The organism is Pseudaeromonas sp. HNCC25DJ180 (assembly GCF_055413345.1).
Genome location: NZ_JBVAYF010000002.1, coordinates 57,001 through 114,671, shown reverse-complemented (window position 1 = coordinate 114,671; position 57,671 = coordinate 57,001). Strand labels below are relative to the sequence as shown.

Here is a 57,671-nt window from a genome sequence, read left to right as displayed (position 1 = left end):
TGGCCCTCTTCTACCAGATAGCCGATCACCCTGAGATTAGCGGTATCTACTCCGCCTGCCTGCGCCAGTTGCGCGAGGCGCGTCGCCGTCTGATCGTCTCGCTGCAAGAGCTACCGGAGTGCCGCAAGCTGTTCATGAAGATACTGCGCCACCCGCGCGGCATAGGGTTGCCCCTGACCCTGATGCATGAACACGCCATCCTGGCCGCCTATTTCCCCCAATGGAGCCAGATCGTCGGCCAGATGCAGTTCGACATGTTCCATGCCTATACGGTGGACGAACACACTCATCGCCTGCTGAAAAACATCTATCGCTTCATGCGGCCGAAGAATGAGAAGGAGCAACCCCTGTTCCGGGAAGTCTATTCCCGGCTGGCCAAGCCCGAACTGCTGTTTCTCGCCGCCCTGTTCCACGACATCGCCAAGGGGCGTGGCGGCGACCACTCGGAACTCGGTGCCGGAGAGGCCCTCTACTTCTGCCAACTGCACGGCCTGGATCGCTACGAGAGCCGTCTGGTAGCCTGGCTGGTGCGTAGCCACCTGCTCTTTTCCGTCACGGCGCAAAGACGCGACATCTATGATCCCGATGTGGTCAACGACTTTGCCGAGAAGGTGCGCGATGAACAGCATCTGGATTATCTCTACTGCCTGACGGTAGCCGACATCTGTGCCACCAACGATAACTTGTGGAACGACTGGAAGGGTACCCTGCTGCGTGAGCTCTACTTCGCCAGCCAGAAGGCGCTGCGCCTGGGGCTGGAAAACCCGCCCGATCTGCGCCTGCGCATCCGCGAGAACCAGCGCCAAGCCCTGGAGCTGTTGACCCATAGCGGTGTCGCCGAGAGTGCGGTGACCACACTATGGCAGGAGTTCAAGGCTGACTACTTCCTGCGCCATAGCCCGGAGCAGATCGCTTGGCACACCCGGCACATACTGCCGCATGATCGCAGTGAACCGCTGGTGCTGTTTGGCCAACATGCGGCCCGAGGCGGCAGCGAACTCTTCCTCTACTGTCGTGACATGCCGAACCTGTTTGCCACCGTCGCCGCCATCATAGACCACAAGAATCTCAACATTCATGACGCCCAGATCATGAGCTCCAAAGATGGCTATGTGATGGATACCTTTGTGGTACTGGAGCCCAACGGCGACCCGGTCGATGCCGAGCGTATTCCCTTCCTGCGCAAGGGGTTGACCAATGCGCTGAACAATCCAGCCATGCCGTTGCCCAAACCCAAGGCCCTGTCGCGACGCCATCGCCAATTTAACGTCACCACCCGGGTCAACTACCTGCCCAACAAGGGTGACAAAAAGCATACCTTGATCGAGCTTATTACCCTGGATAGACCGGGTTTGCTCGCCCGCATTGGTGCCGTGCTTTTAGACTGCAAATTCAGTGTTCATTCAGCCAAAATCACTACCATAGGCGAAAGAGCCGAAGACTTCTTCTCACTTAGCCGCCCGGATGGCGAGCTTCTGACTGATGAAGATGAACTGCTGTTGCGAGAAAAGTTGGTCGCCGAGTTAAACCCCATCGACGATATGTGATAAAAAGAGTGCCGAATTTTTAAGGGAGATGAAAATGACCGAGTTACAACGCCTGATCGAGGACGCCTATGAGCGTCGTGACACCATTACGCCCACCAGCGTCGACGCCCTGACCCGTCAGGCCATTGAGCAGACCATAGAGATGCTCGATGCAGGCCAAGCACGCGTGGCAGAAAAAATTGCCGGCGAATGGGTCGTTCATCAGTGGCTGAAGAAGGCCGTACTGCTCTATTTCCGCATCAATGAAAACCAGATGCTGCCAGCGCCCGGTACTAACTTCTATGACAAGGTGCCCTTGAAGTTTGCTGACTACACACCGGAACGTTTCAAGGAAGAGGCCATCCGCGTGGTACCTAGCGCCATAGTGCGCAAGGGAGCATTCATCTCCCGTAATGCCGTGCTGATGCCCTCCTACGTCAACATCGGTGGCTATGTGGGCGAAGGCACCATGGTCGATACCTGGGTGACTGTCGGCTCCTGCGCCCAGATCGGTGCCAACGTTCACCTCTCCGGTGGTGTCGGTATCGGTGGCGTCCTCGAGCCGCTGCAAGCCAACCCGACTATCATCGAAGATAACTGCTTCATCGGTGCCCGCTCTGAAGTGGTGGAAGGGGTGATCGTTGAAGAGGGTTCCGTGATCTCCATGGGCGTCTTCATCGGCCAATCCACCCGCATCTATGATCGTGAAACTGGCGAAGTCCACTACGGTCGCGTACCGGCTGGCTCCGTCGTGGTATCAGGTTCCCTGCCCTCCAAGTGTGGCAAGTACAGCCTCTACTGCGCCGTCATCGTCAAGAAGGTGGATGCCAAGACCCGAGCCAAAGTAGGGATCAACGCCCTGCTGCGCAGCATTGACTAACGTCAAGACGGTGGATGCCAAGACTCGCGACAAAGATGTCGGCATCAACGCCCTGCTGCGCAGCATCGACTAACTCTCGCGCCGCTGTGTTACCAAGAAAAAGCCCGCAAGTGCGGGCTTTTTGCTTTTAGGCGGTTGAGGTTAAGAGGCACTGCGCCGCACCAATGAGAGCAGGGCGGCGGCGCCAACAAACAGGCTGGCAAAGCTGCGATTGACCAGCTTCTGTTGCCTGGGTGTGCGCAGCAGGCTCAGCACCTTGACCGCCAGCCCGGTGTAGCCGGCCATCACCACCAGATCCACGCTGATCATGGTCACTCCCATCACCAGATACTGGCTGAGCAGAGGCGCATGAGGGTCGATAAACTGCGGCAATACCGCCAGCATGAAGACGATCGCCTTGGGATTGCTGACATTGACCAGAAAACCACGCAACACCAGAGAGAGTGGCGTCGCCAGCGGGGCACTCTCCACATCAGAAGTCATAGCCACAGGCAGGGCCGACCACTGGCGCCAGGCCAGATAAACCAGATAGGCCACGCCAAACCACTTGATGAGATTGAAGATCAGCGCCGAGGTCGCCAATATGGCCCCCACCCCGGCCGCCACTATGGCGATCTGCAACGCCAGTCCCAGCTGCAAACCGACCACATTCCAGTAACCCCGACGAAAACCATGGCGCAGGCCGCTGGACATGGAAGCTATGGCCCCCGCCCCCGGCGACAGGCTGATGACCCAGCAAGCCAGAAAAAAAGCGCCCCACATATGTGTATTCATAACCCTGGCTCCCACACGCTAAGGCATATCGATAGACCTCTTGAGGTTCACACCATGCCGAGACGCCCTGTGAAGTGCAATCGGTTTTTACCCGCAATCAAAACGTAAGTAATCCACTCCCGAGATAGAAATGAAAAAAACCATGGCGCACCAGGCGCCATGGTTTCTCACGATTAGCCGTTACTGTTATCCGGCTATGATGCTGTAACGCTTACTCTTCTCGCTGTACTTGATAATGAAGTAGCCCTGGCCTGACTTGTAGATAGGCGCGCCATTCACGTCAACAATACCATTCTTATCGCTATCACCCAGTACCTGTCCCTTCGTCCCCTTACCGCCGATATCGAAGCGGAAACGTTGCTTGGCAACACCATCCAACTTGACCCGGACGTACCAGAGGTTATCGGCGACCAGCTTCATCGGCGTCGCAACCCAACGGCTGTTGGCACTATTAGGAGCCGCATAGTAGAGGCTCTTTAACTGGGTAGTATAGGGCGCACCTTGCTTAACCAGGGTGTAGGCCAGGGTTTCGTCATTGACCGTCAGCACAAAGGTTCCCTTGTATGGCACCAGAGCCAGGCTGTTGCTATCCAGAACACCGTTGCCGTCTACATCACCATATACCTGACTCAGGTTGCTGCTGGCATCCAGCTTCATGCTCTGATTGGTACGACCATCCAGGGTAATAGTGGTCTGCCAGGTGTTGTCCGCCACCAGCTCCAGGGCCTGAGCCCCCCAGCCATTGTTGCTGCTGCGATAGTTCAGTTGCTTGAAGTTGCTGATAAAGCCTTCGTCAGGTACTGGATTAACCGTCACGACTGCGGTCACGGTAGAGCTCAGTCCCTCGGCATCCATCACCGTCAAGGTAACCTTTTCCGTGCCTGCATTGTTGAAGGTAACGGTTTCGGTCTTGGCTGCCCCACCGGTGGACCAGCTATAGGTGTCGACCTTCACATCGTCGGTAGAGCCACTGGCATCAAACACCACCTTCTCGCCCACCTTGACGGTAATAGTCGCCGGAGCAACCACCGCCTTGGGCGCCTGGTTAACCATTACCGGAGTCAGGGTATAGCTCATGTCGCTCTCTTTGAGCTCAACCTTGTACTTGCCAGCCGAAGTGAAGATGATGTCATTCTTGGCGGCGCCCTTGTCGGCCTTGCCGTCTGCATCCACATCGCCGTAGTTATCAATCCAGTTGCCAAAGACATCAAACTTGAAGCGTGGCTGACCTCCGGTTGCATCCGGCTTGCCATCAAAGTCCACTATGGCTGACCAGACGCGGGTTGCTGCATCCACCGTCATGGCAGTGCTCTTCCAGCCGTTGAAGGTGCCACGCAGATTCATGCTGCTGAACTTGTCAACCGGGTCTGGGTCTGGGCCTGGGCCTGAACCACAAGGCTTGGCCTTGGTACAATCCGCCACGATAGCGGCCGCCTGCATGCCGCCTACATTGAAGCTGGCCTTGCCTGAGCCATCGACCGTCACATAGCCGCCACTACAGTAGTTATCACCGGCGAGAATATTGCAGTATTCACCGGCAGGAAGACCGGTCTGGAAGCTCTGGTTGATGGAGCCCCCCTCGTTATTGACGACCACAAAGCCCTTGTTGCCACGGCCAAAGGCGATCTGGTTATTGCCGTTATCCCACCAGTTAGTGACCTGTTGTCCCTCGCTGACGTTACGGAACAGCACCATATTGGCCACGGTCGGACGGCGATGCTCACAGTTCCAGCCACTGCTGCAAGCCTGGGACTGGGGCGCACCATCATCGTGGCCATTAAACTGGTAACCCGAGTAGACCTGGGTCCAGCCATAGGGCCAGGCCAACATAAAGGCCTGAGCCAGATCATATTTAGCACCACTCTTGTAGTTCAGAGACTGGGTGCCCGCCGAGTTGCGTTCGGTATCGTGGTTGGAGACAAAGACCTGGGCCTTGTCGGAGGACATCAGACCCCACCCCTCCCCTAGACTCTTCAGGTTCTTGATCTGGCCGTTGAAGTTACCGGTGATAGCCTTGGTATAACCAAACTCGGTCACCCGGCTCATGCCCATATACTCACCGGGCTGCACCGCTTCACCTTGGGCACCTATCACTTCCACATAGGCGAAGGGATTACCAGCCTTATTCAAGATGGCATGCAATTCCGAGACGGCAATATGTTTGGCCGCATCGAGACGAAAACCAGCCACCCCCCACCCCAGCAGAGTCTTCATATAGGTGGCGACTTCATTCTGCACATAATCGGAACCGGTATTCAGATCCGGCATCCCCTCCAGACCACAGTTTTGCACATTACCGCGATCGGAATAATTATTTACCCGGCAGGCACTGTGGAAATCATTCCCCTTAAGCACGGGGTAATTCCAAGGTCCCCATGAACTACCCCCAGTGCCAGTACCCCCCCCACCGAACGAGGCCCAGTTATTGAATACCGCATCCACATAGATCTTTACTCCCGCCGATTTACAACGGGTGATCATGCCTCGTAACTCCTCTTCCGTTCCGCCATAGCTATGAAAATTACGCAAGTTTACCGGCTGATAGACCGACCACCAGACATCGGGTTTATTCAGGTGCTCGGCTGGAGGGGTGATCTGCACCCCCTCATAGCCTTTTGGCCCGAGCACCTTCTCACATTCATTAGCTATATCATTGAATTTCCACTGAAATAAATGCACCAGCACACCAGCTTGTGCATTGCCTGCCGCGAGGGTAAATCCTGCGGCAATCCCCAGCGAGATCAATGTCTGTTTAAATTTCATCATTGCTGCTCCAGTGATTGATATATTGGCAGGACCATTTATTAGAGGTCTGCCTTCCAGATAAAGACTGGATATATCTTCTGCCTGGTTCACCAATAACAAACAATCACATTGGCCAGAGAAGGTTAATTCCAGTCTCGATGCCTTTTGATTATTCACCCCTTCGTTTATTAACAAGCGTTAGTTTTTGTTAATACCGAGGAATTTGTGCGAACAGGCTTTAATTACCGAGCAAATGCCAGGATAAGAATGAGCCAAATCACAGAATAAAAATGGGTATATTTTATAGAGCAAATACAGGCATTAGGACTAAAGAATTAAGCCTCAATGGTGGGGGGATAAAAAATCCCGCAGGGTAAACCACTGCGGGATTTTTATTATATTACAGATGCGTCATTACTCGGCAATGATGCTGTAACGCTTACTCTTCTCGCTGTACTTGATGATGAAGTAGCCCTTGCCTGACTTATAGATGGGAGCTCCGCTCACTTCAACAATACCATTTTTGTCACTATCGCCGAATACCTGCCCCTTCACGCCTTTGCCACCGATATCGAAGCGGAAACGCTGTTTGGCAACACCATTCAACTTCACACGGACATACCAGAGATTGTCAGCGACCAGCTTCATCGGAGTCGCAACCCAAGCCGTGCCAGCGCTATTGGGGGCCGCATAGTAAAGACTCTTCAGTTGGGTCACATAAGGCGCACCTTGCTTGACCAGGGTGTAGGCCAAAGTTTCGTCATTGACCGTCAGCACAAAGGTTCCCTTGTATGGCACCAGTGCCAGGCTGTTGCTATCCAGAACACCATTGCCATCTGCATCGCCATACACCTTGCTCAGATTGGCGCTGGCATCCAGCTTCATGCTCTGATTGGCACGACCATCCAGGGTAATAGTGGTCTGCCAGGTATTGTCCGCCACCAGCTCCATAGCCTGAACCCCCCAGCCATTGTTACTGCTGCGATAGTTCAGTTGCTTGAAGTTGCTGATAAAGCCAACCTGAGGTTCCGGGTTAACAGTCACGACTGCCGTAGTAGTAGAGGTCAGCCCCTCTGCATCAGTCACGGTCAGCGTCACCTTCTCGGTACCTTCATTGTAGAAGGTCACAGGCTCGCTCTTGGCTGCGCCACCGGTAGACCAGCTGTAGGTAGCCACCTTGACATCATCGGTAGAGCCACTGGCATCAAAGATCACCTGCTCACCGACCTTGACTGTGATGGTCGCCGGAGCAACCACAGCCTTGGGCGCCTGGTTAACGGTCACCTGAGTCAGGGTATAGCTCATGTCGCTCTCTTTGAGCTCCACCTTGTACTTACCCACTGAGGTGAAGGCGATATCCTTCAAGCTGCTCTTGTCAGCCTTGCCATCACCCTCATTGTCACCGTAGTTCTCAATCCAGTTGCCAAACACGTCGAACTTGAAGCGTGGCGCCCCGCCTGTGTCACTCTTGCCGTCAAAGTCCACTATGGCTGACCAGACGCGAGTGGTGGCATCCACCGTCATGGCAGTGCTCTTCCAGCCATTGAAGGTACCGCGCAGATTCATGCTGCTGAACTTGGCCACCGGATCGGTTGGGTCCGTTGGATCAGTTGGGTCGGTTGGGTCCGTTGGCGTAGAGCTGCCGCAAGGCTTGGCCTTGGTGCAATCTGCCACGATAGCCGCCGCCTTCATGCCACCCACATTGAAGCTGGCCTTGCCTGAGCCATCAACTGTGACATAAGAACCGCTGCAGTAGTCGTTGCCTGCCACTATGTTGCAATACTCGCCCGCTGGCAGACCGGTCTGGAAGCTCTGGTTAATCGAGCCCCCTTCGTTGTTAATGACCACGAAGCCCTTGTTACCGCGACCAAAGGCGATCTGGTTATTACCGTTGTCCCACCAGTTGGTGACGGCCTGACCTTCGGTCACGTTGCGGAACATCACCATGTTCATGATCATAGGACGGCGCTGTTCACAGTTCCAACCGCTGCTACACGCCGTTGATTGAGAGGGCGCCCCCTGATCATGAGAATTGAATTCGTAGCCAGAGAGTACTTGGGGCCAGCCATAGGGCCAGGCCAACATAAAGGCATTGGCCAAATCATATTTGGCACCCGCCTTATAGTTCAGACCCGTACCACCCGCAGAGCCACGCTCGTTATCATGGTTGGCGATAAAAACCTGGGCCTTGTCAGAAGACATAAAGCCCGAGCTTTCACCAATATTCTTCAGATTTTTGATTTGGCTGTTGAACTGATCCTTCACACTGTAGGTGTACTTGAATTCGGTAACCTTGCCCAGCCCCAGATACTCGTTTGGCTGTACCGCCTCACCATTGGCCCCGATCACTTCCAAGTACACGAATGGATTCCCGGCTTTGGCCAGAATGCCTTGCAGATCGGAGACCGCCATGTGCTTGGCCGCATCGATACGGAAACCAGCAACGCCCCACCCCATCAGGGTCTTCATATAGGTTGCAACCTGCTCCTGTACGGAGGAGGAACCGGTATTCAAATCTGGCATCCCAGCCAAACGGCAATTCTGAACCTGATTGCGATCACCATAGCTGCCGATACCGCATTCACCGTGGAAGTCATTGCCACTGAAACGCGGATAGTTGGCGGTGGACCAGGAGTCGCCACCGGTGCCCGTGCCTGAACCGCTGGCCCAGTTGTTAAACACGGCATCGACGTAGATCTTCACACCAGCCGCCTTACAGCGGGTAATCATGCTCTTGAGTTCGTCTTCGCTACCACCGAAGCTATTGAAATTAGCCAAACTAACCGGTTGGTAGACAGTCCACCATACATCGCTACCCTGCTTATGCTCGGCCGGCGGAGTGATCTGCACCCCTTCATAACCTTTAGGGCCAAGCACTTTTTCGCACTCGCTGGCGATATTATTAAACTTCCACTGAAACAGGTGCACTATGGCGCCGGCCTGGGCGGCACTGCTCACCAGGGACAAACCCAGTGCAACACTCAAAGACAATATGCCGGTTTTGAATCTCATGTTTGAACTCCCTGACCTGATAAGGCGAAATGTGCGTGGCACATCCATTAGGGCTTCGGGCAGAAGCCGCAAGGCAGCAGAGAGTTGGGAGCGCTCAAACAGAATATAGTGGCTGGCAACTGCTCTGACCTACCGCCATTATTTCGCGCCAAGCGTCGGCTATTGACTGGGTTTTGACTAGGTCTATCCGTTTTGCGGTGTATCTCCTGATTTATTGCTGATACAGGCTTTTTTCCGCGATCTTGGGCAAGTTTTTCTCTCCTGTCAGCAGAGACTGGACTCGACCAGATTACTACCTTTGACTGAGGCAGCAACTTCGCTAACGTGACCAGAAGAAAACGATCTCATACCTGGCTCAGACCAGATCACAAATAGTGAAGAGCATAAGGAGATCAAGCGCCCATGCGGCAGCAAAGCCGGCATGAGCGCTTAAAATAGGGCGAATGGCTACTCAGCCAGTATGCTGTAGCGGTTGCTCTTCTCGCTGAACTTGATGATGTAGTAGCCCTTACCGGATTTGTAGATGGGGCTTCCCCCCACCTCGGCCACCCCATTCTTGTCACTGTCGCCCAATACCTCCCCCTTGATGCCCTTACCTGAGATATCAAAGCGGAAACGTTGCTTGCTAACACCGGTTAACGGTACCCGCACATACCAGAGGTTATCGGCTATCAACTTCATCGGCGTCACCTTCCAGGTTTTAGTGGCCACAGGCGGTTCCGAATAGAACAGACTCTTGCGCTTGGATAGATAGGGGGCACCTTGCTTGACCAGGGTGTAAGCCAGGGTTTCATCGTTGACCGTCAAGAGGAAGGTTCCCTTATATGGCACCCAAGCCGTGCTGTTGCTATCCAATATGCCATTGCCATCACTATCACCATAGACTTGGCTCAGATTGCTGCTGGCATCCAACTTCATGCTTTGATGGGCTCGGCCATCCAGGGTGATGGTGGTCTGCCAGCTATTATCGGCGACCAGCGCCATGGCCTGCGCCCCCCAGCTATTGTTGCTGCTGCGATAGTTCAGTTGTTTAAAGTTACTGGCAAAGCCCACCGGTGTTTGCGCCTCGACTGTCACGGCAGCCGTGGTGGTTGAGCTCAGCCCCTCGCCATCGGTTACGGTCAGGGTGACGAAGGCCGGGCCCTCATTGTAGAAGGTGACCGTTTCCCTCTTGTCGCTGCCGCCGGTGGACCAGAGGTAACTCTTCACCGCCACATCATCACTGGAGCCGCCAGCATCCAACACCAGCGACTGGCCAACTTTGACCGTGATAGTCGCCGGGGCAACCACCGCCTTGGGCGCCTGGTTCTCTACAACCTGTGTCAGGGTATAGCTCAGGTCGCTCTCTTTGAGCGCTACCTTGTACTTGCCCACGCCCGTGAAGGCGATGTCCTTGCTGCTCCCCTTCTCCGCTATGCCATCGGCATTGCTATCGCCGTAGTTTTCGATCCAGTTGCCAAACACATCAAACTTGAAGCGCTGGGCACCGCCACCATCCCCCTTGCCGGTAAAGGTAACCAGGGCCGTCCAGACCCGGCTCTTGGCATCGACCGTCATGGGAATAGAGAGCCAACCATTAGTCGTGCCACGGACATTCAACGAGCTAAATCTGGGCGTAGGCAGATCGGGGTCGGTCGATATATTGCCACTGCAGGGGGTGGCCCTGGTGCAACCGGCCACTATGGCCGCCGCCTCCTTGGCCGCCACGCTAAAGGTCGCCTTGCCGCTACCATCCACCGTTACATAGCTGCCGCTGCACAGCGCACTGCCCGCCAGAATATTGCAGTACTCGCCAGCAGGTAAACCCGTCGCCAGGCTCTGGTTCATGGCCGAGCTTTCGTTGTTAATCACCACAAAGCCCTTGTTGCCGCGGCCAAAGGCGATCTGGTTATTGCCGTTATCCCACCAGTTGGAGACTGTGGTCACCGACTTGGTCACGTTGTGGAAGTAGACCATGTTGGCGATCTGCGGCCAGCGCTGCTCGCAGTTCCACTTCGAGCCAGAGCTGCAGGGCGTGACGCTCGGCGCCAGCGCCAGGGTGTCGGAGCCATAGTCATAGCCCGACATCACCTGGGGGTAGCCGTAGGGCCAGCCCAGCATGAAGACGTTGGCCAGACGGTAGAGGGCACCATCCTTGTAGCTGATACTGCCGCCGCTGCGCTCATAGTCGTGATTGGTCACCATCACCTGGGCCTTGGCCGAAGGCAGGAAGCCCCAGCTCTCGCCGATATTCTTCAAGCCGCTGATCTTGCTGCGGAACTTCTCATCCAGCCCGCCGCCGGTGAAGCGCGACTCCAGCACCATGCCGATATTCTGGTACTCCTCGGGCTGGACCACCTCATCCTTGCCGCCGTAGATCACCTCCTGATAGACGAAGGGCTTGCCCGCCTGGGTCAGGATGGCCGAGAGATCGGTGGCGCTGATATGTTTGGCCGCATCGATGCGAAAGCCGTCGATGCCAAAACTGGTGAGGGTCTTGAGATAGGTGGCGATCTGCCCCTGCACATAGGCCGAGCCGGTATCCAGATCCGGCAGGCCGCCAAAGCGGCAGGTTTGCACCTCGGCGCGGCTGCTCTTATAGCTGCTGGCACTCAGGGTACAGGCGGTGTGGAACTCCTTGGCTGAGAAGGCCGGATAGGTGCCACCGCCAAAGCTGGAGCCGCCACTGCCGGTGCCGCTGCTATCGGATAGTTGGTTGAAGACCGCATCGGCATAGACCTTGATCCCGGCCTTGTGGCAGCGGGTGATCAGGCTCTTGAGCTCGCTCTCGTTGCCGCCGATGGCGGTGAAATTCTTGTAGTTAACCGGCTGATAGGCGATCCACCAACCATCCCCCGTCACATGCTCGGCGGGGGAGCTGATCTCCACCCCGTCATACCCCTTGGGGCCCAGCACATTCTCGCACTCGTTGGCGATATCGTTATATTTCCAGCCAAACATATGCACCATGACCCCGGCGTTAGCGGCCGGAGCTGACATGGCCAATAGCGCCAGCGCCCAATATCTCGTCCTGATCTTCATTCCAACTCCCTGCAGATGGCCACCCAAGGTGATCCCATAATGGCGCCTGAAAAAACTCGATCACAAAACCGCCATAGGCCATTTGTCACCACGGAGTGACTCGATCGTGACGCCATTATTCAGAGGAGAGGTTAAGCCTTATGGTTGGTTTTGGTATGAGTTCGGGAAAAAGAGCCAGAAATGTGAGCTATCACAGCCATTAGGCTGCGCCAAAGCAAGCGGGCCCGCGCCACTAACTGCACGCAGCGCATCAAACGCCATGAGCAGCTAATGCCATGCGCCTCGGCAGCGGCAGCGGCCCCGAGTCAGCCGGCGGAAAGATACGACATTAAATGCATACTTATTCATTACGCCACCAGATCGAGTTGCAACTCAACTTGAGAAATACAGAAAACTGAATCGTTACATCTAGCCTGTTTTATAATTTTTACCCACATTATCGCCATTAAACCAAAACAAAAGCATTGATACACAGCCAAGAAAATGCATCATTGATCACAAAGATTGCATGACAGCAAGTTCAGCATTTGCCTCTGTTTTGTAGATTGGATAACGTCCACACGCACAGGAAAGCGTTACCAGAAATCGTTTTCTGGTAAACCATCCCCACCCGGTATGTATGGCGAAGCCGATGTCAGCACGCCAAGAGTGGGCTTGCACCAACCACAACAGGAACTAACACATGACTAAAATTCACGGCGTACTGCCTACTCTACTGGCCCTGTTTGTCTCCGGCGTGGCTAACGCAGGAGCGACCTTTGACACACCGCAAGGCAAACTGACTCTGGGAGGGGATGTGGAGCTGGATATGCTGGCCGCCAAAGATCCTGCAGGCTCAGCCACCAGCGATAGTTGGGATATTTCGGGGCGGATACTGCTGAATGTGGCCGGTGAGCGCCAAGTGTCAGGCAATCGCTTTGCGGCTTTTCAGATCCAACCCCTAATGCACAATGATGGCTCTGTGGATACCGACGATGCCTGGTTCAGCTTTGGTGAAAAACTCAATTGGGCGTTCAAGGTGGGTCGTTACGAAGCCTACGACATGTTTCCTTTGGGCCAGGATACCTTCGTTGATTATGGCAATAGCAGCAAGAATAACGGCTTTACCGATGATGTCGGCTATATCTACCAGATGAAAGAGGGACGAGGCCGTTCCGGTAGCGGCGGACAAGCCCTGTTCAGCAAACAGTCGGGTCAATGGTACAGTGAAATATCGACCCTGGTGGGCGACAGCGACAACCTGTTTGGCAATAGCATCGATAGCGGTAATTACCATGATGTGGCGATCAAGCGACAGAAAGACAACTTTGTAGTTCGTCCCGTGGTGGCCTGGACCGGTGACAGTGTAACTGTGGCTCTGGGGGGTGAAAGCAACCTGGTCAGCGATGCCTATGTGGTGGATGGCACAGATATCGAGGTCTCCAAGCGTAATGGGATTGGCTCAACCGCCACCTGGACGGTCAATAGCGATCTGGCTCTGACCCTGCGTGGCGCCTATCTGGATGCGGTGGATGAAAAGGACTACAGCGTCGGCCCCAGCATGCAGTACCAGAATTTCTTCCTCTCCTACATCTTTGCCAATAACAAGATCACGGCTGGCGATACTGCCATCGCAGATAGCAGTGCCGATATCCATACCGTCTATAGCTCATACAAATTTGCCAACGTAATGGATATGGATAACTTCGATGTCTATCTGGGGGCCTACTGGTCACAGTTGCAACCACAGGATGGCTTTGGCGGGGTGAGCGATGAAAACCAGGATCGGTACGGCGGCAAAGTTCGCTTCAAGTACTACTTCTAAACGAAACGGTTCTGACTCGAGCCACCGCCGATCCTGACAGAACACCGAAGTGATCCGCATGTTTCTCGCACTCTCATGCTAATAAGCTTCGGCTCCTCGGTCAAACCGCGTCACTCGAACAACTGCTCCGGCTCTAAAAACAACCCCGGCCTATGGCCGGGGTTGAATGGCGCACCTATCGCAGCGCCCTACCTATTAGGGCTCAGCTCATTTGGCAACAAGCGTGTACTTGAGGCTGCTGTCGTTGAAGGTCACCAGATAGGTGCCAACGACGGGAGTGGTGATGTCGCCACCGCTGCGCTCGGCCACGCCATCCTTGTTGGTGTCACCGTAGTTTTCGCTCCAGTCGCCCTTGACGTCAAACTTGAAGCGCTGGGCCCCGCCGCCGTCTCCCTTACCAGTAAACACCACCTCGGCCTGCCAGCTGTTATTGGCCACCAGCTTCAGGGCCGTGGTAGCCCAGCCGTTGGGCGTGCCGCGCAGAGAGAGGGAGGTGAACTTGCCAGTATAGCTGCCGGTATCACCGCCGCCGTTATTGCCTCCGTTACCTGAGTCTCCAATCTTGGTCAGGCTGTATTTCAAGGTGGCGTCGTTAAACTGCACCTTGTATTGGCCTGTGACCGAAGTGGTGATGTCGGCCCCGGCACGCTCGGCCACCCCATCCTTGTTGCTGTCGCCGTAGTTCTGGCTCCAGTCACCCTTGACGTCAAACTTGAAGCGCTGGTTGGCCTGACCATCGAAGTTGACCGTGGCCTCCCAGGTGTTATCCGCCACCAGCGTCATGGCCAGATTGCCCCAGCTGTTGGGGGTGCCACGGATATTCAGGCTGGCAAAGTTGCCGATAAAGGCGGTGCTGCCATCGGTGACTGTCACGGTCGCCGTCGCGGTCGAGCTGAGCCCCTCCTTGTCCATGACGGTCACGCTGATGGTTTTGCTGCCCAGCGCGTCAAACTTGACCGTCTCCGCCTTGCCGCTGCCGCCGGTTGACCAGCTATAGCCAGTCACGCCCACATCATCGGTAGAGCCGGAGGCATCGAACACCACGCTATCACCCAGTTTTACCGAAATCGTCTTGGGAGTGATGGCCGCCACAGGTGCCTGATTTTCCACTATCTGGGTCAGGGTATAGCTCAGATCGCTCTCCTTGAAGGAGACCCGATACTTGCCCACGCCAGTAAAATAGATGTCCTTGCTGCTCCCCTTCTCGGCTATGCCATCAGCATTGGTGTCACCATAGTTTTCCGTCCAGTTGCCATAGACATCGAACTTGAAGCGCTGGGCGCCGCCGCCATCTCCCTTGCCGGTAAAGTTCACCATGGTAGACCAGATGCGCTTGCTGCTATCCACCGTCATGGCCGTGGTGGCCCAGCTATTGGGGGTGCCACGAAAGCTCATGGAGGCAAAGCGACCCGTATCAATCGAACCCGAGCAGTTATTGGCCCTGGTGCAACCTGCCACGATCGCCGCCGCATCCTTGGCCGCCACGCTGAAGGTCGCCTTGCCGCTGCCATCCACCGTTACATAGCTGCCGCTGCACAGCGCACTGCCCGCCAGAATATTGCAGTACTCACCCGCTGGCAGAGCTGTGGTCAGGCTCTGGTTCATGGCGCCGGTTTCGTTGTTGATCACCACAAAACCCTTGTTGCCACGGCCAAAGGCGATCTGGTTATTGCCGTTATCCCACCAGTTGGACACTGTGGTCACCGACTTGGTCACGTTGTGGAAGTAGACCATGTTGGCGATCTGGGGCCAGCGCTGCTCGCAGTTCCACTTCGAGCCGGTGGTGCAGGGCGTGATGCTCGGCGCCAGCGCCATAGTCGCGGTGCCGAAATCATAGCCCGACATCACCTGGGGGTAGCCGTAGGGCCAGCCCAGCATAAAGACGTTCGCCAGACGGTAGATGGCACCATCCTTATAACTGATACTGCCACCGCTGCGCTCATAATCGTGGTTGGTCACCATCACCTGGGCCTTGGCCGAGGGCAAAAAGCCCCAGCTCTCGCCGATATTTTTCAACCCGCTGATCTTGCTGCGGAACTTCTCATCCAGCCCGCCGCCGGTGAAGCGCGACTCCAGCACCATGCCGATATTCTGGTACTCCTCGGGCTGCACCACTTCATCCTTGCCGCCGTAGATCACCTCCTGATAGACGAAGGGCTTGCCCGCCTGGGTCAGGATGGCCGAGAGATCGGTGGCGCTGATATGTTTGGCCGCATCGATGCGAAATCCGTCGATGCCAAAGCCGGTGAGGGTCTTGAGATAGGTGGCAATCTGCCCCTGCACATAGACGGAGCCGGTATCCAGATCCGGCAGGCCGCCAAAGCGACAGGTTTGCACCTCGGTGCGGCTGGTCTTGTAGCTGCCTGAACTCATGGCGCAGGCGGTGTGGAACTCTTTGGCCGAGAAGGCCGGATAGGTGCCGCCGCCAAAGCTGGAGCCGCCGCTGCCGGTGCCACTGCTGTCGGACATCTGGTTGAACACCGCATCGGCATACACCTTGATCCCCGCCTTGTGGCAGCGGGTGATCATGCTCTTGAGCTCGGTTTCGTTGCCGCCGATGGCGGTGAAATTCTTGTAGTTAACCGGCTGGTAGGCGATCCACCAACCATCCCCCGTCACATGCTCGGCGGGGGAGCTGATCTCCACCCCGTCATACCCCTTGGGCCCCAGCACGTTTTCGCACTCGTTGGCGATATCGTTATATTTCCAGCCAAACATATGCACCATAACGCCGGCGTTAGCGGCCGGAGCTGACATGGCCAGTAGCGCCAGAGCCCAATATCTCGTCCTGATCTTCATACCCGCTCCCAGTAGATAGCCACGGATGTGGCCAATAGTGACTCCTGGCATCAAACGCCATACGCAACCCGCCCCTCCCAGCCTGCAGGCTAAAGAGCAAAACGTGATCACATCGCCATTATTCAGGGGAAGGGGTAAGTCTTATGACTGGTTTTGGCATGAGTTCCAAAAAACACCAAAAAAAAGTGGCGTATCACAACGGATACGCCACTAGAACTGACACTCTCGGGCTAAAAACCCTGGCGTTACTTGGCAGCCAGGCTGTACTTCAAGGTGCTGTCGTTAAAAGTCACCAGATAGGTGCCCACCACGGCCGTGGTGATATCACCACCACTGAGCTCGGCCACGCCATCCTTGTTGCTGTCACCATAGTTCTGGGTCCAATCCCCTTTCACATCGAACTTGAAGCGTTGGCTGCCGGAGCTATCCCCCAAGCCACTGAACGTCACCTCGGCCTGCCAGCTGTTGTTGGCCACCAGCTTCATGGCGGTTTTACCCCAGCTGTTGCTGGTACCACGCAAATTCAGGCTGGCAAACTTGCCGGTGTAGTTAGTGGTAGCACCTGAGGTCTCCGCAACCTTGGTCAGGCTGTACTTGAGGGTCGCGTCGTTAAACTGCACCTTGTACTGGCCAACCACAGCCGTCGTGATATCGGCGCCAGTGCGTTCGGCCACGCCATCCTTGTTGCTGTCACCGTAGTTCTGGCTCCAGTCACCCTTGACGTCGAACTTGAAGCGCTGATTGGCCTGACCATCAAAGTTGACGGTCGCCTCCCAGGTATTGTCCGCCACCAGCGTCATGGCCGTATTGCCCCAGCTGTTGGGCGTTCCGCGAACATTCAGGCTGGCCAGGGTGCTGTTATAAGCCACGCTGCCATCGGTCACTGTGACGGTGGCACTGGCCGTGGAAGTCAAGCCGTCGGCATCGGTGACAGTCACTGTGATGCTCTTGGTGCCCAGGGTATCGAACAGCAGGGTTTCGGTCTTGGCGCTGCCACCGGTGGACCAGCTGTAACCAGTGACACCCGCATCATCGGTAGAGCCGGAGGCATCGAACACCACGCTATCACCCAGTTTTACCGAGAGCGTCTTGGGGGTGATGGCCGCCACCGGCGCCTGATTGCTGGAGAGCTGGGTCAGGGTGTAGCTCAGGTCACTCTCCTTGAGCGCGACACGATACTTACCCACACCATTGAAATAGATATCCTTGGTACTGCCCTTGTCGGCAATACCATCGGCCTCTGTGTCGCCATAGTTCTCCGTCCAGTTACCATAGACATCAAACTTGAAGCGCTGGGCACCCGTGGCATCCCCGGCACCGGTAAAGGTGACATCGGCCGACCAGACACGGTTAGCATCCACCGTCATGGCGGTGCTGGCCCAGCCATTGTTGGTGCCACGCAGGTTCATGCTGGCAAACTTGTTGCCAGGCAGCACAGGGCCACTGGCACCAGCGCCACAAGGGGTCGCCTTGGTACACTCAGCCACTATGGCCGCGGCTTTCATCCCCCCCACATTGAGGCTGGCCTTACCTGCCCCATCGACTGTGACATAGGCGCCACTGCAGTAGTCGTTCCCCGCCAGAATATTGCAATACTCACCGGCTGGCAGCCCGGTCTGCAGGGAAGCAACCAGATTGCCTGTCTCGTTGTTGATGGCGACAAACCCCTTGTTGCCTCGCCCAAAAGCGATCTGGTTATTGCCGTTGTCCCACCAGTTAGTGACCGCTTGCCCCTGAGTCCGATTATCAAACAGGGCCATGTTCATGATCATGGGGCGGCGCTGCTCGCAGTTCCATTGGCTGTCGCTGCACGGCGTACTGGCCGGTGCCCCCTTGTCGGTCTCATACTTGCTCATGTCGTTGAAGCGGTAACCGGACATCACCTGCTTCCAGCCATAGGGCCAGGCCATCATAAAGACGTTGCCCAGATCATAACGGGCCCCCTCCATGAAGGTCATCATGCCACCGCCACCATGCCCCCGCTCGCGGTCATGGTTCACCACAAAGACAAACGCCTTGCTGGAGGGCAACAGGCCCCAGCTCTCGCCCAACGTCTTCAGGTTCTTGATTTGACCGCGGAAGTTGGCCGCCAAGTCACTACCGTATTTGAACTCGGTGACCGTATCTATGTAGGTATACTTGCCCGGCTGAATATCAGCCGACTCGCCCCCAGCACCAATCACCTCCAGGTAGGCTTTGGGATTACCCGCCTTATCCAGAATGGCTTTGAGATCCGATGGTGACATATGTTTGGCCGCATCGACCCGGAAACCGGCCACGCCCCACCCCAGCAGGGTCTTCATATAGGTCGCTACCTGATCCTGCACATAGGAGGAGCCGGTATTCAGATCAGGCATGCCATACAGGGCACCGTTCCAAACCACATTACTGTCAGAATAGGTAGTGATATCACCACTATGGTGGAAGTCGTTGTAACCAAACTGCGGATAATTGAAGGCACCCGAGTTATAGCTGCTACCGCCGGTTCCGGTATCTGTGCCACTGGCAAACTGGTTAAATACCGCATCCGCATAGATCTTGACCCCGGCAGCCTTGCAGCGGGTGATCATGCTTCTGAGCTCCGCCTCTGAACCGCCAAAGCTATTAAAATTTTTCAGGTTTACCGGCTGATAGACACTCCACCAGACTTGGCTACCGCGTTTATGCTCGGCAGGGGGAGTGATCTGCACCGCATCAAACCCCTTGGGGCCCAGTACAGTCTCGCACTCATTAGCAATGTCGTTATATTTCCACTGGAACAGATGCACCATGACCCCTGCACCGGCGGCCTGACTTGCCAGCGCCATAGAAATGGCCGCGCCTAACATCCAGCTTCGAGATTTCAACGTCATTTTGCTCATCATGGGACATCCTCTGCTTGTTGTTGCCTGTGTTGGTCATCTCTAGTGATACCGAGTCATAGAGCAGGCTTCATTCGAACTGCACGCACTTTCGTAAATCGCTTGTGCGCCGGGTAATGCCATCATCGGTGAAGGACGAAATGCGCGATATGTGAGTCAATAGCAGAATATTTAATATAAGAATATTCTCATGCTTACAGCTGATTCCATTGAGAATTCCGATTGAATCCGAGTCTCTACTCAATGAAAAAACAGCGTCTGTCATCACCAAGGTGATAAAGTTATCAATTGTGTGAGGCGGGTAGTTTTCATTGCAAAAAGATGGGGTTATCCCGTGATCCTCTCCACGCTATGACCGCAAGTGCCAAGACAGCCCCCCTGTTATTTTCTACATTGTCCTGGCTGTATTCTAAAAATAGGGAGTCTGATGACAGTGAAATCAACCATGCAGTACCTGGTGTTAGGGCTGGCGTTGGCTGGGGTCCCCCTGTTGGCGGAGGCAGATGAGAGCAGTACCACCAGGCTGACCACACCCGTCGGGGCCTTCCCCGATGCGATGGAGTCTCTAGATGAACACCGCGAGTGGCAGTTGTTGAATGTTGAGCAGCAAGGAGAACACACCCTGCTGCATCTACAGACGGCAACCGGCCAACGGCTCACTGTGCCCACCCTGGAGGGCAAACGACTGCCGCCAGGCCTGGAGGTCTCGCACTACGTACAAGTAGCCAAGGAGAATTGTGGCTGGAGCTTCAGCCATGAGGATCGTTTGCTAGCCTTTGTACCCAATCGGCAAGGACGCGAACTACTGCATCATCAAGGAGTCTGAGTACTCCAGTCCTCTAATCCAACAGAGTGGGCCTAGCCCGTTTGCATTGCCTGTAAAGTGAGCCTCATGGCTCACTTTTTGTTTATAATCAATTCACTAAGTTATAGCCACTTCTGCCAGAACAGCGCCTGCCCCTGGCTCGGATCCAGCGCATAACCGGCAAAGCCAAACTGCCGATAGGAAGCCTGAGCTCGCAGATTGTTGGAGAGCACCTCCAGGGTCATCTTGCAGCATCCTCGTTCACGCGCAATCTGCTCCAACGCCCCCAGCAGCGCCTGACCTATGCCTCGCCCGCGATGGGCCGGCAACACGGCCAGATCATGGACACTCAACAAGGGCTTGGCCGCAAAGGTGGAAAATCCGGCAAACGCCGTGGCTACGCCCACCGGCTCCTCACCCAACCAGGCCAACAAGGCCACGGCTCCCGGCACTTGGGCCAGCTGTTGACAGAGCTGGGCCTGCACCTCGATAGCCAAGGGCTCCCCTCCCCCCATAGGGTCCAAGGCATAAGCATTGAGCAGTTGCACCAGAGCCGCCCCATCGTTTGGGCTAGCAAAGTTGACTGCGGCAATATTGACACTCATTTGAACCTCCACCACAAAATCATACTTGACGATATAATCCACTGACGGACTCATACTTCCATCCAGCGTGCTATCTCATGCCAAAATTTAAATCCTGGCCCAGCTGACTAGCTTCGTTCGAAAGTTGACACACCTTTCGATTCAATGCCGCCAGGCCACCCCCCTCATTCGGCCAGGAGAAGGCCTGCTTCTGCTGATTAAGCTTGGCCAGCATTCGAGGCCATAGCACGCAGGCTCCTGAGACTGACCTGGGCGCAACAGATCCGGTTTGACTCCGAGCGAATTCCGCTGGATTATCCGCAGACGCTTTCATTCATCGACTGGGCCCGCTGCCTTACCATATTGGCAGCCTGTTTGGCCCGGAGCCACCCCGACGTGGCATAGACTCGCATGGCATAGACTCGTAAGGATATTAACATGGCTCAAAACATCGCATTCATCGGCTCTGGCAACATGGGCAAGGCCATCATAGGTGGCATCATTCGCAGCCAACTGACCCAGCCGGAGCAGCTGTTTGTCTATGATATAGACCCGGGCAAGTCTGCCGAGATGCAAGCGCAGTTTGGCGTCAATGCCGTGGCCTCCCTGAGCGAGCTCGCGGCCCTGGCCGATATCCTCTTTATCGCCGTCAAACCCAATGTCATGGCCACGGTACTGGAGCAGATCAAACCCCACCTGCCCATGACTTGCCTGGTGGTCTCCATCGCTGCCGGCATTACCATAGCCACCCTGGAGCAGGGACTCTCCGGCCAGCACAAGATCATCCGCACCATGCCCAACACCCCAGCGCTGGTGAATGCTGCCATGTGTTCCATCACCCCTAATGCCAACATCACCCCCGCCGAGTTGGAGAGCGTGGTGCGCATCTTCAAGAGTTTCGGTGAGGCCGAAGTATTGAGCGAATACCTCATCCATTCGGTGATCGCCGTCAGTGGCTCCGCCCCCGCCTATGCCTTCATGTTTATCGAGGCCATGGCTGATGCCGCTGTGCTGGGTGGCATGCCACGAGCCCAGGCCTACAAGTTCGCCGCCCAGACCCTGCTGGGTTCTGCCAAGATGGTGCTGGAGACCGGCAAGCATCCGGCCGAGCTCAAAGACATGGTCTGCTCACCGGGCGGCACCACCATAGAGGCGGTGAAGGTGTTGGAGGAGAAGGGATTCCGTGCCGCCATCATAGATGCCATGGTCAGCTGCATGGCCAAATCCGAGGCCATGAGCAAGAAGTGATCCCCCACGGGCAGGCCATGGTCTGCCCAGTACTTACCTGTTGAGCCGACACAGGCCAATCACCACATAGTGGCTATACTCTAGGCAAAGCCTTGGAGACAGGACATGACTATGTGGCGTAGCAGCATGCTTGCACTCTGGCTGTTGGCACTGATACCCCTGAGTAGTTGGGCCAGCTGCCGTTTTATTATCGGCTATAACGACGAGCCAATTCCCCCCTATATCCTGCGCAATCAAGCCAGTGCGGCCCCCCAGGGCAGCATCTTCACCTGGGTTGATGCCGCCGCCAAAAAACTGGGTTGCCAAATTATCTGGCACTCCCTGCCAAATCTGCGGGTGTTGCATGCCGCCGAATTCGGACAGCTAGATGGCGCCCTCTTCTACTCCTGGAGCCCGCAGCGGGACAAGATATTCGCCTACCCCAAGCGCCAGGGGATGGTGGATACGAAGCGACGAGTGGCCACCCTCAACTATGTGCTCTACCGCAAGGCAGGCAGCTCATTTCGCTGGGACGGCCATCCCCTGCAACAGCTCAGCTGCCTGATTGGTTTCAACGAAGGGTGGTCCATAGGCTTGGACCTCAAGTCGCTCGGCATCCCCAGCGAGAGCGGTAAAAACGCCGATCAAAACTTGAAAAAACTGGATAGGGGGCGCATCTGCGCCTACACCACCCTGGAGGCGGCGGGCGATGCGGCCATTGCTCGTTACCAGGGCGCACAATTTGAAAAATTGCCCACCCCCCTGTCTCGCAAAGAGTATTACCTCCTTTTTAATCAAGAAGCGTATCGGCAACAGAGCCAGGTGATCGAGCAGTTGTGGGATGAGATAGGGCGCCAACGCGTCGCCCACCAGCCTTGAGTCTAGACTCCTGATACCGCCTCTGGTGGCTGGAAGCGCACCGGCTCATTCGATTACTGCGTACATAGCAGCAATCTGCTGTCGGTATGGTGGTTTTTCCCTATGGGCCAAGGGCGTAGAGTGGGCCAACTGTGTTACAACGCTTCTCGTCTGGAGTCTTTGCCATGTCTACCGATCCCCTGTTTACCCCGCTACGCCTGGGCCACTATCAGATCAGCAACCGGATTGTCATGCCCCCCATGACCCGCTCCCGCGCCAGCCAGCCCGGTGATGTGGCCAATGGCCTGATGGCCGAATACTACGCCCAGCGCGCCAGTGCCGGCCTTATCATCAGCGAAGGCACCCAGATATCCCCCCTGGGCAAGGGCTATGCCTGGACACCGGGCATCTACAGCGCCGAGCAGATAGCAGGCTGGCGCCAGGTCACCGATGCGGTTCACGCCCAGGGTGGGCTTATCTTCGCCCAGCTCTGGCATGTGGGACGCATCACCCATCCGGCCAACACCGGCGGCCAGCAGCCCGTCTCCTCCTCGGCCATCGCCGCCAAGGGTGTCAGGGTCTTTATCGATGATGGTCAGGGCACCCCCGGCTTTGTGGAGTCCGTAACCCCTCGGGCCTTAAGCCAAGCGGAGATCAAGGATGTGGTAGAGGAGTTCCGTCAGGGAGCGCTGAACGCCATGGCGGCGGGCTTTGATGGCATCGAGCTGCATGGTGCCAATGGCTATCTCATCAACCAGTTTATCGACTCTGAGGCCAATAGCCGTGAGGATGAGTACGGTGGCAGCCTGGAGAACCGGCTGCGCTTTCTTGACGAAGTGACCAGGGCCGTGGTGGACGCCATAGGGGCCGAGCGGGTGGGCGTGCGTCTGGCACCACTGACCACCCTCAATGGTGCCGTCGATGCCAACCCCGAAGAGACCTATACGGCCGCCGCCGCCCTGCTGGGTCGGCTGGGGATCGCCTACCTGCATATTGCCGAGGCCGATTGGGACGATGCGCCCATGATGCGTAACGAGTTCAAGCAGGCCCTGCGTCAGGCCTTCCCCCACACCCTGATCTACGCTGGTAAGTACGATGCCGAACGCGCTCGTGAGGCGATAAGCGCGGGCTGGGCGGACATGATTGGCTTCGGTCGCCCCTTTATCGCCAATCCGGATCTGCCGGAGCGGATCCGCCGTCACGCCAACTGGGCGCCCCATGATCCGGCCACCCTGTTTGGCGGTGGTGCCCAGGGTCTGACCGACTATCCGCCTCTGGCTTAGCAGCCGGCCCGCGCAAACCGGCTCTGGCAAACCGGCCTGCACAAAATAGTGGCGAACCATGGCGATGCACAATTCATCGCCATAAAAACACAATAAAATCAGATAGATACAATATAACCAATAAAATCAACATGTTATATGTTATATGTTATATGTTATTGATTTTATTGGTTATTTTATTTAATTATTGACACAAAGCCCCCACATTCAGGTCCATTTCCCGAACTAGAGGCTCGCTTCGCTGCCCAGCTTTTCCCGCAAAAAATCGAGCCAGACCCGCAGCCGCGGATTGCGTCTGGCATCCGAGTAGAAGACCGCATTGATGGGCCGAGAGGCGCCACTATTGACCCGGGCCAGCACCTCCACCAGATCGCCCCGTTGCCGATCGCCCTGGGTCATAAAATCCGACAGACAGACCAGCCCCTCACCACATAGCGCCAACTGGCGCAGGGTTTCGCCGCTGCTGGCACGCAGTGCGGGGGTGATGGGCAACCTGTCACCATGCTCACCCAGCAGAGGCCAGAGGTTAAGGCTCTCCGGAGCCATAAAGCCCAACAACTGATGCTGCCCCAGCTCATCCACCTGACGGGGCGCTCCCGCTCGCGCCAGATAAGCGGGCGAGCCCAGAATGCGCAGACGCGAGCGCCCCAGCGGCAGGGCACGCAGACTCGAATCGCTCAACTCGCCGATACGGATGGCCATATCCACCCGCCGCTCCAGCAGATTGATAAAACTATCCGAGCTCTCCAGTTGCAGTTCGATGGCAGGATAACGACGACGGAATTCGCCGATGATAGGCACCAACTGGTGAATGATGAAGGGGGTGGCGGCATCCACTTTGAGCACCCCTTCGGGCTGACTCTGGCGCGCCAGCAGATTCTCCTCCGCCGCCGCCATGTCACTGAGCACCTGCTGCGCCCGTTGATAGTACCACTCCCCTTCGGCGGTGAGGGTCAGACGGCGGGTGGTGCGATGCAGCAATATGGTGGAGAGTTTCTCCTCCAGCCGTTTGACACCGCGGCTGACCACAGAGTTATCAATGCCCAGATTCTCGGCCGCCTGACGGAAACTGCCCGCCTCCACCACGGCCACATAGAGCGCCAACTCGTCGGAATGGGTTTTCATTGCTGCTCCTGAAGCAACTATTTTATGACTTTATAGTCATTTTTGCCGATAAATGACAGGGGCATACTGCGCGCCATGGCCAATCCTGCCATCCCTCACTGGAGAAGAGTATGCCCCTAGCGCTATTTGCCCTGACCCTGAGTGCCTTTGCCATCGGCACCACGGAATTTGTTATCGTCGGCCTGCTACCCACCATAGCCGAACAGCTGGCCGTCACCCTCCCCTCGGCGGGGTTGCTGGTCAGCCTCTATGCCCTGGGGGTCGCCATCGGCGCCCCAGTGCTGACGGCGCTCACCGGCAAACTGCCCCGCAAGTGGCTGCTGCTGGGGCTGATGAGCCTCTTCATCCTGGGTAACCTGCTGGCCTGGCAAGCCCCCAACTACAGCACCCTGATCCTGGCGCGGATCCTGACCGGCCTGGCCCACGGAGTCTTCTTCTCCATCGGCTCGACCCTGGCCACCAGCCTGGTCCCCAAGGAAAAGGCGGCCAGTGCCATCGCCCTGATGTTCAGCGGCCTGACCGTGGCCCTGGTCACCGGCGTACCGCTGGGCACCTGGATTGGGCAGACCTTCGGCTGGCGTGAAACCTTTCTGGCCGTGTCGCTGTTGGGCGTGATAGCCCTGCTGGGGAGTCTGTGGCTGCTGCCTGCTACCATCGCCAATGGGCCGACGGCCACCTTGCGCCAGCAACTGAGTGTGCTAACCCAACCCCGTCTGCTGCTGGTCTACGCCAAGACCGCCCTGGGTTATGGTGGCGCCTTCACCGCCTTCACCTTTCTGGCGCCCATACTGCACGATATCTCCGGCTTCTCGGCTTCCAGCATCACGCTGATCCTGCTGGTCTATGGCCTCTCGGTCACGGTTGGCAATATCTGGGGCGGCAAGCTGGCCGATCGGCATGGCGCCTTGCCTGCCCTCAAGCTGCTGTTTGGCGGTCTGGCGCTGATCCTCTTTACTCTCACCTTTACCGCCCAGGTGCCGCTGCTGGCCGTGCTGACGGTGCTGATCTGGGGAGCCTTCGCCTTTGGTAACGTCCCCGGACTGCAGCTGCTGGTGGTGCAACAGGCCCAACGTCATGCCCCGCAGGCGGTGGATGTGGCCTCCGGCCTCAATATCGCCGCCTTCAATGTCGGCATCGCCATCGGCTCTGTGCTTGGTGGCTTTACGGTGGAGCATATGGGTCTGCGCCATACCCCCTGGATCGGTGCCCTGATAGTGCTGCTGGCCCTGGTACTGACCTTTGTCAGCGAACAGCTGGAGCGGCGTACACCAGAGGCAGTCTCGGCCTGATTGCCCTAAATCCAAATACCAGGGGTCATATGAGGTGGCCCCCTCTCCCCTCTTATCCACTGACGAGACGATAAGACGGCCGCCTCTTCCTACTCGCCTCATTCCTACTCACCTTATTCCTACTCACCTTAGTCGTTGTCGTTGTCGTCGTCGTCGCCACTCCGCCACCCGACAGGGTCAATATGACTGATTGAGTCATATTGACTCCACTTAAACCGCAGTCACAATGACTCATCTCTGTTTAGCCAAACCATAACTCATTGTATTAATAGGAAATAAATGCTGGCCCGCCCCTTGCAAACCCTCCCTGGTAAATAGCTTGTGTCCCCCAGGCCGCCATTAACCGGGATCCATAACCCCGAATGGCAAGCATCACCAGATCCAAGGAGTTCCAGAATGTTTTGCGTCCAATGTGAACACACTATCCGTACCCCGGTCGCCACAGGTTGCAGCTATGCCATGGGCATGTGCGGCAAGACCAGCGAAGTCTCCGATCTGCAAGATGTGCTTATCTATCTGCTGCAGGGTGTCAGCGCCTATGCGGTCAAGGCCCGCGAATTCAATATTGTCGACCGCCAGATCGATGCCTACGTCTGCCAGGCCTTCTTCGCCACCCTCACCAATGTCAACTTCGACAGCAACCGCATCATCGCCTTTATCGACGAGGCCCAGCAGGCACGCGCCTCCTTGAAACAGCGCTACGAAGAAGCCTGTCTGGCCGCCAGACAGACCCCGGCCCTGATGAGTGGCCCAGCCGCCGTCGAGCTGACCGCCGAGAAGGCCACTCTGCTGACCCTGGCCCCAACTGCGGCGGTCAATCGCGGAGCCGCTGAAGTGGGGGCCGATATTCTGGGTCTGCGCCTGCTCTGCCTCTATGGCCTCAAGGGTGCGGCTGCCTATATGGAACACGCCCGGGTGCTGGGTGAGCAGGAAGATGCCGTCGGCGCCGAGTTCCACGAGATCATGGCCTGGCTGGGTACCGATCCTAGCGACATGAACGAACTGCTGGGCTGCGCCATGCGCATCGGCCAGATGAATTTCAAGGTCATGGCCATGCTGGACAAGGGCGAGACCGGCACCTTCGGCCACCCCGAGCCGGTCCAGGTCAACGTCAAGGCCATCAAGGGCAAGGCGATCCTGGTCTCTGGCCACGATCTGCACGATCTGCAGAAGATCCTGGAGCAGACCCAGGGCACCGGCATCAATGTCTATACCAATGGCGAGATGCTCCCTGCCCACGGTTACCCTGAGCTGAAGAAGTACCCCCATCTGGTGGGGAACTACGGCACCGCCTGGCAGAACCAGCAAAAAGAGTTTGCCGCCTTCCCCGGCCCCATCGTCATGACCTCCAACTGCATCATCAACCCCGATGTGGGCAACTATAAGGATCGCATCTATACCCGCAGCATAGTGGGCTGGCCGGGTGCCACCCATATAGTGGGGGATGACTTCTCCGAGGTGATCGCCAAGGCGCAATCCATGGCCGGTTTCCCCTATGACGAGATCCCCGCCTATACCAGCACAGGCTTTGCCCGCAATGCCCTGATGGCGGCGGCGCCAGCGGTGATCGATCAGGTAAAGGCGGGCAATATCAAGCACTTCTTCCTCATCGGCGGCTGTGATGGCGACAAGTCCGAGCGCAGCTACTACACCGACATGGCCAAGGCGGTGCCGGAAGATTGCCTGATCCTGACCCTGGCCTGCGGCAAGTTCCGCTTCAACACCCTGGAGTTTGGCGACATCAACGGCATACCGCGCTTCCTCGATGTGGGTCAGTGCAACGACGCCTACTCCGCCATCCAGCTGGCCATCGCCCTGGCTAACGAGTTTGGTTGTGGCGTCAACGAGCTGCCGCTCTCCCTGGTGCTCTCCTGGTTCGAGCAGAAAGCCATCGTCATATTGCTGACCCTGCTCTCGCTGGGCATCAAGGGGATCCGCGTCGGCCCCACCGTACCGGGTTTCCTCACCCCCAACCTGGTGGCCTATCTGCAGGAGAACTTCGATCTGAAGCTTATCGATAGCGTCGAGAAGGATCTGGCCGACATGCTGGCCGCATGATGCCGAAAAAGCGTCGAACAGCTCCTCCCCCTGCCAAGGGGGAGGTTGGGAGGGGGTGGCTTTTGATGTTTCACAAGCTAAAAAGCAAACCCCACCCCAACCCTCCCCTTGAAAAAAGGGGAGGGAGCCTCAGCTTCCCTGGATGTCTCATTAATAGGATGGGAGTTGTGTATAAGAGTCAGCCCAGGGAAGGGTTCACGGCGGGTTGGCGAGGAAGATGCGCCGCTGGCTGCACCATAATGCCCAAGTACAGGAATCCATTGATGATCGAACTAGCTCCCCTGCTGCAGGCTCCCTACTGGAGCCACGGTGAGCGCCAGCTGATCTGCACGGCGCGCCATGACGAAACTCAGGATGGCGATACCGTCACCGCCACCACCTTTTTCTTTCAGACCGCACCCCAGCCCAGCCGTTTTAGTTATCTGCCGGGCCAGTTTCTCCTGCTCACCGTCACCCTGGCGGGCCGTCAGCTTAGTCGGGCGTACTCCTTAAGCTCGGCGCCCACCCGTCCCCATGTTCTGGCCATTACCGTCAAGCGGGTTGCCGGTGGTGAGGTCTCCAATTATCTGCTCGATACCCTGCAACCGGGCATGATGGTAAGCGCCCAACCGCCCCAGGGGCAGTTTCATCTGCCCCAGACTCTGCCAGCGCAACTGCTGCTGTTATCCGCCGGTAGCGGCATCACCCCCATGCTCTCCATGACCCGAACCCTGCGGGATCTGGGGCTAAAGAACCCCATCCACTTTGTCTATAGCGCCCGTCATGAGGGAGATCTGATCTTCCGTGACGAACTGCTGGCACGCGCCAAAGAGGACAGCCACTTTCATCTCACCCTGTTGCTGGAAACAGCCTCCGATACGCTGATGCTTCCCCAGGCTCAACTGGCCTCAGTAAAACTGGCAACAGGTCGTCTGGATGCCGATCTGTTGGCCGAGACCACAGCCGGGCTTAGTGATTACCAGATCTTCCTATGCGGCCCGTCGGGCTATATGGATGCCGTCAATGGCCTGCTGGATACCCCGCGCTATGTGGGTGTCCCGCGCCATGAGGAGCGCTTTAGCCCATCGGCCAATCCAAGCCCATCGGCCAATCCAGGCGCCGCAGCCACCAGCAGCCCTACCGAAACACAAAGCAGCCACTTTGCCCTTAGCGTGCCAGCCTTTGGCACCCAGACCAGCATCAGCGCCGATGAGACCCTGCTCGACGCCCTGGAGCGTGAGGGGCTGCCCATTATCGGTGCCTGCCGTGCCGGCGTCTGCGGCAGTTGCAAATGCAAGGTGGAATCCGGCGAGGTGCAAAGCAGCAGCGCCATGGCACTGACTGCCGAACAGGTGGCCGAAGGCTATGTGCTGGCCTGCTCGAGCAAGGCAACCAGCGATCTGCAACTGACTATTGGCTAGTGCAGCGGCTAGTGCAGAGCGCAACCGATTTTTTACTTCTGCCATCTCAGACAGGACTTGTCAGGCAGTAGCCTCTTTAAGGAGCCTCTAATGGGCAATACGCAAAAACAACGTATCGTCGTGGTCGGTAACGGCATGGTCGGCCACCGCTTTGTCGAAGAGCTGTGCGACCGCCTGGACAGCGCCAGCGTCGAGATCACCCTCTTCTGTGCCGAGCCCCGACTTGCCTACGACCGGGTGCACCTCTCCTCCTATTTCTCCCACCACACCAGTGAGGAGCTCTCTTTAGTCAAACCCGGTTTCTATGAGCGTCACGGCATACGGGTGCTGCTCGGCGAAGCGGTCAAACAGATAGACAGGGCCGCCAAGGTGGTCTACTCCAACAAGGGCACAGAGGTCGAGTATGACACCCTGATCCTCGCCACCGGATCCTACCCCTGGGTGCCGCCCATCCAGGGCAGCCAGCATCATGAGTGTTTTGTCTACCGCACCATCGAAGATCTCAAGGCCATCCGTGCCGCCGCCAAGCAGGGTAAATCCGGCGTGGTCATCGGCGGCGGTCTGCTGGGTCTGGAAGCAGCTGGCGCCCTCAAGGCGCTGGGGCTGCAGACCCATGTGGTGGAGTTCGCCCCCGTGCTGATGGCCGAGCAGCTGGATCGTCTGGGCGGCGAATTGCTGCGCCGCAAGATTGAGTCCATGGGCGTGCAGGTGCATACCAGCAAGCAGACCAGGGAGATCCAGATGCACGGCGGCAAGAGCGCCCTGCACCGTCTGGAGTTTGCCGATGGCAGTGAGCTGGAGGTGGATGTGGTGGTCTTCTCCACCGGCGTGCGTCCCCAGGATACGCTGGGCCGCTATGGCGATCTGGCCATCGCCGAGCGCGGTGGCATCGTCATCGATGATCACTGCCGCACCTCGGATCCCCACATCTATGCCATCGGCGAGTGTGCAGCCTGGCAGGGGCGCTTCTTCGGTCTGGTGGCTCCCGGCTACAAGATGTCCCAGATCGCCGTGGATCATCTGCTAGGCGGGCAGAGCCGCTTCGAAGGCGCCGATATGAGCGCCAAGCTCAAGCTGCTGGGGGTATCGGTAGGCTCCATCGGCGATGCCCATGGCCGTACGCCAAATAGCCGCAGCTACCTGTTTCAGGATGAGCAGGCTGGCATCTACAAGAAGATAGTGGTGAGCGAGGCCGGTGACCGACTGCTGGGCGCCGTGCTGGTGGGGGATGTGGAGGATTATGGCAATCTGCTGCAGATGACCCTCAACGCCATGCCGCTGCCGGAACATCCCGACAGCCTGATCCTGCCCGCCTATGCCGGAGCCAAACCTGCCCTCGGTGTGGATGCCCTGCCCGAGAGTGCCCAGATCTGCTCCTGCTTCGATGTGACCAAGGGCCGCATCGCCCAGGCGGTAGCCGACGGCCATCATACCCTCGCCGCCATCAAGGCCGAAACCAAGGCCGGTACCGGCTGCGGCGGCTGCGTACCGCTCATCACCCAGGTACTCAACAGCGAGCTGGCCAAGCAGGGAGTCGAGGTGAAAAACCACCTCTGCGCCCACTTCCCCTACTCGCGCCAGGAGCTGTACCACCTGCTCAAGGTGGGGCAAATCAGAAGCTTCGAGGAGGCCATCGCCAAACATGGTCAGGGCCAAAGTGGTCACAGATATGGCTGCGAGGTGTGCAAGCCGACAGTAGGCTCCATCCTCGCCTCCTGCTGGAACGACTATGTGCTGACGCCTGAGCTTACCGGCCTGCAGGACACCAACGACATCTTCCTGGGCAATATGCAAAAGGATGGCACCTACTCGGTGATCCCGCGTATGGCCGGTGGTGAGGTGACACCCGAGGGGCTGCTGGCAGTAGCCGAGGTGGCCCGTGATTATCGCCTCTACACCAAGATCACCGGCGCCCAGCGTATCGGCCTGTTCGGTGCCCACAAGGATGATCTGCCCGCCATCTGGGCTCGCCTGATTGCCGCCGGTTTTGAAACGGGTCAGGCCTATGCCAAGGCGCTGCGTATGGTCAAGACCTGTGTGGGCAGCACCTGGTGCCGCTTCGGGGTGCAGGACAGCGTGGGCCTGGGCGTCGAGCTGGAGCACCGCTACAAGGGGATCCGCTCGCCTCACAAGATGAAGTTCGGCGTCTCCGGCTGCACCCGCGAGTGTGCCGAAGCCCAGGGCAAGGATGTGGGCATCATCGCCACCGACAAGGGGTGGAACCTCTATGTGGGCGGCAACGGCGGCATGAAACCGCGCCACGCCGATCTGCTGGCCAGCGATCTGGATAAGCAGACCCTGATCCGCTACATCGACCGCTTCCTGATGTTCTATGTGCGCACCGCCGACAAGCTGCAGCGCACCGCCAGCTGGCTGGATAACCTCGAAGGCGGCATGGCGTATCTGCGCGGCGTCATCATAGAGGACAAGCTGGGGCTCTGCAGCGAGCTGGAGGCCGAGATGGCCACCCTGCGCCAGGCCTATGCCTGTGAATGGCAGCGCACCGTGGAAGATGTCAGCCAGCACGCCCGCTTTGCCCACTTTATCAATAGCCCGCAGCGGGATCCGGACGTGCAGTTTGTCCCCGAGCGTGCCCAGCACAGACCGGCCACGGCGGCCGAACGCATCCCCGTCTATACCCTTGATCTGGAGGAGAAGCCATGAGTCATACCACCTGGCATACCGTCTGCCCCCTGACCGCCATAGTGCCGGGCACCGGCGTCTGCGCCCTGCTCGATGGCCGCCAGATAGCCCTGTTTCGCCCCTCGGCGGAGGCTCAGGTCTACGCCATCGATAACCAGGATCCCTTTGCCCAGGCCAATGTGCTCTCCCGTGGGCTGATCGCCGAGCACGAGGGGGAACTATGGGTCGCCAGCCCGCTGAAGAAGCAGCATTTTCGCCTCAAAGATGGCGTCTGTCTGGAGAATGCCGACTTCTCGGTACGCGCCTATCCGGTACAGATCGAAGGCGATCAGGTGGCGGTCGGGCTTTAACTATCCAACGGCATCCTTTCGGGGTGCCGTTTTTTCAACCCAGTTTTATCTACCGATTTTTTATCTAGCGCGTTAAAGGAGCAGACCATGTTTACGGAGACCATCAATAAGTGCGCGGCCACCGCCGAGCGCGTCGTCAAACTCGACCGGGAAAACCCCTTCGGCTACTGGGTCGCCTCCATGATGGCCGGTGCCTATGTGGGCCTGGGCATCATACTTATCTTCACCCTGGGTAACCTGGTGGATCCCGCCCTGCGGCCGCTGGTGATGGGCGCTACCTTCGGCATAGCCCTGACTCTGGTGATCAATGCCGGTGCCGAGCTCTATACCGGCCACACCATGTTTCTGACCTTCGGCGTCAAGACCGGTCGTATCAGCAGCGCCAGCGCCATGCGCGCAGGACTCCAGAGCTGGGGCGGCAATCTGCTGGGCTCCCTGCTGGTGGCCTGGCTCTTCTGGCAAACCGGTGGCGGCAAGCTGCTGCCCGATGGCGCCAGCCTGGTTCACAGCGCCGCCCTGGCCAAGACCCAGCTGCCGGTGGTGGCACTGATCGCCAAGGGGATGCTCTGTAACTGGCTGGTCTGTCTGGCGATCTGGATGTGCCAGCGCGTCGAGGGCAGCGCCAAATTTATCGCCATCTGGTGGTGCCTGCTGGCCTTCATCGCCTCCGGCTATGAACACTCCATCGCCAATATGACCCTGTTTGCCCTCTCCTGGTTTGGCGCCCACAGCCCGGATTTCACCCTCTCCGGCATCGGCTATAACCTGCTATGGGTGACCCTGGGCAACACCCTCTCCGGCGTGCTGTTTATGGGCCTGGGTTACTGGTATGCCACCCCGGCCGACCAGCGCCCCATCGCCAACAAGCAGCAGGCCACGGCAGCTACCCGCAGCCCCCAACCCCAGCAAGGCTAACCGCTTTGGCCCGCCCAACGCGGGCCATCTTTTCGCTGGATGACCCAAACGAGAATATATATAGCCAATAAAATCAATATGTTATATATTATTGATTTTATTGGGTATTTTGTATCTATTTGATTTTATTTATTATTTTTAAGTCTACTATTCTGGCTTACACCTGATCCCAGGTTGACCTGGCGCTTAGGCATCACCGCCAGGACCTGACTCTTATACACAACTATCAGGGGTTGCCCCGGTGGCGCACATAGCAGAGGCTCCTTCCCCTTAGTTCAAGGGGAAGGCTGGGATGGGGTTTTGCTTTTTAGCTTGTGAAACATCAAAAGCGACCCCCTCCCAACCTCCCCCTTGGCAGGGGGAGGAGCTGTTCGACGCCTTTTTCGGCATTTATCTCATCAATCGACTAAAGATCTGTATAAGAGACAGGGCATCAGCGCCTAAGCGGCTCTGCCAAATTCTGTTGCACAAGCACAGTTGCAGGCCACCATGCTCAGGACGCCGGTAGCGGGAAGAGGCGGTCGTAGGCCAGGTTGTAGCCAAAGGCATAGAGCACAAAGAAGAGCGAGAAGCCGATATCCAGCCACAGCGCCTGCCATAGCGAGATACCCAGCCACAGCGCGGTCAGCGGCAGGACCACCAGCAACAGGCCCAGCTCGAAGAGCAGGGCATGCAGCACCCGCTCGATGAGACGCTTCTCCAACCGCCCCAGTTGGCGCAGCATCCAGTGATCGACCAGCAGGTTGTAGAGGTAGTTCCAGCCGGTGGCCAGCAAGGATAAGCCGATGGCCAGCGGCCCGAGATGGTCAACCGGTTGGCCGGTCAGCAGGCTGAAGAGGGGGATAGAGATCATCATCCCCAGCCCCTCGAAACCCAGGGTATGCCGTAAACGATCGGCACCGGTACGCATCTGCATTCTCTTGCTCTCCTGTCATCACAATTGGCGTGAGTGGCTGCAATCTATATAGTTATTGATATGGAACCAAGTTAGAACCTATCAGGAATCAAGATAGATGAGCCTCTCATTGGAAAGCCTGCAGCTGCTGGTGGCCGCCGCGGATAGCGGCTCCTTCTCGGCGGCGGCGCGTCGGCTTGGCAAGGCACAATCGGCGGTCAGTACCGGAATTGCCAATCTGGAGATAGATCTGGGGCTGACCCTGTTTGACCGCAGTGGCCGCCTGCCGCGCCTGACCGCGCCCGGTGAACGCATGGTCGCCGAGGCGCGCGCCCTGCTGGCACAACAGGCACAGTTGCAGGCGCTGGCGGCTGAACTCGCCGCAGGCATAGAGGCGCGGCTGACCCTGGCCATAGATGATGACTCCCTGCTGCCCTGGCTGACGCCGGTACTGGAGCAGTTGGCTGCCGCCTATCCCCTGCTGGAGCTGGAGCTGCTGTTCCCCATGATGGAAGATCTTAGCGACATGCTGCTGACCGGGCGCGCCCAGTTGGCCATTGGCTATCAGGGGCTGGTGACACCCGTGGCACTGACCCGCTTTGGCCTGGGTCGGATGGCCATGCCGCTGGTGGTCGCCCCTGACCATCCCTTGACTCAGCTCTCCGCACCGGGCCTTGAGGATCTGCGGCAACACCGCCAGTTGATGGTCACAGCACGCCAGCCGGGAACCGAGCGGGAACGCTTTAGGCTCTCCACGGCCATCTGGTGGGTAGAAGGGGATCTGGGTGTGCTGGAGCTGGTCAAACGTGGCCTGGGCTGGGCCACAGTGCCCGCCTTTTTACTCACCGAAGCCCTGGCCCATGGGGATGTGGTTTGCCTGCCGGATGAGGCGCTCCCCCCCATACCCGAGCTCTCCATCGAACTGCTATGGCACAGCGCTCGCCCCCTCGGCCCCGCCGCCCAATGGCTGCGCCAAACCCTCCAGGCTCACCGCCTGTAAGGGCAAACTCATTGCCAGGGCAAGTCTTACTGCCAGGGCAAGTCTTATCGCCAGGGCAAGTGCCCGCTCGGCGCAGCGGCTAAAGGGCTAGCTTGCCGCGTGCTGCAGGGCCATTTTCGCTGGGTCGTTCTGGCCTGCCCAGGCTCTTTGCGCTACCTTGGCCGCCATGGTGCCGAAGATGGCTGACGGACGGTTCCGGGCAGAGCAGGCGCCCAATGAGGCAGAAGTTGATGACGACACACAGCGAGATACAGAGCGTACTCGAGGATCTGGCGGCCCACGGCTTGCCCGCCGTTCAGATCACCCCGCTGGCACAGCCACCGGCCAGTGCCACCAGCAGCAAATTTGGCGGCCTGCCCTGGTGGCCGCGCCAGTTGCCCTATCCGCAGACCGCAGCCGGTGCGCCCTTGTCACTGCTGGCGCAGTTCAATCTGGCCGAGCTGCCGCCGTTGCCGTTATGGCCGCGTCAGGGGTTGCTGCAGTTTTTCCTCGCCGAGGATGAGAGCCATGGCCTGGATTTCGAGCGTCCGCTGGAGCAGGTGCTGGCCAGCCCCGATGGCTACCGGGTGGTCTACCATCCAGAGTGTGACGGCGAGGCGCTGACGCCCGCCGAGCTGCCAGCGCGACCGGCCGAGTCGTTGCTGCCGGTGTCGGGTGAATACGCGCTGCGCCTGAGTGCCATCAGCGATCTGCCCGCGCCCAGTGACTACCGCTTCGAGGCCATCACCCGCGAGATGGATAATATCGATGATACCGTGATCGATGGGCTATTTGACGCAGGACTGGGCACCGGCAGCAAGCTGGGAGGCTATGCCTATTTCACCCAGGACGATCCCCGGCCATACGCCAAGACCCAGCTGCAGAGCCAGCAGCCCTGGCAGCTGTTATTCCAGATGGATACTTATGATGAAGAGGATGGCGTCTGGATCATGTGGGGGGATTGTGGAGTCGGAAATTTCTTTATCGAGCCGGAACGGCTGGCGGCAGGGGATTTTTCGCGGGTTTGGTATAACTGGGATTGTTGCTGATAGTGGGCGGCAGTAATGCCGCCGGATAGAGGTTAGCCGACCGGCGCTTGGCCCGGCTTAGGCTATTGCTTTGCGCCCTCCCCTTTTCAAGGGGAGGGTTGGGGTGGGGTGTCGCTGAAACGAGCAAGGGCTGTGCTTTATTTGCTCCAACAGGGGGCCCACGAAAGACGTGTGTAGCGGTTGCAGTTACCAGTCATTGAACATCTTTATTACCCTCAGGCCGAGTGATGCAGGAGGGAGCTCTACCTGTAGCGCCCATTTGAGGTGGGTGTCCTTTTCAGTTCGAAGCGCGGAGAGTACCAACACAGGCCATGAAAATGCCGAAGGCATGGCCTGTATTGGCGTCCGCGTTGAACGCCAAGTTAGGCACCAGAGACCATTTGGTAGTAGGAAAAATAGATGTTGCCTGTTTGAGCCGCATGGCGCTTCTTTCTTAGGAGCAAACTCACGAAGTCGATTCGTTCTTCGAAGACGGCCATTAGGTCGCCGCCATCCATGAGGAGAATTGAAGCACCACCCGCTTGATGGGCAGAGACACCGTCTTGAGAGAACCCATTGATTGAAAGAAAGATGCCAAGCGTGTTCTCTAGCTTCGTACGAACTTTATCAGTGAATGCAGCCAGTGATGCCTTATTGACTAGTTCCTTGTGCCATTTCGCTTCGAAAAGATATTCTGTGCCATCGAGCGTAAATGCACCGTCCAACTGCTCGCCAAGGTTCTTGAAGGAGGCCTTTGGATCAAGGTCGAATAACTCGAATAGCTCATACATGATGCGTTCTAGCTCGAACCCACGGCCCTGCGGGTCGCTTGAACTGATTAGTGCCATGTACTTGTTCTTGATTGACTCAAGTTTCTGGCGAACAGCTGCGTTCTCCCGCAGCTTTTGTGCAGCGATTTCTTGTCGCTTCTTGATTTCGTCCTGCTCTCGCTTGATTTCTTGATGTGGCTCCACGAGTTGCTTCAGTTGATTGACTGCATTGCGCGCCTTTTCAACCTTGGCAGAGCCATCATCAAGGGGCTTTAGGTGTGAGAAGTCAGTCAGCTTGCATAGCTCGTAGCAAATCTTCGTGAGATCGCCAAGGTGGCTGCTTGGGTTGGCAACAAGGAAGTCAACGACATCAGACGCAATTTGGCGCTTGTAGTTCTCCCAGTTGAAGGAGTTCAGGACAGCGGGATTCGAAAGGCAAAGACTCAGAAAGCCGCGCAGATCTGATTTGTACCAGTAGACGGAGCAGAGCGCTTCTTTAAGCGCCATTACGCCGGCAGGTGAAAGCTGCTTTGCCATTGATACTCCCGTGTTTGTTGTGGCCTAACATCGAAAATCACCGGACTGTGCGGCTTTTCGCGCAGATCAGGTGGATTGCATGGTTAGCCATTACGGCCCCAATCTAGGACTGTTCGTTGGTCGGGGTGGATTATTGTCGAACCAACTCTTGAGCGCGGTTAACGATGAGAACTCGTGGAAGACGCACCGACTGTCACCGGGGTTGTACAACAACAATTCAATATCACTCGAGCCACTTTTCCCACCCGTGCCAAGCAGCCACTTTAGGTAGTTATCAAAGTTCTCGAATGACGAGCCCGCTGAGTCGTCTTGGTTAAAGAAATCCTCCATGAATTTGTCTGCCTCAATTCGAGTTTCTGTCTTTGGTGTGGCAAGTGATAATCCGGATTCGCTTCCCCAAAGGGCTTGATGGCAGACTTCGTGTCTATAGATGTTCAGTAAGACAGTTCTCGGACTACGTGTAGACCATCCAATGAAATGGCATGACACGTGCTGGCTTAGTCGATGACGGTCCGCATCCAATGCTTTGCAGAGAGCTAGTCGACGCGGTTTAGTCTTTTCATCAGCAATTTCAGATTCCTCATACTTGAACTCCACCAGCGCAAACCAAGAGCTTTGAGTAAAGAGATAATCAGCACCGGTCAAGGTATCTTGCCCATCGAGTGAACAGCGAAAGAATTGCAATCCGTTCTTGATTGCGACGTCTTTAAATCGATCAAAGAAGCCATCAATAACTGATTGTTCGTGACTGCGTCTAAGTGCCAAGATTGTACTCCTAATGGCTAACATCTTATCGACCGGAAGCATCCCTCTATCTTTAGGAGGATATTCCCGCATCTCTTTTACCCGCTTATTTGGATTATCTATCCAATCAAGCGCTCGGTGTTCTATTTAGGGCCAATCTGCAGGGTAGCTGGCCGCTGGCCTGTCTATCCTCGTTGGGGACCTGTTCGGGCTCTTTTGGGCGTAGTGCCGTGGTTAGCAACACGCTAAGAGCCCGGTGATATCGTCAGGTTGTTCTTGGCGTTGATCATGGCTACCGCACGGGTTTGCGGCCACCCTATGCCCTGCATCGATCCACGATTCATCTGACCCTTGGTAGCAGAGTATTCAAAAATTTCACGGCGCTTTATGCGACAAATCAAACAGTTTGAAATCAAGGTCACTTCTGGCGATGAAAATCCCGCGCGTAGGGAAGAGCGAATCACTCTGTTGCTCGTTAGCGTACCCCACCCAAACGCCAAGCCGTCTGTCGGGCCAAGTGGAGGGCCGAACGGACCGGCGGTCGGCAACCGGCAAAGGCCATCCAGTTGGAAAAACCCAAACACCTCCCCCACTCCCTGCCACCCCCTTGCTGCCTCCCCCCAACCTACCCCTAGCAAAGGTGGAGAAGCAAAGCCAAAGCCTTGCTTGCGCCTGCAGCCATAAGAGCTCGGCGCCATCAGGTACAATTGAGAATATAAATAACCAATAAAATCAATATATTATATCTAATTGATTTTATTGGTTATTTTATATCTATTTGATTTTGTTGTGTTTTTATTAATCACTTTCCCTTCTAACGCACTGTGCTCCTTTTGCCGCAAAATCAGACTCAACTCAGCGCTCTAGAAACAAAATCTCGCTACTATTGAGTCCTTGCTCCAATGGCTGGATGGCGTGGTGCAACACCATACTGCGAACAACAAGGACAGGTTGATGCGTGCAGGGATCAGACACAAATTAGTAAATGGCGCCTGGCTGCGCTGGAGCTGGATTGCGCTGGTGACAGGGCTCTGTCTCTGGCCTATGCCGGCGGTGATGGCTGATGAAGAGTGGGGGCGGCTGGGCTATCTGATCGTTACACCGCTGCTGACGCTGTTTTGCTTTGCCAAATCCCGCCGCCACTGGCAACTGCTCTACCCCGCCCTGCTGGCGGTGACCTGGAGCATCTTGCTGCCGATGGCCTTTACCCTGTTGCTTAGCTTTTCCAACTTGCGCGATCCCTACACAACTTATGGCAGTTCCGAGCCCCATCTGCTGACGATAAAGCAGGTGAAAACCCAGCTGCTTGGGCAAACTCGCCGCCTGGAAGCACAATACTTGCTGACCCTGTATCAAGACGCGGCAGGGAACTATACGTTAAGCCTGACCAATCCGGACAATAGCGCGGAGCGTTACCACTCGACACCCTCTGACCTCAAGAGCATGACCCGGCAAGAAGCGCCAACGCTTGAGCTACAGCGCGGATCCGCCGACCGACCTGGCCGAGAGTGTGATATCAAGGAGTTGATTGAACTCAGAAAGGTGCTCCACGCCCTGATCCTGCGACTGCCCTCTGAGGGCAACCCGGCACCGGTTTATCTGCAGCACGAAGGGCTGCGAAAGTATGCGGCCTTTACTGCCAGCTACCTGAGTGTCGCCGATGGCTCTGATGCATTGTTCGAGACGCAAACCGGCAGACGGGTTATTCCTGATGAGCAGCAAGGGTATTACCGTATCATTGACTCGCAAGGCAAGAAGCTGGGTGAGCCTCTAACTCCAGGCTTTATGAGCTATGCACCGCAGCATCTTTGGCAAAATCTGAGCGCGCTCCTGACATTCAAGCAAGATGTCCATTTTTATGGTTCTGACTCATCCGAAGATAGTTTCCTGTTGCAGCTGATCCATTATCCCTTGCTCTATCTGCTGCTCGGCTCATTGAGTTGCGCACTGCTGATGGTCACTCTCAACGCCATGCTAGCAGCCACCAATGCCTATTTCCTGCAAGCCAGCCAGCATCCTCTGCGCTGGCTCAGGGTGCTGGTACTGCCAGCCGCCATTCCGCTGGTTTTCTATTTGCTGATCCTCTCCGGCTTGTTTCATCACACATCCGGAGAGCTTGAGTTGACTCTGCGTCCCCTGCTGCCACCACTGCCTTCCGGCATCGATCTCATTTTTCTCTATTATTGCCTCGGTCAGCTGCTACTAAGCACCCTGATCCTGGTTCCGCTACTGACACTCTGGTTTTCCCGCTTGGTTACCCGCACCGGATCCACCTCATTTCTTGCTTACCTTTACCAACTCGGAAAACAATCCAAACCGGCATTGTTGATGCTCTTTAGTGTGCTACTGCTGTCTCAGCCGCTCGTTCTGATGACCCAGTTCTATCCTGGTTTTGCCAGCGACAGCGCTCATATCCAGGCCGGGATACTGGATCATCTGCCAACACTTGCCCAGAAGCTGGCCTTCGGCGACGGGGATGAGCGCTATGGACTTGCCAGCACCTTGCTGCTACTAATCTTTCCCATCTCGCTGCTGCTAGGATGGTGGCGTTATCAGGCGCTACAGCAACAAGCACCTCTTCTCCAACCGGAAATAGCAGAACCGGCGCAGACCAAGCTCACTGGCCATCTGCTGCCAAGACTCTGGCTTGGCGCCATGGCGCTGCTGCTCTGGTTACCGTTGTTGCTACTGCTGTTTGTCTCCTTGCGGCAGGGACAGTTTGCTCACCTAGATATGGGCGAATCGGTCTGGTCTCTCTTATCCGTTGAGTTCACCCTGGATCACTTTAGATCGGCATTTGATATGACCATCTATTACCAGGATGGTAGCTTCTTAACACCGCCATTTCCCTTTATGCAGTGGCTTGGCAACTCGCTACGCTATGCCAGTAGCATGACCCTGCTGACCCTGGCTTTCGCCCTACCTGCCGCCTGGGCGCTGGCCCATTATCAGTTTGCCGCCCGTCAGAGTCTCTATCGTCTTGGCATAATATTGCAGACCATGATGCCTTCCCTGCTGCTACTGGCCATCTACTTGCTGTGGAGCACTCCCACCATAAGGAACGATCTGTTGCTGGATGCATTACCTGCCCAGCTGATGGCCAACGCAGGCATAGTGCTGCTGGCTATTTTCCCCCTCACCGTAGCCCTGCAGCAGCAAACCAGAATGCTTTCACTTAAAGAGAGCCTGATACGGCTAAGACCCCTACTCTTGACCCTGAGTGGGCTGCTGTTTTTACAACAGATGGGAGACAACACCTTTAGCTTGATCCCTGACTATCAGCAACTGACTCTCGCTCAAGGAATGAATGACTACTTTTACCCCAACCACTACCTCTGGGGCGACTTTGCCGCTGCCATGCTGGTGCTGGCAGTGCCGATGATGGCGCTGTTTTACTGGTTGGTGCCCAGAATCGATCGCAACCTTATTAACCACTGGCGGCCGATGTGACCATGGCCGCCTGAGGGCGCGAGATGAAAAGGGGCTGACAGCCCCCTCACCCCACCCGGCGCTGCAATTGCCAGCCGACGACCAGGGCCAGGCTCAGCAGCAAGGCGATAAAGCCGCCGACGCCGGGCCAGCCGAAACGGTGCCAGAACAGGCCGCCTAGGGTACCGGCCAGACTGGAGCCGACGTAGTAACAGAACAGGTACTGCGCCGAGGCCTGCCCCTTGGCGCGGCGGGCACGCGGGCCGATCCAGCTGCTGGCCACCGAGTGGGCGGCAAAGAAACCGGCGGCAAACAGCAGCAGGCCGATGACAATCAGCCACAGCGCCTGAAACAGCGTCAGCAGCAGACCGGCCAGCATAAGGCCGAGAAAGCCCACCATCACGGGGCCACGGCCGAAGCGGGCGGTCATCAACCCGGCCTTGGGCGAGCTCCAGGTGCCGGTGAGATAGACCACTGAGAGCAGGCCGACCACCGCCTGGCTTAAGTGCCAGGGTGACTCCATCAGGCGGTAGCCGATGTAGTTGAACAGGGTGACGAAGGCCCCCATCAGCAGGAACCCCTCGACGAAGAGCCAGGGTAGCGCGGCGTCACGCCAGTGCAGGTGCAAGGAGACCAGCAAGGATCGCGGCCGCAGCGACATCGGCCGGAAGTGGCGCGAGGCGGGCAGAATCTTCCAGAACAGCAGGGCGGAGGCCAGGGCGCAACAGCCGATGGCGGTCAGTGCGAAACGCCAGCCATAGAAGTCGGTCAGCACGCCACAGATCAGCCGCCCACTCATGCCACCAATGGAGTTGCCACTGATGTACAGCCCCATGGCAAAGGCCACTTGCGAGGGGTGGATCTCCTCGGCCAGATAGCTCATGGCCACGGCGGCGACTCCGCTCAAGGAGAGCCCCATCAACATGCGCAGCAGCAAGATGCCGTGCCAGCTCTGCATCCGGGTCGACACCAGGGTGCAGAGTGAGGCCAGCAGCAGCGCCGTCACCATCACATTCTTGCGGCCGAAGGCATCGGAGAGTGGCCCGCTGACCAGGAGCCCCAGCGCCAGCATAGCGGTGGCGCAAGAGAGGGCAAGACTGCTGGTCGCCGGTGAGATGGCAAAATCGTGAGAGAGCACCGGCAGGATCGGCTGCACACAGTAGAGCAGCGCAAAGGTGGCAAATCCGGCGGCAAAGAGTGCCAGGGTGACGCGCCAAAACGCCGTGCTGCCGCGCTGGATATAGCCGCCGTGGGCCAGCGACTCCGGCCGGGTGGGGCCCGCCGTGGCAGGCGTCGAAATCGAGGTAACAGTCGAAACCGGGATAACAGTCGAAGCCGGGGTAACAGTCGAAGCCGGGGTAACAGTCGAAGCCGGGGTAACAGTCGAAGCAGAAACAGGGGCGGTAGAGTGCACAACAGATCCTTGAACGCATTTCCCGTGAGACAAGAGGCGACGGGTAAGGCCTGGCATCAGAGTAAAAAGCGGGCAATAATCTGTCTAATATATTAATAATCTGGATTGATAGGTTATAAGTATGAATATCGAGCTGCGTCACCTGCGCTATTTCGTCGCCGTCGCCGAGGAGCTGCACTTTGGCCGGGCGGCGGCGCGGCTGAATATCTCCCAACCACCCCTGAGTCAGCAGATCTTGCTGCTGGAGGAGCAGATCGGTGCCCGGCTGCTGGCACGCACCAACCGCAGCGTCAGCCTGACCGCGGCCGGGGCGCAGTTTCTCACTGATGCCCGGCAGATCCTCGGGCTGGTGGAGACCGCGGCCAGCCGCGCCGCCCGGCTGCATCAGGGGGAAACCGGCGAGCTGCGGCTGGGGCTGACCGCCTCGGCCCCCTTTATCAAGACGGTATCGGATGCCCTGCTGCTCTACCGCCAGCGCTATCCGGATGTGCATGTGCAGACCCAGGAGAGCCATACCCGCGAGCAGATAGGCCCCTTGGGCGATGGCAGCCTGGATCTGGGGCTGATGCGCAACACGCCGCTGCCGGATACCCTCTGCTGGCGGGTGGCGCTGCGCGAGCCCATGCTGGCCATGGTACACCACAGTCATCCGCTGGCGGGTCGAGCGCAGATCTCGCTGCGCGAGCTGGCCGCCGAGCCCTTTGTCTTCTTCGACCCCCTGGCGGGGACGGGCCTGTACGACGATATCCTCGGTTTACTCCAGCGCTATGGTGTCACCCCGTCTGTGACCCAGGAGGTCGGCGAGGCGATGACGATTTTGGGGCTGGTCGCCGCCGGACTCGGGGTCTCCATCTTGCCCGCCTCCTATCGCCGGTTACGGCTGGAGGAGATCTGCTGGCTGCCGCTGGAGGAGCCGGATGCCATCTCCGAACTCTGGCTGGTGTGGGCCAAACATCGCGAACTCAGCGCCCCGGCGCGGCATTTTATCGAGCTGCTGGGCGATACTACGCCGATGGGGGCGCCTCACCCGCTACGCTAAAAGGGCTGTTGCAGATAAATGGACATCCACTTAGGGCGCAGTTCCCTAATCGTGTTGGTCATTTAAATGGGGTGTTGTGACTCATAAATGCGGTGGCGGGCTAACCGTTAAGCCGACCTGAGGCCTTCGAGCCGCCAGGTCGGGATTAACTATGTGTCGGCGTAAGGTCGTCCCGATGCCGCACTAGCGCCAACACATAATGGGAATCGCACCCCACTTTGAGCTTCTGCGAGATGGATCTCCTCACCCTCTGTGAATGATGTTTTGCATGCCAACCCAGCGGCAAAAAGCAACTAGACTCAATAGTGGGCCCCTCTTGCGGAACTCTCTTATGCGGCGCATCTTCTGCCTTCTTTGTGCGCTTCTGCTTTGCGGCATGACCACTGCGCCGCACGCCATGACCATCCGAATTCCCGCCCCTGAAGGGCCAAACGATCCCAGATATCCCTATTTTGTCCAGCAACTACAGCTAGCGCTGGATCACACGGCACTGAAGGGAAGGTATCAATTAACCACTTATCCACGAGAGGTTACCCAGAGCCGGGCCTTTAGCCTCATCAATGCCGGAGAGATTGATCTGCTCTGGAGCATGACGGACATAGAGCGGGAGAGAGACTTCTTACCCATCCGCATTCCACTGATGCAGGGGCTGCTGGGCTACCGGGTCATCTTGATCAACAAACGAGATGAGGCCCATTTCGCCAAAATGAGCGTTGATGAGCTCAAGCAGATGCCCTGCTATCAGGGTGCCGATTGGCCTGACACCGATATTCTCGCTGCCAATCATTTCAATGTACGCGGCGTCTCCGATTACAAACGCATTCATGCCATGCTGGATAAGGGCACCATTCGCTGCTTTCCGCGCGGCATTCTGGAAGCCTGGGGCGAAATTGAATATAAGAACTTAAAAAATACCGTGGTGGATCGCCACTTCCTGCTGGTCTACCCCACAGACGTCTACTATTTCGTGCACAAAGAGGATCAGGCCCTCGCCAACCAGCTGGAGCAGGGGCTGCGAGCCGCCATCGCCGATGGCTCTTTTGCGCGGTTGCTATATAACTATCCCGCCCACAAGCTGGCACTCGACAAAGCCGACCTGCCCCATAGAGAGATCGTCTACCTGCAAAATCCCCTACTGCCCCCCCTGACACCACTCAAGGAGCAGGGACTCTGGTTTTCGTTAAGCGGTGCTCGGCCCCCCACAAACGTCAAGTCGCCCGCAACAGAATAAGTAGAATTGATCGCAATATGGGCCGGACAGCGTTCTCCGCCCGGATATTGGCAATAGCTGGTGAAAAGGTGTCCGAACAAGGATGGTCAATACCTAACGGGAACACAGCCCGTTAGATACCCGCAATAAAAGTGGATGTCCTCGATTACGATTCAGCTACCAGCAAGTTGAGTCGCGCCGAACAGACTGCCTGATACTTAACTTGAAACCCAAGATGAACGAACCGCAGCCTGGGCTGCGGTCATATTGGATAAAACAGACTGGCCTTGAGCCAGAGGGAGGGGTAGCCGCTCTCTCCTCGGCATCGTTTAGCCCAATGGTGTCGTCATAGCTGGATTTGTACCCAACAGTACCGCCCTTTAGCCTGCGATACTGGTGTAAAAATGATACGCCTAGGGCTTCTTGATCGGGCTTTTGTCCTCACCATTCACCCGTAATTGGCGATAATTACCATTGCTACGGAAATAGACTTCCGCGCCAGCGGGAACTCCACCAAAATCCTGTCCATCGACATTAACTCGCCCCATGCGCACGACAATGTGATGTCCTTGAACCAGCATAGCCCCCTCACCAACCAAGAGCCCTTCATTCCCAGTGACGGAAACCTGCCCGATATTGTCGGCTGTCTTCTCATCAGAATAATCACAGCCACTCAACCATACGCCTGCACTAAGCAGCGCAGCAACAAACAGAGATGAAAGAAAAGAATGCGTGGATGTCATTAATCTAACCTCCAAAATAGTTACGGACTTCATGCGTCTAAGTTGAGCAACAGAGATAATGGCTGGCATCCAGTCAAATAAGACCCAGTTCTTTAACTATAGTTGTCACCCAGATTAGCCACCTGTCAGGGCGTGAAAATGTGCTGTCGCGCAAACAGAGTAAAATGGCCAAGCAACAGAGAGTTGTTAAAAACGAAGAAATAGAGAGGAGGAGAGAATGAACAAACGGCAGCCGTGAAATAACTACCGACAGGAAAATAGTATGGGGTTATGACCCTTTACCGCTAGGCAGAGTGAGTAGACTGGCAACTCGCTCATCATCCGGGTGAGTAATATGGTAGTGACTGAGATAGCGTTCGGCCTCATCCTTATGCCCCATACCGAGCAACAACTGACCCAACGAAAATTCAGACTCCATGATCCCCAGCGTCAACGCCTTCTCGAGGTGCAGACGCGAACGCTCCGAATCCCCCTTGGCCGCGAGGAAGAGGCCATAGCGATATTCGGCACGCCCATCTCTTGGCTTGAGTTGGATCAGTTGATCAAACAATACCTCTGTACGTTTAGCCGCACCCGGCAAATCCAAGGCATAAGCCATGGTGCCTAGCTGGGCGGCACGCCAAAGTAGATCGGCTGAGCCCTCTTGCTTGATCATGACACCCAACATGATACCCAATCGGGTTACATCCTTCTCCGCCCGCTTGCGATCCAGCAAGGAATCAAAGCGAGGAGGATAATCCATCGCATGGCTCTGTAAATCCTGCAGAATATTATCCAGATAGGCGTAATTAACCCGAGCCTGGTATTGTCCCTGTTGCTCAGAAACCTCCATGACTCTGGCCAAATCGAAATGGCCGTACTCCTGGGCTTGGCTCCAGAGTGGGATGAGCAGTAGAAGTAGCAGAAGTCGTCTCATCTTATTCATCTCTGTGCCCAAATCATTCCTTGTTCGCCCTGTCTGGGAAAAAAATTGGCCCCGTGGGGCCAAGAACCACAACAACCGAAGTGTGAGCAGAGCCCCTAAGAGGGTGCTCAATTCGGTGAACCACTCTACAGAAACAACCACACAGGACAACAAAACAACAGTGTCAACTTCACTCGAGGTTAGCTTATGTGGTTTGAGTTGAGATATCCCCGCACAAAAGTATTGATTTCACGCGACCAAGGAGAGCATGGCGCCTTTATTCAGCACAGCCCCATCGGCCTCCAGCGCCCCAGAATACTGTCTGAGTAGATCTGACAGGTCAGGTGCCCGCTCCTGAGATAAACCCAACTGCCCCAGCAGTTGCTGGTAATGAACCAGTGCCGCTTGACCCTTGTTACTATGGGGGTCTGCAGCTGCATCCAACCAACGCAGCTGACCATAACCAATACCAGAAGAGGTACTCTGTTCGCCTGGCACAGGATCAGACTCTCCTGGAGTCAACAATTGATTCACCAACCCCTGGATCGCGCTCTGCACGCCTGGAGTACCCAACTGATAATCAGTAGCCATCCCATTGTTTTTTAAAGTATTACCAAGGAAATCTCGAGATGGAATTGCCGACGACACACAGGGATCTGCTGCCGCCACCGCCTCGTTATTACTCGGTTTGATCTGGGAACGAATAACACTAATCAGGCTTAACGCCGTACCAATCATGTTCAGGATCATCTACCACCCCCGCTGAAAACTACAACCAGAGGGCTGAACCTAACATCATGATACACAGAGCCTTCACCCTGAATGTAGCATCACCACCCTCAGTGAAAACCGTTGCATATCTCATTCCAGACAGAGCAAAAAACAACCAACACAAATCCTCTGAAATCACCCTTTCGTATCAACAGCTTAAAAAACCCGGCCATTTACTACGCAAAACGACCTAATAATAAGAGTAAAAATTAGCCAAGGCTTTGCCACTATGCGGCCATTATATAATCAAAGAGGTTGTAAACAGCGGATGGATGCGTGTCGTTTATGGCCACGATCCCCTCTAGCCCTGAGCTTGCCGCAGGGTATTGGGCAGAGAATCAGGCGCAAAGAAAGAGAGAGCAGTGCAATGTGGTTTAACAAGTTCACGACGACCAGAAGCGTCCACATCAGGTACTAAAAATGAAAACACCGGCGCAGGCCTATGCCCAAGCAGCTGAGTTGTGCAGGAAAGGCTGAGTCATTATAGAGCAGAAAAAAAAAGGGAAGCCAATGCTTCCCTTATTGATAATTGACGCGGAGTTAGTTGGATTTCATCCAAATGTCCATATCGGTCTTCAGGTTGTCTGACTTGGTACCAAAGATAGCTTGGACACCAGAGCCTGCAACCACGACACCGGCCGCACCCAGCTTCTTCAGCTTGGCTTGGTCAACCTTGGCCACTTCTTTCACACCGACACGCAGGCGAGTAATACAGGCATCCAGGGAAGAGATATTCTCCTTGCCACCGAAAGCGGCAACCAGTTGCTCGGCCATGTAGTGTTCGGCCATCTCACCTACAGTTTCTTCTTCTACTTCATCTTCACGACCCGGAGTCTTCAGATCCAGCACAGAAATAGCCACACGGAAAACAGTGTAGTAGATACCAGCGTAGATCAGACCCACAATCGGGAACATCCAGCCCTTAGAGGACTGAGAGAACAGCACAACGAAGTCGATGAGACCATGAGAGAAGGTAGTACCGTGCTTCATGCCCAGCAGTATCATCACCACGAACGCAGAACCAGCCATGATAGCGTGGATCACATACAGGATCGGTGCTACGAACAGGAAGGCAAACTCGATAGGTTCAGTGATACCGGTCAGGAAAGAGGTCAGGGCTGCGGAGATCATGATACCGCCAACCTTGGCACGGTTTTCCGGCTTAGCTGAATGCCACATGGCAATAGCAGCAGCAGGCAGACCCCACATCTTGAACATGTAACCACCAGCCAGGTTACCGGCAGTTGGGTCACCAGCGATGTAACGGGCGATTTCACCGTGGAATACTTGACCCGTTGCATTGGTGTACTCACCCACTTCGAAGAAGAAAGGAGCATTCCAGATATGGTGCAGACCAAACGGGATCAGGGAGCGTTCAACAACACCGTAGATACCAAAGGCCAGAGCTGGATTTTGATAAGCCGCCCAGTGAGAGAACGTCTGGATAGCCGCGCCAATGGGAGGCCAAACAAATGCCATGACCACACCAGCAATAATGGCAACGATACCGGTGGACAGCGGAACGAAACGCTTACCGGCAAAGAAACCAAGATAGTCAGGCAGGGAAATGCGGTAGAAGCGGTTGAACATGTAAGCGGCAATACCACCGGCTACGATCCCCCCCAGTACCCCAACGTTAGAGACCTTCTCCGCCATGGCAGCATAATCGGCCGCAGCAGGATCCAGTCCGGCAATCACAGGAGCAACCACGGAGATGGTCTTGACCAGGATCACATAGCCAACGGTAGCTGCCAGACCGGCAACCCCATCGTTGTTGGTGAAGCCTAGAGCGACACCGATGGCAAAAATCAGGGCCATGTTGCCGAATACGGCCCCACCGGCTTGTTCCATGATTTGAGAAACAATGGCAGGCAGCCAAGTGAATTTGGCAGCCCCGACGCCCAGCAGAATACCTGCAACGGGCAGTACGGAGACTGGCAGCATCAATGACTTACCTACTTTTTGCAGGTTTGCAAAAGCATTTTTTAACATAGTGTAAGCTCCTGAGGAGTTTGCGTCCTTGAGTGATTATTGTAATACACAGGATGGTTGCTTAAGCGACCGTCTTATTGATTATTGCCTTGCAGTGTATTCAACACAGGAAATATAGCGCGAGGAGCAGGGTGACTAACTATTTTGATGTGAAAAACAAAAGGGGGATCACAAAGAATTTATTACAAAAACCAATAAGTTACAAAAGCAAATAATTGGGCAGTTTATTCTACACAACTCTTATGACAAGTATTGTCGCAAATTATTATACTTTGTTTTGCAGTGCATCATAAAATAACGGAACATATCAGGATGTAACCAAAGGTAACAGCCATAATTATGTGCACTACCGCATGGCTTTATTTTGATATTAGTCTACCAAAAAATAAACCCCGCAAGCGGGGTTTATTTGAAGCTTTAACTATAACTCACTTTTGTGATGACTTAATAGCATCAACCAAGGTCTGCTTGGCGCTCTTAGAGCCTGCGCGTTCAGCTTCACTGGTCAAAGTCATTGCCTTCTCAATATCGCCAGAACTCACCGCCTTCTTGATCTGCTGATTATAGAAAGTTTCGGTTTCTGCCAGCATGGCGGCCGACGTTGCGGCAGGTGCTGAAGTCGACTTCAACGCAGCAGCGGTAGTAGCAGTTGCCACCGTAGCAACCGCAGCCTGACTGGCTGTTGCGCTAGCAGGGGCTATGACCAACTTATTGGGCGTAGAATTAACCTTGACCGCATTGGCGTCAATAGTCTCTTGGTAAGCAGGCTTATAAACATTATCCTTCCCCGATGAACTAGAAAGGTCTTCAACTGTTACTCGCATCAGACCCCAAGGTGAATGCGGAATTACCGGGTCCTTGACATTTGGGGCAACGACAGCCGTAGCGCGAGCCATCAATTTCTCTTCACTCATGATAGTCGTTGTTTCTAACAGCTTGTTTTCAGGAGTATAGATCACAAAGTAACTTTCATTATTGGGGTTACCAACATAGGTGCGATCAATGGTAAATACCGCCTCGATCCGATTCCCTTCAAACATCTGCGCTGGCTTATACTCAAAAACTTTATCGTCAATGACTCGCGTTACTTTAAACTGACTATCCAATAATACGACTGAAGGGAAAAATAGCGTCTTGTCAATTTGGGCTGCCACAGTGATTTTCAGGTCACCACTATTTTGCGGCAACTTGAAGGCGGCCATATAGCTCTTGCCCTCACTGAAATTAAACACCGGGGAGTGGCCATCAATTCCCATCCACTTATCATCGCTCGCATTGAGGCTAGCATAGGGCAGAGTCGAGTAATCCTGACAGCAGGCAGTGGCTCGAGACAACCCATCCATGGCAGCATCACGACCGTTTAATACCGCCTTATATTCACTGGTTGGCGCCACGATGCCATCCATGGCGGAGCAAGCCACCATGGTGCATGCAATAAACAAGGCAAAGGTTACTCTTATCGCTTTCATCGACATACCCTGAAAATAGTCCAAAAAAAATGCCCCCGATAGACGGGGGCAGTCTTAACTAAGCAAGCTTAGCTTACCACCAAGCTTCGGCTTGTACACCGAAGTTAATGGCATCATCTTGATTCACGCCCTTGTCGTCAGGACGCATTTGACCGTTCGCCTTCAGGTAAGAAGCGAACACGCGCAGTTCAGGACGAGCCCAGAAGCCCTTGCCCGCACCCCATGCCTGAGCGATGGTGTATTTTTGGTTGTCAGTAGAAGTAGAAGTACCATTGGTGTTGTTCATCTTATCGTTGCTGTAACCAGCTTCGAAGATGGTCTTCATGGTGTCATTCCACTTGTAGACAGGACGAACTACAACAGAGAAAGTTTCCCAGTTATCATTGCCGCCCCACATCTCGTTACCTACACCGTAAGCAACTTGGTGGCTCAGATCCCAGCTATCGCCCATGGAGATTGCACCATGGTTGATGATACGGTAACCATCGGCACCATCCTTGGCTTCAGCGCCATACCAGCTGCCGTCACCTTGGAAGGCGAAGTTCTTGGAGTAACCTTCGGTACCGTATTGCAGTACAGTCTTGTTGAAGCCGCCCATAATACCTTGGGTCAGTTCAGCAGTCAGCATCACGCCATCGTTCAGGTTGGTGTTTTCTTTATCCTGAGCATCGGTCGGGTTAACCATGGCATAGTCAGCACCCACTTCCAGAGTACCATCAGCCCACAGCGGGATACCGGCATAACGGGCATCCAGAGTGTTGACGTTCAGAGCGCCGGTAACGTTGGTGCCTTCAGAAGCAGCGCGGTCGTTACGCACCCAAGCGAAGGAGAGTTGGCCTGGACCAGCCTTGATGGCTTCAACACCGGCGCCAGCGCCAGAGATGTTCCAGTAGTAGAAGTCAGTGATGTGGATGTCATGACGTTGGTTATACTTCTTACCAACCCAAGTCACTTCATCGCCACCGAACAGGTTCTTGGCTTGTGCGTTGAATTGACGCAGAGCAAAGTCAGCGCCATTATCAGCGCCACCAGCGCCAGCGGTGCTTTCCCAATCGTTGGAACCATTGGAGGTTGCAGCGATCATGGATTGAACCGTGAAGGTCTTGCCACCCTTGTTGTAAACTTCTTGATCCAGTTCGATTTCGGTGTAGGTATCAGCTTCGTTACCCAGACGACCGACCTTTTGCTTGGCCAGAGTTTGCATGTCGCCGTTATCGGAAACACCAACACCAGAACGGAAGTAACCGTGGAAGTCAACGGCGGACGCGGAAGCTGAGCCCAGAGCCATGATTACTGCTGCAGAAATTGGAAGCCACTTTGCTTTCATATCTTTTCCTTTATCCCTTGAGGGTAAATGGTCCTAATTAGCGGAAACTTGTCGTCAGATGAAAACACCCACGACTGCCCGGAGCCCATTATAGGGATCCGCTTTCCCGTATGGAATTGACCTAGGTCACAAAATGACAACTCATCTATCCTGCGGCAGGTTGCTAATGAAAAACCCAAAATCAAGACAAACAACCCACTAAGGCACACAAAACAGAACTAAAATCTAAAACAAGGCGTAATAAAAAGATTAAAACAAGGTATCGATAACATTCGACGGCTGGCGGCATGGAACAATCTTGATCTTGATCACCAGATCATCGGAACTTTTTTTTTTACCTGATGTCTCATGAAAACAGTTTCAATGCCTATTCCTGCGACTCACCTTCCCACCGAAGTGGTAAACCGGCCGTTATTTTGTACAAATAACCACCCAACTTATTGCTGCAGAACTCTCTGGCTAAGAAAAATGAACTAGGCCGCCCCCTATCGCTTCTACACATCTTTGGCCGTTTGGTGAGAAAAAACCGGAAAATGCTTCGTAAGGGCACCTCCCCCTACCCTCCCCTTGAAAAAAGGGAAGGGAGTCTCTGCTTTCCTGGATTTCTCATTCACGGGATGGGAGTTGTGTATAAGAGTCAGGCGTTGGGCTTCGCATTACTCAGCGCAACACCTGATGATCAGGTTGGCTGATCAGGCCAGCCGAATTGCCGATATAACGCCAACCATTGGGGATCCGGCTCGCATTGAATACGCAAAGGTAACTGATACACAGGGTGGGTGATGGTCAGGCTGCGGTTACAGAGCATCAGACGCTGGCAAGCAAACTGTTCGCGAAAGAAACGATTGTGCCGCCCATCGCCATGGCTGGTATCGCCGACGATCGGATGGGAAATATGGGCCAGATGACGGCGCAGTTGATGCTTGCGCCCAGTATGGGGCCGTAATTTCAGCAAGCTATAACGGCTGGAAGGGTGGCGAGGAGAGACGGCAAAGGGTAATTCTACCTGCTGCAAGCGCTGCAGCCAGGTTTGCGCCGCCTGAGCCGGTTTATCCGGGTCGGCAAAGGGGTCGGCAATGCGATCCAACTCCTCTTTTAGCGGATAGTCGATAAAGAGTTGCTCGGGAGCCCAACCCCGCACCAGTGCCAGATACTCCTTCTGAACTCTATGCCTGGCAAAATCCAGGCTCAACTGACGGGCGATCTGTGAATCTAGAGCAAACAACAAGACACCCGAAGTGGGTCTGTCCAGACGATGAACCGGGTAGACATGCTTACCAATACGATCCCGCGTCATCTGCATGGCAAAACGGGTTTCATGGCTATCCAACCAACTGCGATGCACCAAAAGACCAGCGGGCTTATCGATAGCCACCAGATAGTCGTCCTGATAGAGCAGGCGTAATGAGGCACTCACCGCGCCACCGCCTGACCTGTCAGACACTCATCCAGCTGAGCCAATAGCTCGAGCAAAGAGCGCTTGGCCTGTAACTCTTCTTTATATATCTCGGTGGCCATGGGATAGACGGCGATCTGCGTCGGCAGGGGTTGCTGTTGTTGCAGCATCTGTTGCAAGCGTGCCAGCAACACAAACTGCAGCCACTGATGAAACTCCAGCGTATCCATGCAAAATGGCAAGGTGCTGGCCAATGCCTCGGCGCTAGGCGACTCCTGCTGCCAAAGCGCCAACGCGTTCAGCTCCTGGGCCACGGCCAGCAACAAGCCCTTCACTTCTCTATCTCGACTCATCTTTACCCTCCCCGAAAACGGCGGCACTATAGCATTTATCTACGTCGCACCCTATATTCCCAGCAGCGTGACACCACTGGCTGACATAGGCCCCCTCTGCATTCAACATGCGGCTGCATTGACCCAAGGGGCAGCAGCCAAGGTACCCATATGAGTGAATTACTGATCGCCCTGCTGATAGCCCTGATCGTCGCCGAATTCTGGCGCAGCCGCCAGCAGACGGAGCTGGCCCAGCGCCTGACCGAGCATTACTGTCGTCGTCAGGAGTGGCAATGGATCACCCTGTCGCGCCATGATAGTGAATTGATGCCGCTATTATTGCGAGAACTGCTGCGCCGCCCCAGCTGTTTTGTCTTTGAATTCAGCACCAATGGTGAAGATCAAGGGAGTGGTGAGCTGATCCTAACGGGCCTGGCCCAACCCCTGTTTCGCATCATTACGCCCCAGCCCAACCGGCACGAGGCCGCTATTTCTTCCGGGCTCGCCGACCAGGTTCCATCACAGGGGCAAGCACACAGCAACGTACTTCCTTTTCGCCCCAAACAGCACTGAGTGGGTTCACTTGCCCTCTTCATCCCCCGTTTTTCAGGAGCCCATCATGTCCTATGACGTCATTGCCAAGATTGCCAGTCAGCTACAAACCGAGGGTAAAAGCCCATCGGTCGCGCTGATCAAGTCACGGCTAGCTGAGCCCAAACCGATACCGGAAATCATCTCCGGCCTCCAGCGTTGGCGGAATCAGCAATCCGGCAGCACCCCGCCCAGCGCAGAAAATGCCGAGCCTACCCCGGCGGCCCCCAGCATGCCCGCCGAACTGGCGTACTGGTTGACCCCGATGCAGCAGGAGATACAGCAGTTGCGACTCGAGGTGCTGCAGTTACGACAAGCCCTGGTGCAACAGCTGCGCGAAAAAACGGGCAGCTGAGTTCTCAAGCTAACGACGACTCACGCGCGTAACGGTTCCAAGCGCTGTAGAAATAGCGGTAAGGAGGCGGCCAACACGCGGCGTTCCCGCTTACCCAGCGCCTCATAGAGCACCTCGCCAGTGGCGTTATCCAGGGAGATGATGTGTTGCTCGCTGCGGGTCGCCGCCACAAAAAAGGTGAGCGGCAGACGAAGCTGGCGCTGCATCAAGGCATGGCCGATGAGATTCTCCTGCAGGCGCAGATAGTCGTCCTCATTCCAGGGGAGAGTCAGCTCAATCCTCAGCCCCTTGAACATAAACAGTAAGGGGCCAGCAAACCAGTGATCATAGTAACCATACAGACTCGGGTGCAACACCACCTCCAGGCCCGTAGCCACATTGGCCAAGGAACCCGCCACTTCCCGGCGGCAGGGTTGCCAATGCACAGTCGGCCCATCCTGCCAGTCGGTCTCACAGGGTGAGCGCCATTCGGCATCGAAATCCCGGGCTGGTAATCCCCCACTCTGAAACTGAAAACGAACCCAACGCGCAAACAGCGTCGAGAGTGCGGAAACAACTTGATCCGGCATCACTTTTTCCCACAATGAGTCACCAGTTTGTATTTTAACCCGACACAGGCCGTCATGACAGATAAAGCCCCCTACCAACAGAGTCCACTGCTCCAGAGTCTGAGCCTGGGTAAAGCAAGCGACTATATAGCCGAATATGCCCCGCAGCTGTTGCAAGCAGTCCCGCGTAGCCTCAACCGAGATGCACTGGGGCTCACATCTGACCTACCCTTTCATGGCGCCGACCTCTGGACCCTGTATGAACTCTCCTGGCTCAACAGTAAAGGCAAACCCATGGTCGCCATGGGTGAGGTTACAGTCGACGCCAGCAGCCGCAACATCATCGAGTCCAAGTCCTTCAAGCTCTACCTAAATAGCCTCAATCAGACTCGATTCACCGATCTGGAGAGTGTGCGACAAACCCTGACGCGGGATTTGGCCGAGTGTGCCGAGGGCCAGGTCGAGGTGCGACTCTATACGCTGGATGACGTTCCCCACCAGTTTGCCCGTCTACCGGGTCAGAGTCTGGATGAGCTGGATCTGGAGATATCAGAGTACCAATTCTCCTCCGAGCTGCTGGCTAACAGCACTCAGCCAGAGATTGTCGAGGAGATGCTGCACTCCCACCTGCTCAAGTCCAATTGTCTGGTCACCAGCCAACCCGATTGGGGAAGCGTGCTGATCCATTATCGGGGCCCCCGCATTGAGGGCGCGGCGCTGTTGCGTTATCTCATCTCCTTTCGTCAACACAACGAGTTTCATGAGCAGTGCGTCGAACGCATCTTCATGGATCTGCTGCACTATTGTCAGCCTACCGAGCTCACCGTTTATGCTCGATATACCCGCCGTGGAGGCCTGGACATCAATCCATTCCGCAGTAACTGGCAATCTACGGTCGTTACACACCGTTTGATCCGCCAATAACCATGGGATAGATTGGTCATTGGCAGCTCACCTTGGATGTTCTCTGGCGGTTTAGGTGGTATTTTTTTGATTTATCTCGCTTTTCTACTTTCTAATCTGGCCTTGCCTCCTCTGGAGCTGGATACAGCGCTGATGCCTGAAGTGCTGGTGCAGGCTCAGCGTCAGGGGCTGGGGCACCCGAAACTGTGTGTGCAACTGAGTCAGGAGTTTTTGCAGCGCGAACTGGTGGATAATAACTACTCATCCTTTAGCCGCAACCCCAACAGCTATCGCGAAACCGATGCCCACTACCGCACCCGGCAACAGAGCATAGAA

43 protein-coding genes (2 of these 43 only partly in view) are annotated in these 57,671 nt (G+C 56.0%); 22 read left to right on the top strand and 21 right to left on the bottom strand.

Annotation, left to right across the window (positions count from 1 at the left end):
* Together glnD and dapD are read left to right on the top strand one after the other, a co-directional pair.
* Nucleotides 1–1,547, top strand: the 3' portion of a protein-coding gene (gene glnD, locus ACZYTD_RS02400; protein WP_463888736.1) for a bifunctional uridylyltransferase/uridylyl-removing protein GlnD. Its footprint begins 1,081 nt before the window's first position; the window shows 1,547 of its 2,628 coding nt (coding positions 1,082–2,628); its start codon lies beyond the left edge, outside the window; its stop codon occupies nt 1,545–1,547.
* Between the two features lie 34 nt (nt 1,548–1,581).
* Nucleotides 1,582–2,406, top strand: a complete 825-nt coding sequence (gene dapD / locus ACZYTD_RS02395) for a 2,3,4,5-tetrahydropyridine-2,6-dicarboxylate N-succinyltransferase (RefSeq protein WP_463888734.1) — start codon at nt 1,582–1,584, stop codon at nt 2,404–2,406.
* Between the two features lie 141 nt (nt 2,407–2,547).
* Here dapD and ACZYTD_RS02390 read toward each other — a convergent pair whose 3' ends face one another.
* The 4 genes from ACZYTD_RS02390 to ACZYTD_RS02375 form a co-directional block, all read right to left on the bottom strand.
* Complete coding sequence (locus ACZYTD_RS02390) at nt 2,548–3,180, bottom strand: LysE family transporter (protein ID WP_463888731.1); 633 nt, start codon at nt 3,178–3,180, stop codon at nt 2,548–2,550.
* Between the two features lie 186 nt (nt 3,181–3,366).
* On the bottom strand, nt 3,367–5,946 hold the full coding sequence (locus tag ACZYTD_RS02385; RefSeq protein ID WP_463888729.1) for an alpha amylase C-terminal domain-containing protein: 2,580 nt from the start codon (nt 5,944–5,946) through the stop codon (nt 3,367–3,369).
* A 393-nt stretch (nt 5,947–6,339) separates the two neighbouring features.
* Entirely contained in the window at nt 6,340–8,937 is a 2,598-nt protein-coding gene (locus ACZYTD_RS02380) for an alpha amylase C-terminal domain-containing protein (protein WP_463888726.1), read from the bottom strand.
* A 447-nt stretch (nt 8,938–9,384) separates the two neighbouring features.
* Entirely contained in the window at nt 9,385–11,958 is a 2,574-nt protein-coding gene (locus tag ACZYTD_RS02375) for an alpha amylase C-terminal domain-containing protein (RefSeq protein WP_463888723.1), read from the bottom strand.
* Nucleotides 11,959–12,640: 682 nt separating this feature from the next.
* Here ACZYTD_RS02375 and ACZYTD_RS02370 point away from each other — a divergent pair.
* A complete protein-coding gene (locus ACZYTD_RS02370; protein ID WP_463888720.1) occupies nt 12,641–13,762 on the top strand; it encodes a carbohydrate porin in 1,122 nt (373 codons plus the stop codon).
* 207 nt (nt 13,763–13,969) lie between these two features.
* On the opposite strand, the gene ACZYTD_RS02365 is transcribed toward ACZYTD_RS02370, so the two are convergent.
* Together ACZYTD_RS02365 and ACZYTD_RS02360 are read right to left on the bottom strand one after the other, a co-directional pair.
* Nucleotides 13,970–16,561: an alpha amylase C-terminal domain-containing protein gene (locus ACZYTD_RS02365; RefSeq protein ID WP_463888717.1), complete on the bottom strand. Its 2,592-nt coding sequence runs from the start codon at nt 16,559–16,561 to the stop codon at nt 13,970–13,972.
* Nucleotides 16,562–16,806: 245 nt separating this feature from the next.
* Nucleotides 16,807–19,413, bottom strand: a complete 2,607-nt coding sequence (locus tag ACZYTD_RS02360; protein ID WP_463888714.1) for an alpha amylase C-terminal domain-containing protein — start codon at nt 19,411–19,413, stop codon at nt 16,807–16,809.
* Between the two features lie 436 nt (nt 19,414–19,849).
* On the opposite strand from ACZYTD_RS02360, the gene ACZYTD_RS02355 reads away from it, so the two are divergent.
* The gene (locus tag ACZYTD_RS02355; RefSeq protein ID WP_463888711.1) at nt 19,850–20,248 is read left to right on the top strand and encodes a hypothetical protein; all 399 of its coding nucleotides are present in this window, start codon (nt 19,850–19,852) and stop codon (nt 20,246–20,248) included.
* 101 nt (nt 20,249–20,349) lie between these two features.
* On the opposite strand, the gene ACZYTD_RS02350 is transcribed toward ACZYTD_RS02355, so the two are convergent.
* Nucleotides 20,350–20,886 (bottom strand): N-acetyltransferase family protein, encoded by a 537-nt coding sequence (locus tag ACZYTD_RS02350; protein ID WP_463888709.1) that lies wholly within the window; start codon nt 20,884–20,886, stop codon nt 20,350–20,352.
* Between the two features lie 363 nt (nt 20,887–21,249).
* Between ACZYTD_RS02350 and proC the strand changes: the two genes are divergently transcribed.
* The 3 genes from proC (at nt 21,250) to ACZYTD_RS02335 (ending at nt 24,179) form a co-directional block, all read left to right on the top strand.
* The gene (proC, locus tag ACZYTD_RS02345) at nt 21,250–22,059 is read left to right on the top strand and encodes a pyrroline-5-carboxylate reductase (RefSeq protein WP_463888707.1); all 810 of its coding nucleotides are present in this window, start codon (nt 21,250–21,252) and stop codon (nt 22,057–22,059) included.
* 105 nt (nt 22,060–22,164) lie between these two features.
* Nucleotides 22,165–22,917 (top strand): substrate-binding periplasmic protein, encoded by a 753-nt coding sequence (locus ACZYTD_RS02340; protein ID WP_463888704.1) that lies wholly within the window; start codon nt 22,165–22,167, stop codon nt 22,915–22,917.
* Between the two features lie 164 nt (nt 22,918–23,081).
* Nucleotides 23,082–24,179: an alkene reductase gene (locus tag ACZYTD_RS02335; protein WP_463888701.1), complete on the top strand. Its 1,098-nt coding sequence runs from the start codon at nt 23,082–23,084 to the stop codon at nt 24,177–24,179.
* A gap of 225 nt (nt 24,180–24,404) precedes the next feature.
* On the opposite strand, the gene ACZYTD_RS02330 is transcribed toward ACZYTD_RS02335, so the two are convergent.
* On the bottom strand, nt 24,405–25,304 hold the full coding sequence (locus tag ACZYTD_RS02330; protein ID WP_463888698.1) for a LysR substrate-binding domain-containing protein: 900 nt from the start codon (nt 25,302–25,304) through the stop codon (nt 24,405–24,407).
* Nucleotides 25,305–25,414: 110 nt separating this feature from the next.
* Between ACZYTD_RS02330 and ACZYTD_RS02325 the strand changes: the two genes are divergently transcribed.
* The 6 genes from ACZYTD_RS02325 (at nt 25,415) to nirC (ending at nt 33,959) form a co-directional block, all read left to right on the top strand.
* Nucleotides 25,415–26,593: an MFS transporter gene (locus ACZYTD_RS02325; protein WP_463888696.1), complete on the top strand. Its 1,179-nt coding sequence runs from the start codon at nt 25,415–25,417 to the stop codon at nt 26,591–26,593.
* A 396-nt stretch (nt 26,594–26,989) separates the two neighbouring features.
* The gene (gene hcp, locus ACZYTD_RS02320; RefSeq protein WP_463888694.1) at nt 26,990–28,651 is read left to right on the top strand and encodes a hydroxylamine reductase; all 1,662 of its coding nucleotides are present in this window, start codon (nt 26,990–26,992) and stop codon (nt 28,649–28,651) included.
* A gap of 263 nt (nt 28,652–28,914) precedes the next feature.
* Nucleotides 28,915–30,051, top strand: a complete 1,137-nt coding sequence (locus ACZYTD_RS02315) for an FAD-binding oxidoreductase (protein ID WP_463888692.1) — start codon at nt 28,915–28,917, stop codon at nt 30,049–30,051.
* A gap of 90 nt (nt 30,052–30,141) precedes the next feature.
* Nucleotides 30,142–32,715, top strand: a complete 2,574-nt coding sequence (nirB, locus tag ACZYTD_RS02310; RefSeq protein WP_463888689.1) for a nitrite reductase large subunit NirB — start codon at nt 30,142–30,144, stop codon at nt 32,713–32,715.
* A complete protein-coding gene (nirD, locus tag ACZYTD_RS02305; protein ID WP_463888686.1) occupies nt 32,712–33,044 on the top strand; it encodes a nitrite reductase small subunit NirD in 333 nt (110 codons plus the stop codon). The genes nirB and nirD overlap by 4 nt, the downstream gene beginning before the upstream one ends.
* Before the next feature lie 87 nt (nt 33,045–33,131).
* A complete protein-coding gene (gene nirC, locus ACZYTD_RS02300; protein WP_463888683.1) occupies nt 33,132–33,959 on the top strand; it encodes a nitrite transporter NirC in 828 nt (275 codons plus the stop codon).
* 493 nt (nt 33,960–34,452) lie between these two features.
* Here nirC and ACZYTD_RS02295 read toward each other — a convergent pair whose 3' ends face one another.
* Nucleotides 34,453–34,875: a PACE efflux transporter gene (locus ACZYTD_RS02295; RefSeq protein ID WP_463888680.1), complete on the bottom strand. Its 423-nt coding sequence runs from the start codon at nt 34,873–34,875 to the stop codon at nt 34,453–34,455.
* Nucleotides 34,876–34,972: 97 nt separating this feature from the next.
* Here ACZYTD_RS02295 and ACZYTD_RS02290 point away from each other — a divergent pair, with 97 nt between their 5' ends.
* A complete protein-coding gene (locus tag ACZYTD_RS02290; protein ID WP_463888677.1) occupies nt 34,973–35,854 on the top strand; it encodes a LysR family transcriptional regulator in 882 nt (293 codons plus the stop codon).
* A gap of 230 nt (nt 35,855–36,084) precedes the next feature.
* Nucleotides 36,085–36,882, top strand: a complete 798-nt coding sequence (locus ACZYTD_RS02285) for a YwqG family protein (RefSeq protein ID WP_463888674.1) — start codon at nt 36,085–36,087, stop codon at nt 36,880–36,882.
* Nucleotides 36,883–37,244: 362 nt separating this feature from the next.
* Here the strand turns inward: ACZYTD_RS02285 and ACZYTD_RS02280 are convergent, their stop codons facing one another.
* Both ACZYTD_RS02280 and ACZYTD_RS02275 read right to left on the bottom strand, forming a co-directional pair.
* A complete protein-coding gene (locus tag ACZYTD_RS02280; RefSeq protein WP_463888671.1) occupies nt 37,245–38,168 on the bottom strand; it encodes a hypothetical protein in 924 nt (307 codons plus the stop codon).
* Between the two features lie 90 nt (nt 38,169–38,258).
* On the bottom strand, nt 38,259–38,933 hold the full coding sequence (locus ACZYTD_RS02275) for a hypothetical protein (protein WP_463888669.1): 675 nt from the start codon (nt 38,931–38,933) through the stop codon (nt 38,259–38,261).
* Nucleotides 38,934–39,866: 933 nt separating this feature from the next.
* Between ACZYTD_RS02275 and ACZYTD_RS02270 the strand changes: the two genes are divergently transcribed.
* On the top strand, nt 39,867–42,362 hold the full coding sequence (locus tag ACZYTD_RS02270) for a hypothetical protein (RefSeq protein WP_463888666.1): 2,496 nt from the start codon (nt 39,867–39,869) through the stop codon (nt 42,360–42,362).
* A gap of 46 nt (nt 42,363–42,408) precedes the next feature.
* On the opposite strand, the gene ACZYTD_RS02265 is transcribed toward ACZYTD_RS02270, so the two are convergent.
* Nucleotides 42,409–43,755, bottom strand: a complete 1,347-nt coding sequence (locus tag ACZYTD_RS02265; protein ID WP_463888663.1) for an MFS transporter — start codon at nt 43,753–43,755, stop codon at nt 42,409–42,411.
* 121 nt (nt 43,756–43,876) lie between these two features.
* Here ACZYTD_RS02265 and ACZYTD_RS02260 point away from each other — a divergent pair, with 121 nt between their 5' ends.
* Together ACZYTD_RS02260 and ACZYTD_RS02255 are read left to right on the top strand one after the other, a co-directional pair.
* Complete coding sequence (locus ACZYTD_RS02260) at nt 43,877–44,794, top strand: LysR family transcriptional regulator (RefSeq protein ID WP_463888660.1); 918 nt, start codon at nt 43,877–43,879, stop codon at nt 44,792–44,794.
* Nucleotides 44,795–45,170: 376 nt separating this feature from the next.
* Nucleotides 45,171–46,025: a hypothetical protein gene (locus tag ACZYTD_RS02255; RefSeq protein WP_463888657.1), complete on the top strand. Its 855-nt coding sequence runs from the start codon at nt 45,171–45,173 to the stop codon at nt 46,023–46,025.
* Nucleotides 46,026–46,417: 392 nt separating this feature from the next.
* Here the strand turns inward: ACZYTD_RS02255 and ACZYTD_RS02250 are convergent, their stop codons facing one another.
* From ACZYTD_RS02250 to ACZYTD_RS02215, 8 genes are all read right to left on the bottom strand, one after another.
* Nucleotides 46,418–46,747 carry a hypothetical protein gene (locus ACZYTD_RS02250; protein WP_463888655.1) on the bottom strand — a complete coding sequence of 110 codons (330 nt, stop codon included), beginning with the start codon at nt 46,745–46,747 and terminating at the stop codon, nt 46,418–46,420.
* Between the two features lie 268 nt (nt 46,748–47,015).
* Entirely contained in the window at nt 47,016–47,663 is a 648-nt protein-coding gene (locus tag ACZYTD_RS02245; protein WP_463888653.1) for a hypothetical protein, read from the bottom strand.
* Between the two features lie 237 nt (nt 47,664–47,900).
* Complete coding sequence (locus ACZYTD_RS02240) at nt 47,901–48,242, bottom strand: hypothetical protein (protein WP_463888651.1); 342 nt, start codon at nt 48,240–48,242, stop codon at nt 47,901–47,903.
* A 720-nt stretch (nt 48,243–48,962) separates the two neighbouring features.
* Nucleotides 48,963–50,414, bottom strand: coding sequence for a PTS glucose transporter subunit IIBC (ptsG, locus tag ACZYTD_RS02235; protein ID WP_463888648.1), 1,452 nt, complete (start codon nt 50,412–50,414; stop codon nt 48,963–48,965).
* 428 nt (nt 50,415–50,842) lie between these two features.
* Nucleotides 50,843–51,883 carry a MalM family protein gene (locus ACZYTD_RS02230; RefSeq protein ID WP_463888645.1) on the bottom strand — a complete coding sequence of 347 codons (1,041 nt, stop codon included), beginning with the start codon at nt 51,881–51,883 and terminating at the stop codon, nt 50,843–50,845.
* Between the two features lie 73 nt (nt 51,884–51,956).
* Nucleotides 51,957–53,210 carry a maltoporin gene (locus ACZYTD_RS02225; protein WP_463888642.1) on the bottom strand — a complete coding sequence of 418 codons (1,254 nt, stop codon included), beginning with the start codon at nt 53,208–53,210 and terminating at the stop codon, nt 51,957–51,959.
* A gap of 679 nt (nt 53,211–53,889) precedes the next feature.
* Nucleotides 53,890–54,627 carry a tRNA pseudouridine(65) synthase TruC gene (gene truC / locus ACZYTD_RS02220; RefSeq protein WP_463888640.1) on the bottom strand — a complete coding sequence of 246 codons (738 nt, stop codon included), beginning with the start codon at nt 54,625–54,627 and terminating at the stop codon, nt 53,890–53,892.
* Nucleotides 54,624–54,959 carry a YqcC family protein gene (locus ACZYTD_RS02215; protein WP_463888638.1) on the bottom strand — a complete coding sequence of 112 codons (336 nt, stop codon included), beginning with the start codon at nt 54,957–54,959 and terminating at the stop codon, nt 54,624–54,626. The genes truC and ACZYTD_RS02215 overlap by 4 nt, the downstream gene beginning before the upstream one ends.
* Before the next feature lie 150 nt (nt 54,960–55,109).
* On the opposite strand from ACZYTD_RS02215, the gene ACZYTD_RS02210 reads away from it, so the two are divergent.
* Both ACZYTD_RS02210 and ACZYTD_RS02205 read left to right on the top strand, forming a co-directional pair.
* The gene (locus tag ACZYTD_RS02210) at nt 55,110–55,511 is read left to right on the top strand and encodes a DUF3301 domain-containing protein (RefSeq protein WP_463888635.1); all 402 of its coding nucleotides are present in this window, start codon (nt 55,110–55,112) and stop codon (nt 55,509–55,511) included.
* A gap of 46 nt (nt 55,512–55,557) precedes the next feature.
* Nucleotides 55,558–55,884 carry a hypothetical protein gene (locus ACZYTD_RS02205; protein ID WP_463888632.1) on the top strand — a complete coding sequence of 109 codons (327 nt, stop codon included), beginning with the start codon at nt 55,558–55,560 and terminating at the stop codon, nt 55,882–55,884.
* Between the two features lie 20 nt (nt 55,885–55,904).
* Here the strand turns inward: ACZYTD_RS02205 and syd are convergent, their stop codons facing one another.
* Nucleotides 55,905–56,453, bottom strand: a complete 549-nt coding sequence (syd, locus tag ACZYTD_RS02200) for a SecY-interacting protein (protein WP_463888629.1) — start codon at nt 56,451–56,453, stop codon at nt 55,905–55,907.
* 54 nt (nt 56,454–56,507) lie between these two features.
* Here syd and queF point away from each other — a divergent pair, with 54 nt between their 5' ends.
* Together queF and ACZYTD_RS02190 are read left to right on the top strand one after the other, a co-directional pair.
* Complete coding sequence (gene queF / locus ACZYTD_RS02195; RefSeq protein ID WP_463888626.1) at nt 56,508–57,356, top strand: NADPH-dependent 7-cyano-7-deazaguanine reductase QueF; 849 nt, start codon at nt 56,508–56,510, stop codon at nt 57,354–57,356.
* Nucleotides 57,357–57,422: 66 nt separating this feature from the next.
* Nucleotides 57,423–57,671: the beginning of a tetratricopeptide repeat protein gene (locus ACZYTD_RS02190; protein ID WP_463888623.1), read on the top strand. It continues 1,995 nt past the right edge of the window; the window shows 249 of its 2,244 coding nt (coding positions 1–249); it begins with the start codon at nt 57,423–57,425; its stop codon lies beyond the right edge, outside the window.

What these genes read in the sequence shown, in the direction of transcription:
- dapD (WP_463888734.1), top strand. Translation starts at nt 1,582, where the DNA reads ATGACCGAGTTACAACGCCTGATCGAGGACGCCTATGAGCGTCGTGAC.
- ACZYTD_RS02390 (WP_463888731.1), bottom strand. Translation starts at nt 3,180, where the DNA reads ATGAATACACATATGTGGGGCGCTTTTTTTCTGGCTTGCTGGGTCATC.
- ACZYTD_RS02385 (WP_463888729.1), bottom strand. Translation starts at nt 5,946, where the DNA reads ATGATGAAATTTAAACAGACATTGATCTCGCTGGGGATTGCCGCAGGA.
- ACZYTD_RS02380 (WP_463888726.1), bottom strand. Translation starts at nt 8,937, where the DNA reads ATGAGATTCAAAACCGGCATATTGTCTTTGAGTGTTGCACTGGGTTTG.
- ACZYTD_RS02375 (WP_463888723.1), bottom strand. Translation starts at nt 11,958, where the DNA reads ATGAAGATCAGGACGAGATATTGGGCGCTGGCGCTATTGGCCATGTCA.
- ACZYTD_RS02370 (WP_463888720.1), top strand. Translation starts at nt 12,641, where the DNA reads ATGACTAAAATTCACGGCGTACTGCCTACTCTACTGGCCCTGTTTGTC.
- ACZYTD_RS02365 (WP_463888717.1), bottom strand. Translation starts at nt 16,561, where the DNA reads ATGAAGATCAGGACGAGATATTGGGCTCTGGCGCTACTGGCCATGTCA.
- ACZYTD_RS02360 (WP_463888714.1), bottom strand. Translation starts at nt 19,413, where the DNA reads ATGACGTTGAAATCTCGAAGCTGGATGTTAGGCGCGGCCATTTCTATG.
- ACZYTD_RS02355 (WP_463888711.1), top strand. Translation starts at nt 19,850, where the DNA reads ATGACAGTGAAATCAACCATGCAGTACCTGGTGTTAGGGCTGGCGTTG.
- ACZYTD_RS02350 (WP_463888709.1), bottom strand. Translation starts at nt 20,886, where the DNA reads ATGAGTCCGTCAGTGGATTATATCGTCAAGTATGATTTTGTGGTGGAG.
- proC (WP_463888707.1), top strand. Translation starts at nt 21,250, where the DNA reads ATGGCTCAAAACATCGCATTCATCGGCTCTGGCAACATGGGCAAGGCC.
- ACZYTD_RS02340 (WP_463888704.1), top strand. Translation starts at nt 22,165, where the DNA reads ATGACTATGTGGCGTAGCAGCATGCTTGCACTCTGGCTGTTGGCACTG.
- ACZYTD_RS02335 (WP_463888701.1), top strand. Translation starts at nt 23,082, where the DNA reads ATGTCTACCGATCCCCTGTTTACCCCGCTACGCCTGGGCCACTATCAG.
- ACZYTD_RS02330 (WP_463888698.1), bottom strand. Translation starts at nt 25,304, where the DNA reads ATGAAAACCCATTCCGACGAGTTGGCGCTCTATGTGGCCGTGGTGGAG.
- ACZYTD_RS02325 (WP_463888696.1), top strand. Translation starts at nt 25,415, where the DNA reads ATGCCCCTAGCGCTATTTGCCCTGACCCTGAGTGCCTTTGCCATCGGC.
- hcp (WP_463888694.1), top strand. Translation starts at nt 26,990, where the DNA reads ATGTTTTGCGTCCAATGTGAACACACTATCCGTACCCCGGTCGCCACA.
- ACZYTD_RS02315 (WP_463888692.1), top strand. Translation starts at nt 28,915, where the DNA reads ATGATCGAACTAGCTCCCCTGCTGCAGGCTCCCTACTGGAGCCACGGT.
- nirB (WP_463888689.1), top strand. Translation starts at nt 30,142, where the DNA reads ATGGGCAATACGCAAAAACAACGTATCGTCGTGGTCGGTAACGGCATG.
- nirD (WP_463888686.1), top strand. Translation starts at nt 32,712, where the DNA reads ATGAGTCATACCACCTGGCATACCGTCTGCCCCCTGACCGCCATAGTG.
- nirC (WP_463888683.1), top strand. Translation starts at nt 33,132, where the DNA reads ATGTTTACGGAGACCATCAATAAGTGCGCGGCCACCGCCGAGCGCGTC.
- ACZYTD_RS02295 (WP_463888680.1), bottom strand. Translation starts at nt 34,875, where the DNA reads ATGCAGATGCGTACCGGTGCCGATCGTTTACGGCATACCCTGGGTTTC.
- ACZYTD_RS02290 (WP_463888677.1), top strand. Translation starts at nt 34,973, where the DNA reads ATGAGCCTCTCATTGGAAAGCCTGCAGCTGCTGGTGGCCGCCGCGGAT.
- ACZYTD_RS02285 (WP_463888674.1), top strand. Translation starts at nt 36,085, where the DNA reads ATGACGACACACAGCGAGATACAGAGCGTACTCGAGGATCTGGCGGCC.
- ACZYTD_RS02280 (WP_463888671.1), bottom strand. Translation starts at nt 38,168, where the DNA reads ATGGCAAAGCAGCTTTCACCTGCCGGCGTAATGGCGCTTAAAGAAGCG.
- ACZYTD_RS02270 (WP_463888666.1), top strand. Translation starts at nt 39,867, where the DNA reads ATGCGTGCAGGGATCAGACACAAATTAGTAAATGGCGCCTGGCTGCGC.
- ACZYTD_RS02260 (WP_463888660.1), top strand. Translation starts at nt 43,877, where the DNA reads ATGAATATCGAGCTGCGTCACCTGCGCTATTTCGTCGCCGTCGCCGAG.
- ACZYTD_RS02255 (WP_463888657.1), top strand. Translation starts at nt 45,171, where the DNA reads ATGACCACTGCGCCGCACGCCATGACCATCCGAATTCCCGCCCCTGAA.
- ACZYTD_RS02250 (WP_463888655.1), bottom strand. Translation starts at nt 46,747, where the DNA reads ATGACATCCACGCATTCTTTTCTTTCATCTCTGTTTGTTGCTGCGCTG.
- ACZYTD_RS02245 (WP_463888653.1), bottom strand. Translation starts at nt 47,663, where the DNA reads ATGAGACGACTTCTGCTACTTCTACTGCTCATCCCACTCTGGAGCCAA.
- ACZYTD_RS02240 (WP_463888651.1), bottom strand. Translation starts at nt 48,242, where the DNA reads ATGGCTACTGATTATCAGTTGGGTACTCCAGGCGTGCAGAGCGCGATC.
- ptsG (WP_463888648.1), bottom strand. Translation starts at nt 50,414, where the DNA reads ATGTTAAAAAATGCTTTTGCAAACCTGCAAAAAGTAGGTAAGTCATTG.
- ACZYTD_RS02230 (WP_463888645.1), bottom strand. Translation starts at nt 51,883, where the DNA reads ATGAAAGCGATAAGAGTAACCTTTGCCTTGTTTATTGCATGCACCATG.
- ACZYTD_RS02225 (WP_463888642.1), bottom strand. Translation starts at nt 53,210, where the DNA reads ATGAAAGCAAAGTGGCTTCCAATTTCTGCAGCAGTAATCATGGCTCTG.
- ACZYTD_RS02215 (WP_463888638.1), bottom strand. Translation starts at nt 54,959, where the DNA reads ATGAGTCGAGATAGAGAAGTGAAGGGCTTGTTGCTGGCCGTGGCCCAG.
- ACZYTD_RS02210 (WP_463888635.1), top strand. Translation starts at nt 55,110, where the DNA reads ATGAGTGAATTACTGATCGCCCTGCTGATAGCCCTGATCGTCGCCGAA.
- ACZYTD_RS02205 (WP_463888632.1), top strand. Translation starts at nt 55,558, where the DNA reads ATGTCCTATGACGTCATTGCCAAGATTGCCAGTCAGCTACAAACCGAG.
- syd (WP_463888629.1), bottom strand. Translation starts at nt 56,453, where the DNA reads ATGCCGGATCAAGTTGTTTCCGCACTCTCGACGCTGTTTGCGCGTTGG.
- queF (WP_463888626.1), top strand. Translation starts at nt 56,508, where the DNA reads ATGACAGATAAAGCCCCCTACCAACAGAGTCCACTGCTCCAGAGTCTG.